The sequence below is a fragment of the Sphingomonas lutea genome (genome assembly GCF_014396785.1).
Classification (GTDB): domain Bacteria; phylum Pseudomonadota; class Alphaproteobacteria; order Sphingomonadales; family Sphingomonadaceae; genus Sphingomicrobium; species Sphingomicrobium luteum.
Genome location: NZ_CP060718.1, coordinates 1,009,950 through 1,064,753 on the forward strand (window position 1 = coordinate 1,009,950; position 54,804 = coordinate 1,064,753).

Here is a 54,804-nt window from a genome sequence, read left to right on the forward strand (position 1 = left end):
ACCAGGCCGTCCTCGGTCAGGACGAGGAGCGAATAGGCACCTTCGACCTGCTTGAGCGCATCGGTCAACTGGTCGAGGCGGTTGGAGAAGCTGGACGTGGCGACGAGGTGGATGATGACTTCGGTGTCGCTGGTCGACTGGAAGATCGAACCGCGGCGGTTGAGCGTCCGCCGGAGCTTCATCGCGTTCGACAGATTGCCGTTCTGCGCGACGGCGAAGCCTCCCTCGGCCATTTCGGCAAACAGGGGCTGGGCGTTGCGAAGCGACGATTCGCCGGTGGTGGCATATCGGACGTGGCCGATGGCGGTCGATCCGGCGAGTGGGCGCATCACCTTGTCGCGGTCGAAATTACCGGCGACGTGGCCCATCGCCTTGTGGGTATGAAAATGCTTGCCGTCGAAGCTGGTGATGCCCGCGGCTTCCTGCCCACGGTGCTGCAGCGCGTGCAGGCCGAGCGCAACGAAACTGGCCGCATTGTCGGCACCCCAGATGCCGAAGATGCCGCATTCCTCGCGGAGCTTGTCGTCGTCAAACGGATTGGTCGTCAGCATGTCCCGGTCCAGGCTGCGGCGAGTGTGAAAGCCATATAGGGGGAGCGGCGGCCTTTGTCGCCCCCGCGATGAACGCGGCGTGAAATCGGATTTGGCGCGTCCCCGAAAATCTAAGCTTTCCAGAGGTTTGGATAGCGCTTGCGAAGGCTTGCGACCTTAGGACGGTCATGCACGACGATATAGGGATGCATCGGGTTGCGCCGCGCAAAATCCTGATGTTCGGATTCGGCCCGAAAAAAGCGGCCGCTCTCGATCCTGGTCGCGATGGGGCGCTTATAGGCGCCGGTCTGCTTGAGCTTCTGGATGAAGACTGCCGCCGCACGCTCTTGTCCGGGCGATTGCGGGAAGATGGCCGAACGATAGCTCCGTCCCGTGTCCGGACCCTGGCGGTTCAACTGCGTCGGATCGTGCGCCACCGTGAAGTAGATCTGGAGCAGCTGACCGTAGCTGATCTGCGACGGATCATAGGTGATCCGCACCGCTTCCGCATGGCCCGTCCGCTCCGAGCTGACCTTGTCGTAAGTGGCATCGCTCGCCCGTCCGCCGGCATAGCCGGACACGACGTCCTGCACCCCGCGCACATGTTCAAACACCGCCTCCATGCCCCAGAAGCATCCGCCGGCGAGGACTGCGACATCGGTCTGCGCGGACGCCGGCGTGGCTACGGTGAGAGCACCGAGCGCCAGGGTGGGGAAGAGGAAGGATTTCATGGCGCCGCTTTATCTGTCGAGGGATGAACTCGCACTGACGAACTGTGATTGACGTTTACGTAAAGTGCGATCAATGCCGGGGCGTGGACGAATCGCATGATCAACTGACGATTGGCCAGCTTGGCGCCGAGTTCGGCGTGACCGCGCGCGCGCTGCGTTTCTACGAAGACGAAGACTTGCTGGCGCCCCAGCGGCGCGGCACGCAGCGTCTTTATTCGCAGCGCGACCGGGCGCGGCTGGCGTGGATCCTGCGTGGACGCCGCGTCGGTCTCAGCCTTGCCGACATCAAGGAACTGCTCGACCTCTACGACCTCGGCGACAACCGCCGTACACAGCGTCTCAAGACAATCGAGCGCTGTTCGGAGCAGGTCGAGAAACTGAAAGCGCAACGCGTCGATATCGATGCGACCATCGACGAACTCGAACAATTCATCGCCATGGTTACGCAGACCATGAACGCCGACATTCCAGCGAAAAGAGCCCAAGGAGCCGCCTGATGCCGATCTACACCGCGCCCGTGAAAGAGACCCGCTTCATCCTCGACGAAGTGCTCGACATCGGCCGCTATTTGAACCTTCCGGGCTTTGCCAACGCGTCGCCCGACGTGGTCGAGGCGATCCTCGAGGAGGCGGGCCGTTTCGCGTCGGAAGTGCTGGCGCCGCTTAACCGCGTTGGTGACGAACATGGCTGCAAGCGCAACGATGACGGGTCGGTGACCACCCCGCCGGGCTTCAAGGACGCCTACAAGCAATTCGTCGAGGCCGGCTGGCCGACGCTGACCGCGCCCGAGGAATATGGCGGGCAGGGGCTTCCGCAGGTCGTCGGCACTGCGGTCACCGAATATATCCTGTCGGCGAACCACGCGTTCGAAATGTACCAGGGGCTGACGGCGGGCGCGATCGCCTCGCTTCTCACCAAGGCCTCGGACGAGCTTAAGCAGACCTATGTGCCCAATATGGTCACGGGCCGCTGGACCGGCACGATGAACCTGACCGAGCCGCACTGCGGCACCGATCTCGGACTGCTCAAGACCCGCGCCGATCCCAATCCCGACGGCAGCTACGCCATCACGGGCACCAAGATCTTCATCTCCTCGGGCGAGCATGACATGTCCGAGAACATCATCCACCTCGTCCTCGCCAAAATCGCGGGCGCGCCGGACAATGTGAAGGGTATTTCCCTGTTCGTGGTGCCCAAGTTCCTGGTCAACGAGGACGGCTCGCTGGGTGAGCGCAACGGGCTGTCGTGCGGCGCGCTCGAAAAGAAGATGGGCATACACGGCAATTCGACCTGCGTGATGAACTATGACGGCGCCAAGGGCTGGCTGGTCGGCGAGCCCGAAAAGGGGCTGGCAGCGATGTTCATCATGATGAATGCGGCGCGGCTGGGCGTCGGCCTGCAAGGGTTGGCGCAGGGCGAGGTCGCTTATCAAAACGCGGTCGCCTACGCCAAGGACCGGCGACAGGGCCGCGCGCTCAAGCCGGAGCTGCGCGATGCGAACGCCAGGGCCGACAATCTGCTCGTCCACCCCGACGTCCGCCGCATGCTGCTCGAGGCGCGCTCGTGGAACGAGGCGGGACGCGCGCTGGTGCTGTGGGGTGCGTTGCAGGTCGACCTGATGCGTCGTTCGCCCGATGAGGCGGAGCGCCAGCAGGCCGACGACCTGCTCGGCCTGATCACCCCGGTCATCAAGGGCTATCTCACCGACAAGGGGCTCGAAGCCGCGGTCCTTGGCCAGCAGGTGTTCGGCGGGCACGGCTACATCCGCGAATGGGGCATGGAACAGTTCGTCCGCGACGCCCGCATCACGCAGATTTACGAAGGCACGAACGGCATCCAGGCGATGGACTTGGTCGGCCGCAAGCTGCCCAAGGACGGCGGCCGCGCAATCCGCACCCTGTTCGAGATCATCGGCCGCGACATTGCTGAAGCCAAGCAGGCGGGCGACCCGGCGGGGGTCGCCGCGGCGCTGGAGACGGCCGTCGGTGAATTGCAGGGCGCGACGATGTGGCTTGCCAAGAACGGCATGGCCGACCCCAATAACGCCGGCGCGGGCGCTTATGCCTATATGGAGCTGATGGGCGTGGTCACGCTTGGCTGGATGTGGATGAAGATGGCGGCTGCCTCATCGCGCCTGCTTGCCGAAGGGTCAGGTGACCGCGGGTGGCATGAAACGAAGCTGGCGACTGCGCAATTCTACGCCGAACGCGAACTGGTCATGGCACCGGCGCTGCGCCGCAAGGTCGAAGCGGGCGCCGAAACGCTCATGAAGATCCCCGAAGAGGCGTTCTAACGGCCAATCTGTCCCAGCCCGGGACAGTGCCGATAAGGCCGTTGCGGCGGCCGGGTGATCGGCAGATGATCGAAGGGTCGCCGCGCTAATCCCCTTGTGCGGCGCTACAGGCGTAAGGAAGGCTCGTCCGGCACGCGGGGCGAGCCTTCTTGCTGTCACATGCGGTAAATAGGCCGCGGAGTCGGTTGGCGGGGCAAATAATGTTATGGTGCCCCGGTCCGGCGCGCGACTCGCGCTCTGGAAGTTCGCTAGCTGCCATCGGGGGGTGGCATGAGTCGTGACATGGAATATTTCCGCCGCCGGGCGGCCGAGGAGCGCATCGCCGCGATGCAGGCGGCGCATCCGAAAGTGCGCGAGGCGCATCTGGAAATGGCCCGGATGTACGAGGACCGGATGACCGAGCCACGCGAAGAAGGTCAGGTCGTCACCTTGGACCTTCCGACCGTGGCCTGACTGGCCCTACCGAAAGATAAGCTTTCAGCAGTTACGAGGCCGGTTAGATTTGTGCTGCCGACTCCGGAGGATCGCCCGATCTCGGGGCGGCATCCCAGCGCTCAGCAAAATCGCTGGTACGAAAGGCCCGCACATGCCCCCGGCGTATGCGGGCCTTTCTATTAGGCGGGCGCGGCCATGCTTGTTTCGACCGTGAGCGTGCCCGCAGGCAGAGCCCGGAGAAGATCAGGCGCATTGCCCGAATGATCGAGCCACCTCCCCCAGTCGGCAGGGTCCAGCACCGCGACTTGCCGGCTATGGTAAGGCGCGACGTCCGGCCCGGGCTCGGTCGTCAGCATGGTGAAGGCTTGTCCGATACCGGGCACGGTTCGCATCAGCCCGGCGATTGCCAGCATGGGTGCACCGGATGCGGTAAACAGCCAACGGTCCTTGCGTCTTTGCTTCGGATCCGCCGGTGCCGTGAATTCGTAAAAACCATCGGCTACGATCAGGCATCGGCCGGACTTGAAGTCGCGCCCCTCGGATCGGAAATTGTAGACGGGCTTGCCGTTAGGGGCGGGCCAACTCCATCGTCGAACGACAAGCTCGTATCCCAAGGCGCCTGCCCGCACGATCGGCGCCTGGTCAGTGATGCGGACATCCCGCGGTTCGAGGTTCGGAACGCCTTCCGGAAAGCTGAGCGGCATTTGCACATCGCGGAAAATCCCCGCGATCTCATCCACCGATTTGGTTTGCGTATAGAGATTGCACATCGCGACGCTTCTAGCGCGCGATCATGCATTCGAGGAGCGCGCGGCTACGCGACCGCGCGCCTTTGCTGATGCGGTTCTAGAACAGGATCACGAGGATGATGATCAGCAGGATCAGGCCGCCAAGTCCGATATACATAGTGTCTCTCCCTGGTTGCGTGTTCCTCCAACCGCAAGAGGGGCGGGAGGTTCCGAACTTCGCACCACAGCGGCGGGTTTAGGGAGGGTTCACCTTTCGACGACGAGTCGATGCTGAAGTGCGACGAAATCCGCACCGTGAGGCGGTGGCGGATCGTTGTGCAGGACAAAGGCTCAGTATCGAGAAGGGAGTTTCCCAGCCATGAATATGAAGATGATCCTCGCCGGCACGGCCGGTCTCGCCGCTTTGGCCACGGCCGCCCCGGCAACTGCTCAATATGGCTATTACGCGCAACCGTACGGTTATACGCCGCAATATGGCTACGCCCAGCAGTACGGCTACGGGTACAATACGACCGCTCTTGCCTCTCAGCGTTGCACGGCCGCGGTACAGGCGCGGCTGCAGAATCGCGTTGGCATCCAGAGCATCTTGGGCGCCGTCCTTGGCGTCAACACTTCGGGCCGCGTGCTTAGCGTCACGCAGGTGACGCCGCGCCGAAACGATGTCCGTGTTCGCGGTCTCGCCAGCAGCGGCCGGCAGGCCGGCTATGGTCCGTATGGCGTTGGTGCCTATGGCGCCTACGGCTACGGTTTCCAGCCGGACCTCTCATTCAATTGCCGCGTCGACTACAACGGCTACGTCCGCGACGTGAACATCAACCGCCGTTAATCCAGCGGAGAGGCAAAGGAAGCGCCGGGCTTACGCCCGGCGCTTTTCTTTTGGTCCGCCCTCAGCTCGCCTCGCGGCGTTCGACATACCAAGGGATCAACATCTTCGCCTGATTTCCCTTCGCCTTCTTGGGTGCCAGCCGGGTAAGATCGAACGTTTCGTGGAACTGAACGCCGAACATCCCGGATTGCGACCAGCGGACGACCGCCCTCACCGGGCCGACACCGACGATGTCGATGACCAAATGATCGCCCGGCGCGACTGGAATAGGACACTCGGCCAGCGCACCCATCGATGAGATGTTGCGCAGCTTGATCTCCAGCACCTCCTCATCGATCGCCGTGATGGCACGGCGCATCAAACGATGGCGCGGTTCGCGGATGCACTGGTAGCCATCCGCCTCGACCGTGACGGTATTGGCCAGCCGACGGGTGATTTCTCCGTCCGCAGGGCGCCCGAAGATATAGCCCTGCACCATGCTGACGCCGAGTTCGCGGATGAGTTGCAGGTCGTCATGCGTCTCGACGCCCTCGGCGCAAGTGTCCATGCCAAGCGTTTCCGCCAAGGTCACGATCGCGCGGATGATTGCCGCGTTGCGATTCGTGCTGGACGTCGACGCCGCGCCACGAACGAAGCTCTGGTCAATCTTGATCTTGTCGAACGGCGCTTTCTTCAAATAGCCGAGCGAGCTGTAGCCTGTTCCGAAGTCGTCGAGAGACAGGCGCACGCCCAGCTTCTTCAGCTTCGCGAACGTGTCATCGGTAGAATCACCGTCGGCCAGGAAAACCCCCTCGGTGATCTCCAGCTCCAGCCGGTCCGGCCGGACTCCGCTCGTTTCCAGATGCTCGGCGACCATCGCCACCACGCCCGGGTCGTTGAACTGGAGCGGGGAGAGGTTCACTGCCACGCGAACGTGATCCGGCCAATGGGACGCTTCTTCAAGGGAAGTGGCAAGCACCCATTCCCCGATTTTGCCAATCAGGCCGGCTTCCTCCGCCAAGGGCACAAATTTGGCCGGCGAGATGGCGCCGCGCGTCGGGTGTTGCCAGCGGACCAGCGCCTCGAAGCCGGAAATCTCTTCGCCCGCAGTGCGCACGATCGGCTGGTAATGGACGCTGAGCTCGCCGCGCTCGATCGCTTGGCGAAGCTCATTCTCCAGCTGCTGCCGCTCGGCAGCTTCGCTGTGCATCGAGGGTTCGTAGAAGATGTGCTTGCCACGGCCAGCGGCTTTCGCGGCGTAGAGCGCAAGGTCGGCGTTGCGCACCAGCGCGTCCGCTTGGCTTCGGCCGGGATCGCCGATCGTTATGCCGACCGAAGCCCCAATGGTCACCTTGTGGCCCTCGATCATGTACGGGCGCGACACTTGTTCGATCAGCGTGCGGGCTAGGGATTCCAGAAGGCCGATATCGACAGTGCCCGGCAGCACCGCCTGGAATTCGTCGCCGCCGAGGCGCCCGATCTGTCCGTGAATGCCCATCACCGATGTCAGGCGATCGGCGACCTGGCGCAGAAGCGCGTCGCCGATAGGATGGCCGAGCGTATCGTTGACGTTCTTGAATCGATCAAGGTCGATCAGGAACATTGCGCAGCCCTTCTGCCGGTGGGCGGCGTTGCGCAGCGCCTCCTCCAGCGTCTGGCGCATCATGGCGCGGTTGGGCAGACCTGTCAGGGAGTCGAAACGTGCAAGGCGGGTGATCTCCTGCTCGGAGCGCCGCTGCTCGGTGAGATCGGTCCCGATACCCCGGAATCCGAGGAAGCGCCCATGCTCGTCGAAGATGGGGTTGCCCGACAACGACCAATGGACTTCGCCGTCACTCGCCGGGCGAACCACCACGTCGGAAAAGGGGAACCGGGCGGAAAGGTGGAAGCCGAGGGTCTTGCGCTCCTCCATCGTTGCCCCCGGGTCGGTATCGACCGACAGCAAGTCGGTGAAGCGGCGGCCAAGAAGCTCCGCCGCCTCGCACTGGAAATCATCGGCAAGCTGCTGCGAGACGTAGGACAAGGTGCCTTCGGCATTGGTTTCCCAGAACCAGCCCCGGCCCGTGTCCTCGAACTCATCGACGAAACATTGCGCCTTGCGGGCCAGCGCTTCGACCCGCAGCCGCTTGCGGCCTGCAGCGATGATGCTCTGCGCGCAGCTCACGCTGTAGGCGAGGGCAAGCAGCGACAGCACCGTAATGCAAATCAACATGACCGGCGATCCGCCAAACAGCAGCGAGGCGACGATGCAGACGGCCGCAGTGACCATCGCCATCGGAGGGCAACTGATTGATGCGATCGCGGCCATCGCAAGGCCGGCAACCATAACGGCCACCATCGCGTGGTCCGTTGCGTGCCGATCCTGGCTGGCGATCGCCGCGCCGAACAAAGTCCACATCAAGCCAACCGCTGCAAGGTAAGCGCAAAGGGCCCGGACGATGGTGTGTGGCGGAAGCTTGAAGCGATCGCGATACTTCAGCGCCACAGCCGCGCCGACATCGAGCAACAGGACGAGGACGGCCGGGACCGCAGGGCTCGCGAGCGAGGCGGCAAATGCGATCTGGGGCATCAGCAAGAAGCAGGTGCCGGCGACCAGCAAATGGGTGGCGCCGAGCAGCAGTGCAGCGTGCTCGAGCGTCGCGACGCGCCAGGCTGAAACGGATTGCTCCTCGGTGCTGCTGAGGGAGGCGACGTCGAACCACAAGGCCTCGCTGATCGAGGCGCGATCCTGACCCTGTTCGGGCTGGCTAGCCTTGGCAAATCGCGACCTGCGCATTTTCGTCCCTACTCACTGGTGGCGGACGCATGATGCGGCCCTGCCCAACGCACGTGGGGGACTTTAACGGCGAGGGTTAACTGCGCCCCGAACGAACGGGGTTAGCGTCCGCTTAAACCTATTCAGGCAGGAACTCGGGCACGGAGAGATAACGTTCGCCCGTGTCGTAATTGAAGCCAAGGATTCTGGGCCGCTCGCCAAGGTCGGGCAGCTTCTGATGGATGGCGGCCAAAGTCGCGCCCGAGGACACGCCGACGAGCATGCCTTCCTCGCGCGCGGCGCGGCGCGCCATATCCTTCGCGTCGTTCGGATCGACCTGGATGATCCCGTCGAGCAGGTCCGTGTCCATGATGCCTGGCACAAAGCCGGCGCCGATGCCCTGGATCGGGTGCGGTCCGGGCTGCCCGCCGGACAGCACCGGCGACAAGGTCGGCTCGACCGCGAACACTTTGAGAGCAGGCCATTCCTGCTTGAGCACCTCGGCGCAGGCGGTGATGTGGCCCCCGGTGCCGACGCCGGTGATCAGCGCATCGGGCGGGGAGTCGGCGAAGTCCTTGAGGATCTCCTGCGCGGTGGTGCGACGGTGCACCTCGAGGTTCGCGGGATTTTCGAACTGTTGCGGCATCCATGCACCCGGCGTTTCGGCAACGATTTCTTCGGCACGGGCGATGGCGCCTTTCATGCCCTTTTCGCGCGGGGTGAGATCGAAGGATGCGCCAAAGGCCAGCATGAGACGCCGACGTTCGAGGCTCATGCTTTCGGGCATCACGAGGATCAGCTTATAGCCCTTCACCGCGGCGACCATTGCAAGCCCGATCCCCGTGTTGCCCGACGTCGGCTCGACGATCACCCCGTCGGGCTTCAATTTGCCGGATTTTTCGGCGTCCTCGACCATCGCGAGCGCGATGCGATCCTTGATCGATGCGCCGGGATTGGCCCTCTCCTGCTTGATCCAGACTTCGGCGCGATCGCCGAACAGGCGGTTGAGGCGAACGTGCGGCGTGTTTCCGATGGTCTCGAGGATGTTCGCGGCCTTCATGTCGAGATCTCTCCTGTGCGGTCGGGGACGCTTAAGCCGCCGCTATATGGGTCCGGTCGGCCAAGTTGAACAGCGTCATACGCCGCCTGCCGCGACCGGCGGCTTTTCCGGCGCGGGATCGGGCAGGTCGAAGGTGCGCGCGCGGCGAAGCTCGGGGAACCAGCGTGCCCAGATCAAGGTGACGATGATTGCGGCGATGCCGCCGCCGACGGTCGCGGCGACGGGGCCAATCAGCGCTGCGGAAAAGCCGCTCCGGGTCTCGCCCAGTTCGTTGGAGGCCGAGATGGCCAGCGTCGATGCGGCCGACACCCGGCCGCGCATCGCGTCCGGCGTGTGCAGCTGGATGAGCGATTGACGAATATAGACCGAGAACATGTCGGCGGCGCCGAGCAGCGCGAGCATGGCCAGCGACAGAAAATAGAATTTCGACAGGCCGAAGATCGCTGTCGCGGCGCCGAACACGACGACTGCGGCCAGCATCTTCACGCCGACGTCGGTCTTAATCGGACGGAACGAGAAATAAATCGCGGTCAGCGTCGCACCGAGCGCCGGCGCGGCGCGCAGCGGGCCGAGGCCCTGAGCGCCGACGACCAGGATGTCCCGGGCATAAACGGGCAGCATGGCGGTCACCCCACCCAGCAGGACCGCGAACAGGTCCAGCGTGATGGCGCCAAGAACGAGCCGGTTGCGGCGCACGTAGCTCAGCCCTTCGATCATGCGCTGGATCGGTTTGCCCGGCTCGATCTTCGGCCGTTCGACCGGTGGGATCAGGAACAAGCAAAGGGTGGCGAAGGCGAAGAGCGCCGTGCTCACGCCGTAGGAGAGGTGCGGCGTGATGTCGTAGAGGATGCCGCCAAGCGCCGGTCCGATGATCGCACCCGACTGCCAGGCGGTGGAGCTGAGTGCGATGGCGCGCGGCAGGAGGTCGCGCGGGACGAGGTTGGGGGCAAGCGCGCCCAGTGCCGGTCCGGCGAAGGCCCGCGCGACGCCGAGCAAGGCGGCGACGCCGAACAAGATCGGCAAGCTGAGCTGACCCGTCCAAGTCGCCAGAAAAAGGATCAGCGCGCATAGCGTTTCCAGCGCGACGACCGCGCGCGCGACGTGCCGGCGGTCGAGGCGGTCGGCGACCCATCCACTCATGGGCGTCAGCAGGAACAGGGGGACGAACTGGACGAGGCCGATCAGCCCGAGCTGAAACGCAGCATCGCCGATGCTCATCGTTTCGCGGGAGATGTCGTAGACCTGCCAGCCAATGACGATGACCATCGCCATCTGCGCAATGGTCGTCGTCAGCCGCGCCAGCCAGAAGGCGCGGAAGGCCGGGATGCGAAGCGGGGCGGGGATCACGCCCCGCCCCTAATCGCTGCTTGCTCTGCCCGCAATCAGGCGGTCTGGTTGAGCGGGATGGCGCTGCGCTGGCTGGTGTTGGTGCCCAGGAAGGCGCGGATGTCGTCGGTCAGCCGCTGCTTGTCGGTGGCGAACAGGCCGTGGGCCGATCCGTCATATTCGATCAACTGCGCTTCCGGAACCGCCTTCTTCACCTCGCGCGCGGTGGCGTCGATGGGGACGGTCGCGTCCTTGGTGCCGTGGATGACCAGCGTCGGCATGGTGAAGGCCTTGAGGTCGCCGCGGAAATCGGTGGTGGCAAAGGCCTGTGCCGCCGCCAGCGTCGGCCGCAATCCCGCCATCAGGGCCTGGCGCTGGAAATCCTCGAGCACGCCATCGCTTACCGGATGGGAAATCACGCCATTGCCATAGAAATCCTTGGCGAAGGACTGGAAGAAGTCGGCGCGATCCTGTTTCATGCCGGCGGTCATTTCATCGAAGGTCGACTGCGGAACGCCGTTGGGATTGTCGTCGGTCTGCAGCATGTAGGGCACGACCGATCCGATCAGGATCGCCTTGCTGAACTTGTTGCCATGGCGGGCAACAAGCTTGGCGACTTCACCGCCACCCATGGAAAAGCCCGCGACGACGATATTGCCGCTGACCCCAGCGTCGTCGAGCACCGCTTCGACGTCGGACGCGAACGTGTTGTAGTCGTACCCGTCCCACGGCTGGTCGGAGCGGCCGAATCCGCGGCGATCAGGGACAATGCTGCGGTAACCGTCCTCGGCGAGAGCGACCGCGAGGTCGTCGAACGTATCGCTGGTCAGCGGCCAGCCGTGGAGGAGGACAATCGGCGAACCATCGCGCGGTCCCCAGTCCTTGTAGAAAAGTGAAACTTTGTCCTTGGTCACGGCGCGGGGCATTACGGAAACTCCTAACTGGGGGAACGGCATCAACGCGTGGCGCCATGGAAGGTGTCGCTCAGCAAAGCGCAGCCCCTTGCGTTCGTGCTTCGTTCCAGTAACTTGTGCGCCATGGCGAAGGTCAAAGCGCGTTACGTCTGCCAGGCCTGCGGATCGGTTTCGACCCGCTGGCAGGGCCAGTGCGCCGATTGCGCCGAATGGAACACGCTCGTCCAGGAATCGGCCGATGTGTCGAGCATCTTTGCGGCCAAGCATAATTTGCAGGGCGGCGGGCGCACGATCCAGCTGGTCGGCCTCGAAACGCCCGCCGCCTTGCCCGATCGGCTTGCCAGCGGACTCGCCGAATTCGACCGCGCGATCGGCGGCGGCATCGTTGCCGGTTCGGCGATGCTCGTCGGCGGCGATCCGGGTATCGGCAAATCGACCTTGTTGTTGCAGGTCGCGGCGCGGCTGGCCGCCGAAGGGCGGCGGGTCGTCTATGTGTCGGGCGAGGAATCGGCCGAGCAAGTGCGCCTGCGCGCGGTCCGGCTCGGGCTTGGCGGCGCGCCGGTGCAGCTCGCAGCGGCGACTTCGGTGCGCGATATCCTGACGACAATGGGGGAGAGCGAGCCGCCGGCGCTGCTGGTCATCGATTCGATCCAGACGATGCACAGCGACCTGATCGAGGGCGCGCCGGGCACCGTCAGCCAGGTCCGCGCGTCGGCGCAGGAACTGGTGCGCTTCGCCAAGGAGCGCGGCACCGCCGTGATCCTGGTTGGCCATGTCACCAAGGACGGGACGATCGCCGGTCCGCGCGTGCTTGAGCATATGGTCGACACCGTGCTCAGCTTCGAAGGCGAGCGCAGCCATCAATATCGCATCCTGCGCGCCATGAAGAACCGCTTCGGCGGGACCGACGAGATTGGCGTATTCGCGATGGAAGGCGCGGGGCTGACGGAGGTCGCCAATCCGTCGGCTTTGTTCCTGACCAATCGCGGCGAGCCGGTCAGCGGCACCAGCGTCTTTCCTGCGATCGAAGGCACGCGCCCCGTGCTCGTCGAAATCCAGGCGCTGGTCGTGCGCCTGGCGTCGGGCGCGACGCCGCGGCGTGCCTCGGTCGGGTGGGACAGCGGCCGCTTAGCGATGATCCTGGCCGTCCTCGAAGCGCGCTGCGGCCTCAGTTTCGCGACATCCGAAGTCTATCTGAACGTCGCCGGCGGTTATCGCCTGAGCGATCCCGCCGCAGACCTTGCCGTCGCCGCCGCGCTAATTTCCGCGCTGTCCGAGCGGCCCGTGCCGAGCGAGGCGGTGATCCTGGGCGAGATTGCGCTGTCGGGGGAGATCCGCCCGGTGGCGCATGCCGGGCTGCGCCTCAAGGAAAGCGCCAAATTGGGGTTCGAGACTGCCTGGGTGCCTAAAAGCGTGAAGGGCGGCGAGAAGGGGATGCGCCTGGCCGAATTCGCCAACCTGCGCCAGCTAGTCGAGCAGATCCTCGGCCGTTAGCCGCGCGCCATCGCGATGACCGCCATCGTCAGGCGCGAAATGCAGACGAGCCGGTCGTCATCGTCGGTGATCCTGATCGTCCACACCTGCGTAGTCCGCCCGATCGCGTCGGGGCGCGCGGTGCCGTAAACGTATCCGCCTTTGACCGGGCGGATGTGGTTGGCGTTGATCTCTAGCCCGACGGCGAGGAACTGGTTGCTGTCGAGCACCATGTTGGCTGCGACCGAACCCACCGTCTCGGCCAGCGCGCAGGACGCGCCGCCGTGAAGCCGGCCCTGCGGCTGCACCGTGCGGTGATCGACCGGCATGCGCGCCTTTAGAAAATCGTCGCCCACTTCGACGATTTCGATGCCGAGATGCGCGATCATCGTACCCGCGCCGCTGCCTGTAACCGCATTTGGATCAGGATTCTCAAGATGCCAAATGGCCATGCTTCGTCCCATCGTTTCGCGGTCTTTACCGTCTGGGAGCTTTGACCGAAACATCGTGATTTATGAGCAAGCGTTCGTCCCGCCTAGCCAAGGAATTGATGGTCGCAGGACTGGCCGTCCTGCTGCTGGCCGCCGCGCTCGTCGCCTTGAGTTGCACCGTCGGCGGCAACGATGCTCGCGCGGGGCTGCAGGGATTGGTGCGAGCGATCTGCCCGCCCGCCAATCGGAACGTCGTGCCTGCACCTGGAGGGTGGGGGGCACTGACCGGGATCATCTTTCTGATTGTCCTCGGGATCGCCTGCTTGATTGTCGGCGCGATATTGACCTTCCGTCCCGCCAGAAGCGCGGAGGACGATCAGGTTGAGATAAACCGGCACCAACCGACGACCGCGGTCGAGGCGCCGCCTGCGGCCAGCTTCGGCCGGTGCGAGAAACGTACACCTCGCCGATCGGCCGAGCCTAGCCAAGCATGGAGCCTTATGGACACCATCCGCAATCAAGTGGAGCTGGGCCAGCTCGACACGGCGCTCGAAATGGCCGGTCGGGCGATCGTCGAGAGCGGCAATCCGCGCCTCATCAAAGCGCTGAACGATAGTCGTCCACTCGACTGCGATTGGACGCAGGTCGTTGCTGCGGCGATCGAAGCGGACTTCGACGCCAAGGCCGCAGGACGCGAGGGATGCCGCGACATCCTTCTGCAACTCTCGGCCTTCCCCGAAGATCGTACGGTCTTCACCTCCGGTTTCTTCGGTCCGCGTCCGCCACAATCGGACAGCGATCGGCTGGAGCATGGGCAGCGGGCGCCGTCCCGGGTGGGGCGGAGCGAAGCCATTGACGTTCCGGGGTTGGCAGCGCTTGCTGCGCTCGAAAGCGACGCTGGGCTGAGCGGTCAACAGCGCATCGAACAGGAACGCTTGGCGGGGACCTTGCTCGTCCTGCGCTTTCTCGAGACGATCCGACGATATGCCGCGGACATGGGCTTCCCCTTCCCGGTCACGCTTCGTGCTGGCGTCGAGTCGGTCGGTGGGGAGGATGCCATTCGCCAGCTCTCGCCGCGCTTGCACATTGGACTTGCCGAGCCGGGTCGCGCCGATTGGCGCCGACGTCGTGCAACGGCTCGCCGATCGCTACGCCCGGCATGGCGAAGCTTGGCGGATCGATTGCCGGGATCGGGTGGCCGTGCTCCGTGAATCTTTCGCCGAGCGGGGTCGGGTCGAGAGCATGTTGATCCCCCACGACATGCCGGAGCATCGTTATTACGAAGACTTGGAAAACCGCCTGGTGATGTACGAGCCGGAGAATCGCGTTTCACCGGAGCAGTTCGCGAAGTTGGCGGCAAAGGTCGCAGAACATCGCGAGCGCGCCGGGCCGCGGCCGGTGGATCCGGCGCCCTACCTTTAGCCTCAAATCGGGGGCGCCACTGGCGCTCTGCGTCCGCCGACGCTAGCCGAAGCGCGATGACTGCGCTCGACGTCTTCGTCTTCCTGCTGCTGATCGGCGGCGCCCTTGTCGGCTTCGTGCGCGGCTTCGTGCACGAGGTGGTCTCGCTGCTCGCCTGGGTCTTCGCCATCGCGATGCTCAAGCTGTTCCACGATCAAATGTGGACCGGGCTGATCAATTCGACGGGCTCAAGCTCGCCGGCTGCCGCGGTGATCGCCTTCGCCATTCTGTTCCTTCCCAGCTTCGTGATCGTGAAGCTGCTTGCCAGGTCGCTGGGCGGAAAGACCCGGCGTTCGCGCTATCTCGGCCCATTCGACCGCATCCTCGGCGGCGGGTTCGGCATGCTCAAGGGGCTGCTCGGCGTGACGCTTTTCTTCCTCCTCGCCAATCTGGCGACCGACATGGTCTATGGCCCGCAGGCGGCGCGGCCTGAATGGATGCGCAAGTCGCGCACCTTCCCGCTGCTTAACGCCAGCGGCCGCGCGATCGTCGACTGGGTCGAGGCGCGGCGGCTGCATGTGAACAAGGTGGGGGAGGAATGATCCGGCTGTACGACACGATGGCGCGCGAGAAGCGCGAATTTCGCCCCGCCGACCCGAAGCGCATCACCATGTATGTGTGCGGGCCCACGGTTTATGGCCGCGCGCATATCGGCAATGCGCGGCCGGCGGTGGTGTTCGACACGCTCGCACGCCTGATTCGCCACGAATATGGCGAGAATTCCCTCGTTTACGCGCGCAACGTTACCGACGTCGATGACAAGATCATCGCCGCCGCCGAAGACGAGGGCGTCGATCCGGGCGTCATCACCAATCGCTACGAGCGGCATTACCTCGAGGACATGGGCGCGCTTGGTGTTGGCCCACCCGACATCGCGCCGCATGCGACGCAGGAAATCGCGGCGATGATTGCGATCATCGGGGAACTCATCGCCAAGAACCATGCTTACACCGCCGAGGGCCATGTGCTGTTCAGCGTCCCGAGCGACCCCGATTATGGCGCTTTGTCGCGCCGCGATCGTGACGCGATGATCGCCGGCGCGCGGGTCGAGGTCGCTCCCTACAAGCGCGATCCGGCGGACTTCGTGCTGTGGAAGCCTAGCCCCGAAGGCGTCGTCGGCTGGGACAGCCCGTGGGGCCGCGGCCGGCCGGGCTGGCACATCGAATGTTCGGCGATGATCCGCGCCCATCTCGGCAAGACGATCGACATTCATGGCGGTGGGCTCGACCTCATTTTCCCGCATCACGAAAATGAGATCGCGCAGAGCCGCTGCGCCCACGGCGGCGCCCCGCTTGCGCGCTATTGGGTGCACAACGGCTTCGTCGACATGGGCGCGGAGAAGATGTCGAAGTCGCTTGGCAACGTGATCACCCCGGCCGACCTGCTGGCGCAGGGGCATCGTGGCGAGACGCTTCGGCTGGCGCTGCTGTCGGCGCATTATCGCCAGCCGCTGGCGTGGACCGAGGATGCGATCTCGCAGGCCAAGACCATGCTCGATCGGCTCTACCGGTCGGCCGGGGATGCAACGGCCGGCGCGCCCGGGGAGAGCGTTGTGGAGGCCTTAGCGGACGACCTGAATACGCCGCTCGCGCTGACCCGATTGATGGCGCTCGATGATCCGGCAGTTCTCAGAGCCAGCGCGGCGCTGCTCGGCCTTTTGCAAAGCTCCGCCGACGAATGGTTTCGGGGCGATGCCGACGTGGCGACGATTGAAGCACGCATCGCCGAGCGCGTCGCCGCCAAGGCGGCACGCGACTTCGCAACGGCCGACCGTATTCGCGACGAACTCAAGGCCGAGGGCATTGTTTTGGAGGACGGACCGGCTGGGACTACATGGCGGCGGGAATGACCGCGCACGCCTACACGACCGACATCCTGCGCCTAGCGGCTTCGCTGGGCGAGCCGCGCGAACTGGACAGCGTTCATGGCCAGGCCGAGCTACGATCCCCGACTTGCGGAAGCGTCATTCGCCTTACGGTCGAACTTGACGACCACCGTCGCGTCAAATGCCTGTCGCAAGCGGTGCAGGCGTGCGCCTTCGGCCAGGCGTCGGCGGCGCTGATGGAGCAGGGGGTGACTGGCATGGGCCATAAGGACGCGGCGGACGCATTGCTCGCCCTGAGCGCGTGGCTGTCGGGCGCGCGCGACGATCCGGGCGAGTGGCCCGGCCTCGATGTCCTTGAACCCGCGCGGTCGCGCAGCGGGCGGCATGGGGCGATCCTGCTGCCGTTCCGCACGCTGTTGGCCGCGCTAGAGGACGCCAAATGAGCAGTGCGGCGGAAACCGCCGCGTCGACCACGGTCCTGCTCGAGGCGACCGCGATCATGCTCGGCGCGGCGCTGCTGTCGGTGCTCATTTTCCGCAAGCTGAAGCTCGGCGCGACCCTCGGCTATATCGTCGGCGGAATGGTGATCGGGCCGCAGGTGCTGGGCCTGATCCGCGATCCGGAAGCGCTCGCCGGGCTGACCGAAGTCGGGATTGCGCTGCTGCTGTTCATTGTCGGGCTCGAGCTCAATCCAGCGCGTCTGTGGCGGCTGCGGCGCGATATCTTCGGGCTTGGCCTGGCCCAGGTCGTGCTGTGCGGGATCGCGATCAGCCTGTTCGCGGGCGGTACTTTGAGCGTAACTTGGGCGGCGGCGCTGGCGATCGGCCTGCCGCTGGCGCTCAGCTCGACCGCGCAGGTGCTGCCGATGCTGCGCGCGGACAATGAGCTGACCACCGCCAAGGGCGAGCGCGCTTTCTCCATCCTGCTGTTCCAGGACCTCAGCATCGTGCCGATGATCACGATCATCGCCGCAATGTCGCGCGTTCCGCCCGACCCCGCGGCGCCGGGCGGCGCGATGCTGGCGCTGTACACCGTCGTCGCGGTGATCGGCCTGGTGCTCGCGGGACGCTTGCTGCTCGCGCCGATGTTCCGGCTGATCGGGCGTCTGGGCGAGCGCGAATTGTTTGTCGTCGCCGGCCTGTTCACGGTGATTGCCGCCTCCGCGCTGATGCATGCGTTCGGCCTGTCGGTCGCGCTCGGTGCGTTCGTCGCCGGGGTGATGCTCGCCGAAAGCCCTTACCGGCACGAGCTGGAAAGCGATGTCGAGCCTTTCCGCTCGATCCTTCTCGGCTTGTTCTTCCTCTCGGTCGGCATGATGCTCGACCTGTCGGTGATCGCCGAACGGCCGCTGTTCGTGGTCGGGATCGCGCTTGCGGTGATCGTCATCAAGACGGCGATCATCACGTTCCTCTCGCGCATTGCGAAGCGGCGTTGGAACGAAAGCTTCCGGCTTGGCCTGTTGCTCAGCCAGGCGGGTGAATTCGGCTTCGTCCTGTTCGCGCAGGCGGCGGCGGCGCAGCTGATCACTTCCGATGCTGCCTCCCTGCTCGGCGCGGTCATAACCCTATCGATGGCGACCACGCCGTTCCTGATGCGGCTGACCGACTGGCTCGAGCGGCGGGAAGAGCGTGCCGACGGGCGCGACGGGCCCGAACTTGGCCCGGACACGCCGATCATCATCGTCGGCTATGGCCGCTTCGGCCAGACGGTCGGCCAGATGCTGATGGCCAAGCGCGTTCCGGTGACCCTGGTCGATACCGACGCGGAGATGATCGACGTTGCCGGCGATTTTGGCACCAAGGTCTATTTCGGCGACGGCACGCGGATCGATCTGCTGCGCCTCGCCGGGGCGGAACAGGCGCGGGCGATCCTGTTCTGCAACGACAATGCGGCCGGCTCGCTCAGCCGCGAGGCGCTGGCGCGGGTGCTTGAGGCATTCCCGCATGCGCAAATCATGGTTCGCACCTTCGACCGGCGGCACATGATCGACCTCGATGGTCTCGACCTTGCCTATACTCAGCGCGAATTGTTCGAAAGCGCGGTCAAGATGGGCCGCGCGGCACTGGCCGAAGCGGGCATCGCGTCGGCCGAAGTCGACCGTGTCGAGCGCGAATATCGCTTGCGCGATTGCGAGCGGCTGGAGCGGCAGGCGAGCACCGGCAACCTGCGCGCCGGGCTCGAGCGATCCTTCGCCCCCGATCGCGCGCTGGCCGACGAGGAAGACGACCCGTCGGTGCAAGGCGAGTCGGAGTCGAGGCCGGGCTAGGCGGCGCTCCGCCTGGCGAGATGCGCGTCGATTTCGCGGACGATGGCGTCGACCACGTCCTTGTGGGCGCCATCCCCGCTGCGCACGTGGACATGCGCTTCGGCGTACGCCTGGCGCTCAATCTCGGCGAGGCGCTGCAGGGTTTCCTTCGGATCGGGTGTCTTCAGGAGCGGACGGGTGTCGCGCCGCCCGGTGCGCTCGGCCAGCACGTCGATCGGCGCATCGAGCCAGACCGTGATCGTCCGCTCGTTCAACAGGGCGCGGGTGCGCGGATCGACGAACACGCCGCCACCGGTGGCAATGACGCGCACTTGCCCGTCGACCAAGCGCGCTACGAGGCGCCGTTCCCCATCGCGATAATCCTGCTCGCCATAGCGTTCGAACACTTCGCCGGCGGGCAGGCCGACCGCATCCTCGATTTCCGAATCGCTATCGACGAAGGGCAGGGCCAGGCGCCTGGCGAGACGCCGGCCGACGGTCGACTTGCCGACCCCCATCAAGCCGACGAGGACGATGGGTCGGTCGAGACGCTTGGCCAGATCCTTCAAACTCGCTCCGCTCTGTCAGTCACGCGAAAAGGCTATACAGCGGCTTGCGCGCTCGGCAAAAGCGCCCCGACCGGGTTCAAATGTCACGGGAAGCCATGCCGAAAATCATCGTCCTTATCATCGTTCTCCTGCTCGTCGTCGGCGGCCTCTACTTCCTGTCGACGGTCCCCAGCGAGCAGCCCGCCCGAACGATCGAAGTCGACGTCCCGCAGAGCGGAAATGCGAGCTAAGGCGCTTCTGCTTCTCGCAGCGGGCGCGGCAGTTGCGCTGCCGGCGATCGCGCAGCAGGCTGCCCAACCCCAGCCGGCTCCCGCGCAACCTTCGACGAATGCCGTGGAGCCGACGGCCACGCCGGTGCGGCGCGCGCCCCCGGCGACCGGTGGGGACGAGAGCGGGGTTGCGGAGGTCACGCTCAACCTGCCTCCGCCGCCGCCACCGATCGAATATCCCGCCCACGCCCGCCGCGACCCGTGGTCGGTCGGTGCGCTTCAGCCGCAGCAGCACGGCCTTGGGGCGAATCCGTGGCGCGCCGCCAGCGGGGCGTTTCTCTCCACGCTGATGCGGCGAATGCAGACGCCGATTGCCTCGCGCTGGGCGCACATGGGCATGCGCCAGGCGCTGCTTGCCGAAGCGCGGGCGCCACGCGACGTGCACCCGGTCGATTGGGTGGCGGAGCGCGCCTGGCTCCTGCTGCGCATGGGCGAGGCCGATGCCGCCCGCATGCTCATCGCCGGCGTCGACACCGACCGCTTCACGCCCAAGATGACCCAGGTCGCAGTGCAAAGCGCGCTGGCCAGCTCGGACCCGCCGGCCTTGTGCCCAATCGAAGGCCGCATCGGTCGCCATGAAACCCGAGTCCGCGCGCTGGTCGAAGCGATCTGCGCCTCGCTTGCCGGGGAACCGGAAAGCGCGGCGGCGCAAATCGACCAGGCACGAAGGTTCGGGCGGATCGGCGGCATCGACCTCGTCCTCGCGGAGAAGGTCGTCGGCGCCGGCGCGAACACGGGACGCGCCGTCACCGTCGAGTGGGAACCGGTCGAGCACCTCACCGCTTGGCGCTACGGGCTAGCCACCGCGACGGGCATGACATTGCCGGAGCGGCTGATGGGGACGGCATCGCCCCAGCTGCACGCTTTCTATGCGCGGGCGCCATTATTGACGGCGGAGGATCGTTTGAAATCGGCGCACATCGCGACCGGCCTTGGCGTTTTTTCCTCGCAATCCCTGATCGATCTCTACGCGACGATCTACGACACGACAGATCCCGGCGACCTGCCCGAGACGGATGCGTGGCAGCTGCGGCAGGCCTTCGTCGCGCGCAACGCCGACGCGCGTCTGGCGGCCTTGCGCCGTGTCCTGGGCAATGAGAACGACACGCTGGAGCGCGAGGCGCATCGCGCGCTGGTCGCCCGCGCCGCAACTTTGGTGCAGCCGGACGCGGCTTTGGCGAGCGACGCGCCCGAGCTGATCTCGGCCATGCTGACTGCGGGGTACGATCGCCATGCGGCGCGCTGGGCCAACGCCGTGCAGCAGATGGACGACGCCAACGCCGACCGGGCCTGGGCGATGCTGGCGCTTGCGGCGCCCAATGCAGAGGCAGTGGACATCAGCTACGGCCGGATCACCAGCTTCATCGATCGCGACCAAAGCCGCCGCAAGCAGCGCAGCGCGCTGCTTGTTGCCGGCCTCGCGGGGCTCGGACGAATCAATGAACGCTCAGCGGTCGCGCTCAATCTGCGGTACGGTCTGGGGCTGGGCCGCTCGAACAGCTGGACCCGGATGATCCGGGCGGCGGCGCGCCGAGGCCAACCCGGCACTGTTCTCGTCCTCACCGGAACCGGTTTTCAGGGACAGACGCTCGACCGCCTGCCCGCGGCCTACATGTATCGATCGCTCCAAGCGCTAACTCGAACCGGCCAGGATTTCAGCGCACGGATGATCGCTGCCGAGGCGCTGTCCCGGACGTGACCGCGGACGACCAGGCGCTGGTTGACCGTTTCCTCGACATGATGGCGGCTGAAGCGGGCGCGTCGCGCCACACGCTTGCGGCCTATCGCAACGACCTCGAACAGACGGCGGCGTCGCTTGGCTCCGCCCTCGGCAAGGCAAGTGCGACGGATTTGTCGCGCCTCGGCGAGGCATGGGCCGACCTCGCCCCATCAACCGTCGCGCGCCGCTCCGCCGCGCTCCGGCGCTTCTACGGATTCCTGCTGGACGAAGGGTTGCGGGGGGACGACCCGTCGGCGGCCTTGCCGCGGCCCCGCCTCGAACGGCCGCTCCCGCGCATCCTTGATGAACAGGACGTAGGGCGGATGTTCGCGCAGGCGGAAGACCGCGCGGCGAGTGACCAGCCGATAGCGGTCCGCGACCTCGCGCTCCTTGAACTGCTGTACGGTTCGGGTCTGCGCGCGAGCGAGCTGGTGACCTTGCCCCGCGCCGCTGTCCGCAAGGAGCAGCCCTTCCTGATCCTGCGCGGCAAGGGTGGAAAGGAGCGGCTGGTCCCGATCTCCTCACGCGCGCAAACCGCGGTTCACCGGTGGCTCGAGCTTGTGCCCGCAGGGTCGCTGTGGCTTTTCCCCAGCCGCAACACGCATCTCAGCCGCGTGCGCCTGTTCCAGGTCGTCCGCCGACTGGCTGCGGACGCCGGAATCGGGCCCGACCGGGTTAGCCCGCACGTCCTTCGCCATGCCTTCGCCACGCACCTGCTTTCCGGGGGCGCCGACCTGCGCGTGCTTCAGTCCCTTTTGGGGCATGCCGACATCGCCACGACGCAGATCTACACCCATGTCGACAGCGCGCGCCTGGTCGAGCTGGTCAATGCGCGCCATCCACTGGCGACCCGCGGTCGTTGACGGCTGCCGCTGCTTCCGCCTAGGCCCCGCCGCCAATGCTGACCTATCTCGAATTCGAAAAGCCGATCGCCGAGCTGGATACCCGTGTCGCCCAATTGCGCGAGACGCATAACAGCTCGGACGAAATCGACATCGAAGCCGAGGTCTCGCGTCTCGAGGCCAAGGCGTCCAAGCTTCTTCGCGATACCTATTCGAAGCTGACGCCGTGGCAGAAGGCACAGGTCGCGCGTCATCCCGAGCGGCCGCACTTCAAGGACTATGTCGCCGGCATTGCCGAGGATTTCCTGCCGCTGGCGGGGGACCGCGCTTTCGCCGACGACCCGGCCATCATCGGCGGCCTGGCGCGGATCGACGGGCGCCGCGTGATGCTGATCGGGCATGAAAAGGGCGACGACACCGCCTCCCGCCTCAAACATAATTTCGGCATGGCCAAGCCGGAGGGATACCGGAAGGCGATCCGCCTGATGCAGCTGGCCGACCGGTTCGGGCTGCCGGTCGTCACCTTGGTCGATACGCCGGGCGCCTTTCCAGGAGTGCAGGCGGAAGAACGTGGCCAGGCCGAGGCCATTGCCCGCTCGACCGAGCAATGCCTGGCGCTCAAGGTCCCGATGATCGCCGTCGTGGTGGGCGAGGGCGGATCGGGCGGCGCGGTGGCGATTGCCGCCGCCAACCGGGTCCTGATGTTCGAACATGCGGTCTACTCGGTTATTTCGCCCGAAGGCTGCGCCTCGATCCTCTGGCGCACGGCGGACAAGGCCGCCGATGCGGCGGAAGCCATGAAGATCACCGCTTCGGACCTTCAGGCGCTGGGCGTCGTCGACCGCATCGTGTCGGAACCGTTGGGCGGCGCGCATCGCGACCCCGACGCCGCGATCGGCGGCCTCAAGGGCGCGATCGTCGAAGAGCTCGCGGACTGCGCGTCGCTCGGCCCCGACGAACTGCTCGCGCAGCGCCGCGCCAAATTCCTCGCCATCGGCTGATTGCCGGCAGGAACCCGCCCTTTCATTCTCCGTTCAAACTCGCCCGGCTTATTTCGGCGCCGAACGGAGAAGATATTCTATGCGCAAGCGCATTCTTTTGCTCGCCGCGAGCGCGGCGATTGTCAGCCCGGTGCTCGCTTCGGCGCAGGGCGGGCGGTACCTTAATCCCAGCGATGTTGCCGAGGCGCAGCGCGAGCATGCCGCGCTGGTGCAGGAACTTGGCGGCGCCGAAACTGGGGCGCGCGCCGCTTATGTCGAAAGCGTGGGGCGCCGCGTAGCTTCACAGACCGGCGTGGTGAATCCCGGACAGGCGTTCCGCTTCACCACCGTCAATTCGGCCGTGGAAAACGCCTTCGCGGTCCCGGGCGGCTACATTTACGTCACGCGCCAACTGCTCGGGCTGCTCGACGACGAATCGCAATTGGCTTTCGCGCTTGGCCACGAAGCGGCGCACGTTGCCGCCGACCACAGCCGTGCGCGGCAGGCCTATGCGCAGCGCAACAGCGTGCTTGGCGTTCTCGGCCAGGTGCTTGGCGCCGTGTTAGGCAACGGCGGGTTCGGCGGGATGGTCTCGCAGAGCGCCCAGCAAGCCGCCGCCATGCGCACCCTGAGCTTCTCGCGCGACCAGGAGTATCAGGCCGATACGCTTGCTCTTCGCTACCTGATCGGCTCCGGCTACGATCCTGCCGGTGGGCCGGGGATCCTGGCGGCGCTGACGCGCGCCACCGCGCTTCAGGGTCAAGTCCAGGGCCGATCGTCGCGCCAGACGCCGGAATGGGCGAGCACCCACCCGCTCAGCACCAATCGCATGCAGCGCGCCATGGCCGAAGCGCAGGCCAGCGGCCGCCTAGGGTCGGGCGTGCGCAACCGCGACGGGTATCTGGCGCAGATCGACGGGATCTATGTCGATGACGATCCCGAACAGGGGGTGATTGAAGGGCCGACCTTCACCCATCCCGATCTTCGTATCCAGTTCACCGTGCCCCAGGGCTATCTCATGCAGAACGGCACCTATGCGGTGACCGTGTCCGGCTCGGCCGGCCGCGCGCAATTCAGTGGCGGCCGCTACACGGGCTCGCTCGAAGACTATACGATGCGCGTCTACCAGCAACTGACGCGGGGCCAGATGAACATCAATGTGCCTCCGCCGCAGCGCGTGACGATCAACGGTATGCCCGCGGCGATTACGGCAACGCGGGTCAACACCCGATCCGGCGGGCTGGATGTCAGCGTTGTCGCTTATCAGTGGGATGCGCAGCGCGTATATCACTTCGTGATGCTGACGCGCGCAGGCTACGGCGTCGGTCCGTTCACGTCGATGGTCAACAGTGTGCGCCGGATCACGCCCGCTGAAGCATCGGCCATCCGACCGCGCGTGATCGATGTCGTGACCGTGGCGCGCGGCGACACCATTCAGTCGCTTGCGAACCGCATGGCGTATCGTGATTTCCGGCTGGAACGCTTCCTGTCGCTCAACGGCCTTCAGCCCACCAGCGCGCTCGCGCCGGGGCAGAAGGTAAAGCTGGTCGTGTATGGCAGCCGCAGGGGCTGATGCCTCCGCGCTGACCCTACATCTTGGCGTTCATGGTCTCGCTGAGGTTGCCCCACATTCCGTTCGAGCCACCACCTAGCTTTGACAGCCCACCCATCATCGCGATGGCAATGAGGGCGGCGATCAAGCCATATTCGATCGCGGTAGCTCCTCGCCGGTCGGCGCGAAGCTTGCGCAAGATTTTCCGGATAGCTTTCAAGCCACCCTCCTCTGGTCCACGTCCACGCGGCGGGTGTAAGGGGCGCCTGGTTAATAACTCTTACCGCTGACATCCTTAATGACGGGTCAGCCGTCTTTTTGCTCGGGTGTCCAGCCGGCGAAATGCAGGATTTCGAACGTCTCCACCGTGCGGCCGGCGTTGGCGGCGGCGGCAAAGCGGGTGGCGGCGGTAGCGTATTCGGCTCGCGAAAAGCCCTGCCGTGCCCGTCGGATCAGGATATTGGTTGCGCCCATCCGGCGGAGGTCGGTCACCAGCGACGGAAGACCACGATAGCTGACCTGGGCGCGATCGATGTCGACCACCGGCATGACGAAGCCAGCGCTGGAAAGAAGTGGGGCCAGGGCCGACGCCTCGATCCGGGGATGGACGTGCGGGGACGCCGCCTTGCCGTCAATGCCACGCAGCGCCGTCCGCAACTGAGGAAGGGTTTCGCCGCCGGATAGTGCGCCCAGCAACAGGCCGTCAGGCCGCAAGGCGTCCCGAAGATTGCGCAAGAAAAGGGGGAGTCCCTCCACGATGTCGAGCATCCCAATGGAGAGGATGAGGTCATACGTGCCCGGCGCCGGTTTCCACTCAGTCTCCAGAAATTGCGTTCCCAGCGCACCTCTTGCGAACAATGCACCGGGATCCGTCGCATCGACTTGATCCACAAGCCGGGCGAGCTGTCCGGGCCAGTCCGGGTTGGGGCAGCCTAGGATCAGCGCGCGGTTGAAGCGGCGTTGCACCAGTGTTATCCGTTCCAGGCAATCCCCGAAGGCGCGGTCGAACAGGAAGAGCGCCGGCCCGTGCCGCGCCGCGCGATCACGTCGGCGCGCGCGCAATTCCAGGTCGAACAAAGCGGACACGACGGTGCTTGTGCGACGGTCCCTTCCACGCGACAAGCGCCTTGATGAGGATCGGTCTGTTGCGCACTTGGGGTGGCTTGATACTCGATTTCGCCTTGCCCCCACGGTGCCCGGGCTGCGGGATCATCGTGGGCGATCTGCACCGGTTTTGCGTCGATTGCTGGAAAGGGATCGAATTTCTCGGCAACGGTGGATGCCAGACATGCGGATTGCCGTTGGCGGCAACCGAGGCCGAGGCGTGCGGCGCTTGCCTGGCGCAGCCCCCCATCATCGCCCGATCTCGCGCAGCGGTGCGCTATGACGATTTGTCGCGGGGTCTTGCGATTCGTCTGAAATACGGCCGCAAGGTCGCAATTGCGCGGACCATGGCGCACTACATGAGCCCCTTGGTCGATCCCGCCGCGACGCGGCCGGTGCTGGTTCCTGTACCGCTGCATCGCGGACGAATGTGGCGGCGCGGTTTCAACCAGTCCGCACTCGTTGCTCGCGAACTTGAGCGGCGACTTGCGATAAGAATGGATCCGTTCGCGCTCCGACGGGTCAAGCGGACCCCTCCGCTCAAAGGCATGAGCCGGCAGCAGCGGGCGAGGGCAGTCGCCGGGGCCTTCATGGTTCCGGACAAGGCCGCCGTGGCCGGCCGCACGGTGATCCTGGTCGACGACGTGCTTACCACCGGAAGCACTGCGGAAGCTTGCGCGCGCACGCTGCAACGCGCCGGGGCCGAGCGGGTGGAGCTGATCAGTTGGGCGCGCGTGGTGAAACCTTCGCAATTGATGCGTTGATGCGGCAACCTAGATTGTGTGCCGAAAGGATCGCGCGTGCCGCTCGTCGAAATCTACAGCAAGACCTTTTGCTCCTACTGCTGGCAGGCCAAGCGCCTGCTCGACAGCAAGGGCGTTGCGTACAAGGAAATCCTGCTCGATGGCGGCGGGCCTGAGCGCGACGTGATGATCTCTCGCGCCAATGGCCGCACCACCGTCCCGCAGATCTTTATCGACGACCGCCATATCGGCGGGTGTGGCGACTTGATGGCGTTGGATCGCGACGGAAAGCTGGACGCCTTGATCGCCGCATGACCCGGATCGCGGTCTTCCAGTCGAACACCGGGATTGACCCGGCCAGGAATGCGGCTGCGCTCGTCGATGCCATTCGTGCCGCGGCGGAGGGCGGGGCGACGATGCTCTTCACCCCTGAAATGTCGGGCCTGCTCGACCGCGATTCGGCCCGTGCCGCCGGAAACCTGCGGGTCGAGGATGAGGATGGGGTCCTTGCCGCCTGCGCCGAAGCGGCGGAGGCGCACGGCATCTGGGTGCACCTTGGCTCGGTCGCAGTGCTGGTCGATGACGGCAAGGTCGCCAATCGCGGTTTCGTGATCGACCGCAACGGCGGCATCCGCGCGCGGTATGACAAAATCCATCTTTTCGATGTCGATTTGCCGACCGGCGAGAGCTGGCGCGAATCCGCGGTCTATCAGGCTGGAAAGGGCGCAATGCTGGTCAATGGCACGCCGGTCGGCAAGCTGGGGCTGACCATCTGCTACGATTTGCGCTTCCCCGCACTTTTCGCGCGCATTGCTGAGGCCGATGCCGACGTCATCGCCGTCCCGGCCGCCTTTACGGTGCCGACAGGGCGGGCGCACTGGCATGTGCTGCTGCGCGCGCGGGCCATTGAAGCCGGGCTGTTCGTCGTTGCCGCGGCCCAATGCGGCCAGCATGAGGACGGACGCCAGACCTTCGGACACTCCCTTGTGGTAGACCCCTGGGGCGACGTCCTGCTCGACATGGGCAATGACGTCGGCGTTGGATTCGCAGACATCGACCTCGCGCGTATTTCCGAGGTCCGCTCGCGCATTCCAGCCTTGACGCATCGGCGCCCCATTCCGGAGGCCGAGAGCGCGTGATCGTCTTCGACCTTTTGTGCCGGGACGGCGGCGAAACCTTCGAAGCGTGGTTCCGATCGTCGGCGGATTACGAAGAGCAGCTCCTTCAAGGGCTGGTGCAATGCCCCCTTTGCGGATCGGCCGCGGTGGACAAGGCGCCGATGGCGCCACGTGTGCCCCGCAAGTCGACGCAGTCGTCGTCCTTGGCGAAGCTGGCTGAATTGCAGAGCGCCATGCTCGAGAAATCGCGCTGGGTCGGGGACGATTTCGCGGCCACAGCACGCAAGATGCATAATGGGGAGCTGGAACACGAAACCGTTCACGGCCGAGCAACGGTCGAGCAAGCCAAATCGCTGGTCGAAGATGGCGTTCCGGTTGCGCCGCTTCCGCTGCCCGTCGTCCCGCCGACGCAGGTCAATTGATCGATAGGGCGTGACTGCCTATTCGTCGGTTCGTGTTGGGGCCCCGTAGCTCAGCAGGATAGAGCATCAGATTCCTAATCTGAGGGCCACAGGTTCGAATCCTGTCGGGGTCACCACAGCTTAGATATGGAAGCCCTAATGCCAGCCGATTCGTCACGCACAGGCCCCGTGGGACGCTTATTTACCGATCACCCGCGCTCGCTCGGGATGAGCTGGGCCAGCCACGGCGCCGGCGCCATCAAGATCGGCGGAGAGCTGATCGGCGCGGGTGTGGCCTGCATCGTCCACGCCGTCGTGCCGGCGCTGTTCACGCAGACCGCGGGCAAGGTGGTCACGCGGATCTACGACCATATGCAGCAGCGCAAGGCGGGCGCGGCCAATCCGGAGAATTGGTCCGATTATGAAATCTGACCGGGTCGTCTCGGTCGCGATTGTGGGTGGCGGGGCGTCGGGGACGATCCTCGCCGCGCAACTCGCGCGGCGCGGCATTGCAAGCATTCTGATCGATGGCAGCGGCCGCATCGGCCGCGGCGTTGCATATTCGACGACCGAACCCGCGCACCTGCTCAACGTCCGTGCCGATGGAATGAGCGCGATGGCCGGGGAACCCGAGCATTTCGCGGACTGGTTCGAAGCGCGTGGCGGCAATCGCGCCGGGTTCGCGCAGCGGCGGCTGTTTGCGAATTATTTGGCCGAACTGCTCGACGAAGCGGTTGGCAGCGGTTGCACCGAATTGTCCCATTCGACTGTGGTCACGGCCGCGCGAGGCGAGGATTGGCGGATCGAGCTCGACAACGGCCAGTCAATTGCCGCTAGGGCACTCGTCCTCGCCCTAGGCAATCAGCCGCCCGGCGGCTTGCGCGCGTTCGACCAGGCTGGCCCGAACTATATCGCCAACCCGTGGGGCGCGCGCGCGTCGGCTGCGGTGCGCGACAGCGCGGAGAATGGCGGCCGCGTGCTGCTGGTCGGTACCGGCCTGACCATGATCGACCTTGTGCTTTCGCTCGAGGCTGCGGGGCATGACGGCCAGGTCGTGGCGATCTCGCGCCGCGGTCAGATTCCGCGGGCGCACGGCGATTATGACCCCTCGCCGGTCGCCGCAGGGGAGCTTCCAAGCGGCAATCTGCGCGACATGCTGCGCTGGGTGCGGCGTCGTTCCGTAGTCGCCGGGTGGCGTGCCGCGGTGGATAGCCTGCGGCCGCACAGCCACCCCTTATGGCAAAGCCTGTCGGCCGACGAGCAGAAGCGCTTTCTTCGTCACGCGCGACCCTATTGGGACGTCCATCGGCACCGAATTGCGCCCGAAGTGTCGAATATCGTCGCGAGGCTCATTGCCGCCGGGTCGCTGGAAATCATTTCCGGCCGAATCGTCGCTGCGGACGCTGCGGAGGAAGGGATCAACGTGACCTATCGCCGCCGGGGCGAGGAAGAGAGCCGCACCGCCCGCTTCGATTACGTGTTCAATTGCACGGGCCCGCTGCATTCCATTGAAAGGACGAACGACCGGCTCGTGCGCAGCCTGCTCAATGCCGGCGAAGTTCGGCCCGACCATCTCGGGATCGGGTTGGAGGTCGACGAGCGAGCGCGCGCCACGCCGGGGCAACGACTGTGGGCCTTGGGACCGCTGACCAAGGGCCGCTATTGGGAGATCGTCGCCGTTCCTGATATCCGCGAGCAAGCCGCGCAAGTGGCCGATGATATCGCGCAGGAGTTGGCCGGATGACCGATCGAAACGCCCATGGCGAGCCCGAGGACGGCGATCTCGTCGAGCCCGCGACGGCCGGCGACATCCCCGCCGACGTCAGCGAAGCGGTCCGTACGATCATCCGCTGGGCCGGGGACGATCCGGAGCGGGAAGGGCTGCTCGACACGCCGCGTCGCGTCGCGCGGGCCTGGCGCGAATATGCCCGCGGCTATGCCGAGGACCCGGCACTGCACCTGAGCCGCACGTTCGACGAAGTCGGGGGATATGACGAGATCGTCCTGCTCAAGGACATTCCGTTCCAGTCGCACTGCGAGCATCACATGGCGCCGATCATCGGCAAGGCGTCGATCGCTTATTTGCCGGCTGACCGGGTGGTCGGGATCAGCAAGCTGGCGCGAGTGCTTCACGGGTTCGCGCGGCGACTGCAGGTGCAGGAGCGGCTGACCGCACAGGTCGCGGATACCATCTGGGAGCATCTCCAGCCCAAGGGCGTCGCGGTGATCATCGAGGCGAGCCACGCCTGCATGACCGCGCGCGGCGTCAACACGCCGGGCGTGATGATGACGACGAGCCGGATGATGGGCACATTCCGCGAGGACGAGCGGAGCCGCCGCGAAGTGCTTGCGCTGATGGGCTATTAAAAAACAGCGGGGCGGCTCCGCTGGCCGGAGAGCCGCCCGCACCCCACCCGAACGGGTGGTGCTAAAAGTTAGGCCGACGCGTCGAGGCTGTGCTTCAGCTGACTCATCTGGTCATGGCCGGCGCGAACAGACTGATAGGCCTTTTCGACCACCGCCCGGCTGTCGCCGGTCAATTCGTGGCTGTTGAGCGCAGTCTCGAACTTTTCCTTGAGATAGTCTTCGCCGCGCTCGACCTCATTGATGATCGCCTGATCGTCGCGCCCGGTGATCGTGGCCTTGAGATCAAGGAAGCGCTGGTGCGTCTTGCCCATGAACGAGCCGTCGTCTTCCGGATTGCCGCCGAGCCGGCGCACTTCAGCGCGCAGGTCTTCGACGACTTGCTGGCGTTCGCTGGCGCGGCTGCGGAACACCTCCTGAAACTTGCCGCCTTCGCTGTTCGCCGCTGCGTCTTCATAACCGTTGATGCTGTCGATCAGGGTTGCGATCAGCGTGTTGAGGGTGGTCGTCTGTTCGTTGCGTTCGGTCACGATGTCTTGCTCCAGTACAAAAAGGGAGAATGTATCCGGTCCTAACGCGCGAACAGCCGAGCCGATGCGGCGACTCCGTCGAATTTTCTGTGCACAGGCCGTAATTTGCTGTCAGTCTGGTGCGCGGCTGCCGTGGGGGGCGATGCGGCGCCACGCGATGGAGGGGGACCATGGCACTAACGCGGCGGACGCTTCTGGAACAGATCGGGACGATCGGCGGCGCTGGCGCGGCCTATATGGCGATGGAAGCGCTGGGCCTTGCGATGCCCACCCCCGCGGGCGCGGAAAACTTCCAGCTTCCGCCGAGTAGCGGAAACGGCAAATCGGTCGTCATCCTCGGCGCCGGCATCTCCGGCCTGATCGCGGCCTACGAGCTCGGCCGCGCCGGATATCGGGTCACTGTCCTCGAGGCGCGCGACCGAGCTGGCGGGCGTGCGTGGACGGTGCGCGGCGGCGACCGCATCGTGCAGAACGGGCGCGCCGATCAGGTCGCCACCTTCGAAAAGGGTCTGTATTTCAACGCCGGGCCGGCACGCATCCCATCCACGCACCGCGTGATCCTTGGCTACGCGCGGCAATTCGGGATCGCGCTGGAACCGTTCGTCAACGTCAACCGCAGCGCCGGATGGGATTTCGGCGGCAAGGTCCAGCCCGAGCGGCGCATGGTCAACGACATTCGCGGCCACCTTGGCGAGCTCCTCGCCAAGGCGATCGACACACATGCGCTCGACCAGCAGGTGCCGAAGGGCGAGCTGGAGCTGATTCGCCAATTCCTCGGGCCTTATGCCGGCGTCGGGCCGGACGGCGTTTACGTCCCCAGCGGCTCGTCCGGCCATTCGGTCGAAGGCGGCGGCTATACGCAGGAACCGAAGCCCCTGCCGCGCCTTTCGTTCAAGGAACTTGGCCCATCGCCGGCGGTCACGCTGCCGTACCTGTTCGAACATATCTACGACATGCAATCGACCATGCTGCAGCCGGTCGGCGGCATGGATCGCATCGCCAAAGCTTTCTACGAGCGCGTGAAGCCGCACGTGCGCTTGAGTTCGCGGGTCACCGCCATTCGCCGCATCGGCAACCGTGTCCGCATCGAACATGGCCCGGGCAAGCAGGTCATCACGGCGGATTTCGCGATCGTGACCTTGGGTGCCAACCTGCTCGATCGGATCCCGAACGATTTTTCGCCCGCGAAGAAAGCGGCGTTCAAGGGCGTCGCCTATCTGCCCAGCGTCAAGGTGGCGTTCGAAGCCCCGCGCTTCTGGGAGCGCGACGATTTCATCTACGGCGGGCTTGCCTGGACCGATCGCGCCAATGAGAATGTGATCTATCCGTCCGACCGCTTCGGCGCGGACAAGGGCGTGATTGTGGCCGCTTATGTCGCGGGATGGACGAATAACGACAATCCGCAGAAATTCGCCGCGTTCAGCGACGCCGAACGGCTGCGGATCAGCCGCGAGTCGGTCGAAGCCTTCCATCCCGGCCGCTCGCGGCTCCTGGCCAAGGGTGTGGCGGTGGGGTGGGGGTCTATCCCTTACTCCGAAGGCGTCGGCGCTATCTGGCCAGGGGGCGGCGCGCGCGGCCCGCATTATGCCGAGCTGCTCAAGCCCGAAGGCCCGATCGTCTTTGCTGGCGAGCATTTGAGCTACCAGGGCCTGTGGCAGGAAGGCGCGGCGCTTTCGGCGCACGAGGCGATGAAGATCGTCCACGCAATGGCGAAAGACCGCGCAACCGCTTGAATGCCGCCCCGTCGCGCAGCTAGGCAGAAGCGCACCGGGAGGAATTCGCGATTTGACCGACACGCAAAAGCAAGCTGCGCGGAGTTTCGCGGCTTATTGGGCGCTTGTTGCGCTCATCGTCGGGCTTGGCGCGGGGGCGATGGCGCATCTGCTCGACCAAGGCGTGCGTGAGGGGCTGCTCGCCGCAGCGGCGTTTGTCGGCGGCTTGTGGCTGAATGCGCTGAAGATGACTGTCATCCCGCTCGTCGTGGCGCTGCTTGTGGTGGGCATCGCCAAGAGCCGGGAAGCCGCCGCCGCTGGCCGCATTGCGAGCCGCTCCGTCTTCTGGATCGTGATTCTGTGCACGTCGTCGGCCGTGTTCGGCGCCTTGATGGTGCTTCTTTTGACCAGTGTTTTCCCGCTTCCCCGCGGGACCGCTGAAAGCCTTCAAGCGGCGCTGGGCGCGATCGAACAGCCGGACACCGCAGCGCTGCCATCCATCCTGGACTTCTTCAAAGGGATCGTGCCCAGCAACGTGATTGCGGCCGCGTCCAATGGCGACGTCCTCCCGCTAGTGGTGTTCGCCGTGTTATTCGCGCTCGCGCTGGCGAAGGTTTCAGCGGAGGGGCGCCAATCCGTCGTTGCCCTGTTCGAAGCGGTTGCCGACGCCTTGCTGGTCATCATCCGCTGGGTGCTGTGGGTGGCGCCGATCGGCGTCTTCGCGCTTGCCTTCACGGTGGGGGCGGCCGCGGGCGGGGAGGCCTTTGCCGGGCTCGGCCATTACATCCTGACGATCTCGGCCATTGGAGTCCTCATCACGCTTGCGGCCTATCCTATCGCCATCCTGATCGGGCGCGTTCGCCCGGGCCTGTTTACGCGCGCGATGATCGGGCCGCAGGCGGTCGCGATCTCCACGCGCTCGTCCCTGGCGTCGCTTCCCGCGATGCTGACCGCCGCCCGGGCAATCGGCGTGCGTGAGCAAGTAGCCGACGTGACATTGCCCATCGCCGTTGCGCTGTTGCGCGGAACCGGCCCCGCGATGAACTGCGCGGTCGCATTTTACGTCGCGCATTGGCTGGGGTTCGAGCCGAGCCTGGCGCAGATGATCGCCGCCACAGCCGTGGCCGCAGTGATGAGCTATGGGGCGGTCAGCCTGCCGGGGGAAATCACATTCATCAGCTCGATCGCGCCCATCGCTATGGCGCTGGGCGTTCCGGTCGCGCCGCTCGCCTTGTTCGTGGCAGTGGAGATGATTCCCGACATCTTCCGCACCGTCGGCAACGTCTCGCTGGACGTTGCGGTAACGACCGTCGTCGATCGCTCGACCGCCGAAAACGATCCCGAAAGCTGAACGCCAGCTGACCACCGTTCGTCGATTGGACGCGTAACGAACGGCTTTTGTCGGATCGCAGACAATCCCCGTTTCATTGTCGAGCCGCGCGCGACCAGTCGGCCGGATCGGCGCATATCAAAGTGGCGACGCGGGGCCGATCCCCTCATCCCCAGCTAGCTCCGCGTCGCAAGATAAAGGAGACGCGAGATGACCAAGACCATTCCAGCGCTGGCCGCGATCGCCGTGGCTGCGGCCCTGTTGGTCCCCACTGTCAGCCAAGCCGCAAGCGCGGATGCAATGACGGTTTCGTACGCCGACCTCAATCTGCGTGGTCAGGCCGGGCGCGACACGCTTGTCCGCCGGATCAATTTCGCCGCCAGCTCGGTGTGTGCTGTGCGCCAGGCGACCGACCTTGCCGCGCTCGGCGCGGCGTCGGATTGCCAGGATGGCGCGATTGCCCGAGCGCAGCCGGCGTTTGACGCTGCGGTCCGCGCGGCCCTCAACCCGACGGTGACCGTTTCGAGCGCCGCTGCATTGATCGTCACTGGTCAGTGAATTGCGCACGAGGAGCCGCCGCGTCCTTTCCCGGGGGCGCGGCGGCTTTTTTTTTAACCTTCTGAAGACTTCTTACCGTCCGGCGATTGCCCGGACGCGATCCGAATACAGGCGTCCCACGGGTTGCTCCGTACCGTCCGCAAGCCGGGCGAGCCAGCGACCGGATGGGTTGCGGGTAAACCCGCTGATGAAGTCCTTACGCACGATCGCCGAGCGGTGCAGCCGCACGAAAAGCTCCGGATCCAGGCCTTCTTCAAGCGCGGCCATCGAATGGTGGATCAGCCAGCTTCGGCGCCCGACATGGAGGCGCATGTAGTCCCGTTCTGCGGACACGCGGTCAACGTCGCGCGCGGCAATGCGCACCAGTCCCGACAGGTCCGACGCCCAGAATTCCTCGAGCCATTGCGACGCCTTGCCGGGCGTGGGCTGCGCGCTTCGCTGGACGAGATAGGCGCGGGCCCGCTCAATGGCACGCTGCAACCGGCCAGGATCGACCGGTTTCATCAGATAATCGACGGCCTCGACCTCAAAAGCGGCCACCGCGAATTGGTCGAACGCCGTCACGAAGACCACGGCAGGGGAGGGGTCGAGCGCCGCCAGCGCGCGCGCCACGCCAATGCCGTCGAGGCCGGGCATGGCGATGTCGAGCAGCAGAAGGTCTGGCGCCAGCGCCTCTGCCAGGTTGATCGCGGATTCGCCTTCGCTCGCCGTGCCGACAAGTTGCGCGCCTTCGGCCTTGGCGAGGAGCAGCTGGAGCCGCTCCGCCGCCAGCGGTTCGTCGTCGGCAATGAGGACTCGCAACGGCTTCGGATCAGACACTTGTTTCCACCGGCATGGTGAGCGAGACCTTGTAGCCGCCAGTGTTCATCGGGCCAAAGCGGCAGCTGGCGCGGTGGCCCCAGCGCGCTTCCAGGCGCTGGCACACGTTGGCGAGGCCAACGCCGGTGCCTTCGTGCGTGGCAGCGGGCAGTTCTTCCTTGGCGCTGTTCTTCAGGCGGTTGCTGATCTCCACGACCATTCGGCCATCGCCAAGATGGCGCGCTTCAATGCGCAGCAGAACCGCCTTGCGGCTCTTGGAAACGCCATATTTGATCGCATTCTCGACGATCGGCTGCAGGATGAGCGCGGGAAGGCGGGCCTGATCCAAACCAGGCGGAACATCGATCTCGACATGAAGTCGGTCGGGAAAGCGCGCCTTTTCAATGTCGAGGTAAAGGCGCTGGAGATCGATTTCCTCGGCCAGCGTAACATCGGCGCTGGGATCGAGCGACAGGCTGGTGCGGAAGAAGGTCGAAAGCGCCAGGAGCATGTTCTCCGCGCGGTCGGTGCGTCCAGTCATCACCAGTGACGACAGCGAGTTGAGCGTGTTGAACAGGAAATGCGGATTGACCTGGTAGCGCAGCGCGCGGACCTGCGCCGCCTGCGCCGCGCTTTCGGCATCGGCAACCCGCCGCTGGGCGCGAAGCGCGGCCGCCTGCGACAGCATCGCCATGTAGAAGGCGCTCCACGCGGCAAAGAAGAAGAACCAGGTGACCGCGCTGTCGGCCGCATAACGGAACCGATGGGACGCGTTGAGATCCGAGAGCCGCGGAAAGGTGAGGACGAGCGGCGCTTGGCCAGTGCGCTCAATGCGCAAGGTGTTGCCGGTTTCGACGACCGTATGACCCTCGCGCGACGTGAACTGCATCTGTTCCTGCGGCTTCTCCAGGAACCGATCGACCGAGATCAGGATCGCCGCTTGTGCCGCTGCTGCCACCAGGGATGCGAAAAGGCCGGCCGCAATCCGCCGCTTTAGCGAAACGTCGCGCGCCAGATACTGGAACGCGACGTAGATGAGGACGGTGAGAACGATTCCGACGCCAAGCGTCAGGGACCGGTTCAGGAGGATGGTGCCGGGGTCGGCGCTCAGGAAGGCGCGCGCAAAAACCGTGAGGTACCAGAATAGCCAGAAGGCCAGGATGGACTTCACCGCCATCGGCCAGTCGCCGAACCGGTGGGTCGTTTCGCGCCGGGTCAGCGCGAATTCGATCATGTCTGAACGCTTGTTCATGTGACGTTTATGTGGCCCGTGCGCCGTGCGAAGACAATTGCGTGCATCGTCTTTGGCAGAAGCACAAGGCGCGCCTGTCGAAACTGACCGCCATTCGCCGAACGGAACAGCGAGAGAGGGACGCACGTTCCGTGCAAAACCCCAGCAGGAGCTAAGAGATGGCGGGCGATCACAAGAAGACTATCCCACCGTCGGTTTCGTCCGGTGCGCCCGATGCCGACCTCGAGCAGCGGCTGAAGAAGAACCCGGGCGACAAGGACGCAAAGATCGATGTCGGCAGCGACGAGTCGATGGACGCATCTGACCCGCCGTCGGCGGCGCAGCCGGGCGGCGGGGACCACCCAGTGCCTTCGTCCGGATTCCCCGAATAAGTTGCGCGACCGTCACAAAAACACGGTCGCGTTGCAATAAATCAACAATCCACAGTTTTAGCGTCCTGCGTCAATTTCTTACCTAGACGCGGTGACTCCCCTCTGATTCAATCTGAACGGGGAGTGGGACTGTGGTTAAGCAATATGCAACCAACATCGCCGCATGATCTCACCCGGGCATAAGGAGTCGGGTTCATGATTACGCGGACCAGCCAACCGGCCAGCGGCGCGATGCTGATCTCGGAGATGAAGGAGTTCGCGAGCTTTCCGAAGGCGACGCAACGGTACATCCGCCGCGCGCTCGACGTGGCTTACGGCCGCCGCGACCCGCTCGAATGCTGGGCCCGCGACGAAGGTGAAGGCGCCTCGATCCGCGCCCAGGCCCGCCTCTACAAGCAGCTTGATCATCTTCGGCTCCAGGTGCCGGACGACAGCGGGCTCGACATGATCGAGCCGTTTATCGGCATGCTGATCACCATTTCCGCGTTCGACCTGGGTCAGGACCGCCTGCCGAACTTCGCCGCTTACCGCTTCCTTTATGAGCGGCTGATCGGCGCGGCTGCGCGGCCATGGTTGCCGGCGGCTTTCTGCGCCGCCGCGGCCTTGCCGCACCTGCACCCGGATCGCCGCCGCATCCTGCTCCAGTCGATCAGCGAAAGCGCGGCGACCGCGCCGGGCTGGTCGAGCCGCGAGCCGGTGTTCTGGCCCGAGTGGGTCGAGAAGGTCGACCACCAGCAGGCTGCCTAGCACCAATTGTCACTGCGAGCGGAGCGAAGCCCCACGGGCGTCATCGATTGCCGCGTCGCCTGTGGCTCTTCGCAATGACGGCTAGACCGGCACCGCTACCGACGGGAAAATCTCCGCCAGCTGCCTGAGGCTGTCCTTCGCATTCTTGTGATGGATGAAGACCACGCCGTGCGCTTCATAGGCCGCGCGGTGATTTTCGCGATCGTCGACCAGCACGTCGCCGGGTGTCATATGCTTGTGCTTGTCGCGCGCCATGCAGGTGATGATCGGCACACCGGGGAAGTGCTCGAGCGCCCACTTTACTTTCTGCGGCGCGGCCCAACTGCCGAGCGGCAAACCGGTGAGGATCGTCGGCGTGAGATGTGCGACCGCATCGAACAGCACATCGGCGTCCGCCATCTTGGGCAATCGCGCGTAGAAATTGGGTGCGGTCGCCAGCCGCTTCCAGAAATTGCCCTGGCCGCGTTTCGCGATGAATGCGTCCGGCGTGGCGCCAAGCAACTCGTGAACGCCGCGATCGAAATCCGCGAGAACGCCGTCGGCGTCGAGAAACAGTCGCGGGCGGTGATCATCCCCGGCCATCAAAACCGAGCCGGCTCCAGATCGATCGGGATCGGGGCGGGCAGCCAGTCCCAGCCGCGGTCGCGCAGGACGTCGTTGCTTTCACGCGCCTTGCGCCCCGGGCCGAGCGACCAGGTGATGTGATAGGTGGAGCCGTCCGGCCGGTCCGTCGTGCCATCCAGCGCCACCACCAGCGCCTCAAGGCTCGTGCCGTCGTCGACGCGCCCGACGATCTGCGCCTCGCCTTTCCGCGGCAGGGGTGTGTCGGCGGTCGCCCCGACACGCAGGGTGACGTGGTCCGCGATGACCTGGTCATATTGCGGCGGGAATTGCTCGAGCAGCCGATCGCGCGCGTCGCGCGGAAGCTTCCAGCCGGTGACCGTTCCGGTTCTTGCCATATGCGCCCTTACGCAGTCGCCCCGACGTCAGTTCCGCGTGTCGAGCCGATCGACCAATTGTTGCGCGAAATCGATAAGCGTGTCGTCACGCGCGCCCATGATGACGATGCGGTCGCCGGCCTTGGCTTCGGCGACCAGGGCATCGGCGATCTTCGCACGCTCCGAAATATGCTCGGCGGTCGCGCCGCGATCGGCGATTTGCGCCGCGAACCAGTCGGACCCGCGCGAGCGGTCGACCGTGCCGCCCTGATAAACAGGGTCGGGCAGGTACAGCCGGTCCTCCCCGATCATGCCCTTGGCGAAACTGTCTGCAAGTTCCTCGCCCATCTTGCTCAGCGGACCATAGCCGTGCGGCTGGAACATGATCAGCAAGCGCCCCGGCTGGGCGCGAAGGGTTGCCAGCGACGCGTCGATCTTGTCCGGATTATGCGCGAAATCGTCAATCACGGTGACATCGCGGGCGGTGCCGACGGTTTCGAGCCGGCGCTTCAGCCCCTCGAACCGTGCAAGTGCGGCCACGGCCTCTTCCAGCCGAACGCCAAGCGCGCGCGTCGCCGCTAGGGCGGCAAGCGCGTTCGACGCATTGTGGCGGCCCGGCGCCGACATGCGCACCTCGTGCCGCTCGCCCTCCGCCTCGACCGCGAAAGACACGCCGTCGGCCAGCAGCTGCAGATCCTTGCCCATGAAATCGGCGCCGGGGCTGTCGAAGCCATAACCGATCCTGCGGTCGGGCGGCGCCACGTCGGACAGCGCGCGTACCTCGGGGTCGTCGAGGTTGAGCACCGATTTCTTCGCGCGCAGCACGAACCCGCCGAACAGAGTCCGCAGCTCGCCCATTTCCTTGTGGTCGAGGCTGATGTTGGTCAGCACCGCAATCTCCGGCTGGTAGAGCGCGATCGACCCGTCGCTCTCGTCGACCTCGCTCACGAACAGCTCGGGATCGCCGACGAGGGCGCTGGCGAACGGCGTCGACGGGCTGACGAAATTTTTCATCACCGCGCCGTTCATCACCGTCGGCTGCCGGTGGCAGGCGTGGAGGATCCAGCCGATCATGCCGGTCACGGTGGACTTGCCGCTGGTCCCGCCGACGGCAACGCTGCGCTGCGCATCGTTGAGCAATTGCGCCAGGAATTGCGGGCGAGTCAGATGGTCGAGGCCAAGTTCGCGGGCGCGGACGACGTCGGGCACGGTCTCCTCGACCGCGGCGGAGGTGACCAGCGTCATGCCCTCCTGCAGCCCCGACCCGTCCTGCGGAAACAGTTGAATGCCAAGCGAACGCAGATAATCGAACTTGGCCGGCGTCCGCCCCGCATCGAGCGAGCGATCCGAGCCCGCGACCTTGGCGCCGCCGGCGCGGACGATACTGGCGAGCGGCAGCATCCCGCTGCCGCCGATGCCGCTGAAGAAAATCGAGGAGTCAGTCATTGGCGCCGCCCTATTGGCTGGCGGGCGATCTGACAAACACCGCTATTTGCACGCGCCTCCGCCCGGCCAGCCGGTCCAGCCGGGGCCGCGCACGACGCGACCGGGCTTGGCGCCGGTGTGTGTGCCGTCCTTGAGGACTTGCACGCCGTTGACGAAGACGTCGCGGACGCCGGTCGCGAGCTGGTGCGGCTTTTCGAACGTGGCATGGTCGCGGATCGTGGCGGGGTCGAAGATGACGATGTCGGCGGCGTAGCCGGTTTTCAATGACCCGCGGTCCTTGAGAGCAAGGTTGGTAGCCGGAAGCGAGGTCAGCCGACGGATCGCGTCCGGTAGGTTCGCCGCCTTTTCGTCGCGGACATATTTGCCGAGCAGTCGCGCGAAATTGCCGTAGGCGCGCGGGTGCGTGCTGGACTTGAGGAACACGCCTTCGGGCGCCATCGACGCCGCGTCGGAGCCGAAGCTCATCCACGGCAGGCCGACCTCCCGCCGGACATTGTCCTCGTTCATGCCGAAATAAACGACCTGGATGCGCGTCTCATCGGCGACGATCAGGTCCGCGGCGACCTCCTCGGGGCGCTTGCCGCGTTCCTTGGCGACGCTGCCGAGCGTGCGGCCCGTCAGCGGCTTGAGCGCCTCCGACTTGAAGCCGACGAGCAGCACCTTGTCGGGCTCCTCGACCACCAGCTTGGTGTTCTCGGTCGCCTTGGGCCCGCGCATCTCGGCGAGTGCCCGCGCGCGGGTCCTGGGGTTCGTGAGACGCGCGACCCAAGCCTCGAGCCCACCATCCTGCACCCACAATGGAAACGCCGCGTCGAAGCCGGTCGAGCTTGCCGGATAAGTATACATGTCGGCGGTGATGCGCTGGCCCGCGGCGCGTGCCGCCTCGACCCGCGCGATGGCGGCGTCGATCTTGCCCCAATTGTCGCGGCCCGATTGCTTGAAATGATAGATTTCCGCCGGCGCACCCGATTGCTTCGAGATTTCCACCAGCTCGTCGATCGCCTCGATCAGCTTGGGCCCTTCGTCGCGGATGTGGCTGATGTACATGCCACCGCATTTGCTCGCTTCGCTGGTCAGCGCGACCAGCTCGGGCGTTTCCGCGAAATTGGCCGGCGCGTAAATCAGCGACGATCCGACGCCGAGCGCGCCCTCCTGCATCGCGTTGCGCACCAGTCCGCGCATCCGCTGCAATTGCTCGGGGTTGGGATCGACGTCCTTTTCGCCGAGCTCGTGCACGCGCACGGTGGTGGCGCCGACAAAGGAGGCGACGTTGGTCGAGACACCGCGCCGCTCCAGATGCTCAAGATACTCGCCGAGGCTGGTCCAGGTGATGTTATATTTGATGTCGCCCATGCGCTTTACTTCAAGCGCCTTCATCTCGGCGTTGAGCGGGCCCATCGACCAGCCTTCGCCGAACACTTCGAGCGTCACTCCCTGGCGAATGTCGCCCTGGCCGCGCCCATCCTCGATCAGGCTTTCGGTCGCCCAGCTCAGCATGTTGATGAAGCCCGGCGCGACCGCCATGCCGTTGGCGGCAATGTGAGTGGCCGCGGTGCCCGGCACATTTCGGCTGACCGCAGCAATCCGATCCCCGCTGATCGCGACATATCCCTGGTAGGGCGCGTCGCCCGACCCGTCGTAGATCATGCCCCCGCTGATGATCGTGTCGAAATGGATCAGCGGCACCGGTGCCGGTAGGCTGCTTGTCTGGACGGCAATCGGGGCGGGGCTTGTCGCGCAGGATGCCAGCATGATGGCCGCAAACCCGATCATCGCGTGACGCTTCGACATCGACACCCCCTGTCTGGCCTAAGACGTGGAGCGTGCCCTATTGCGGGGTCGGATGCTACGCCAAAGGATCGCCGGATGAAGATTGCCGTGGTTGCCCCAAGCTGCACCCTGAAGCGCGACGCGGCTGACCGGCTGGAGGCGCTCGCGGCATCGCGCGGGGACTGCGAGTTGGCGATTCATCCGCAATGCTTCTTGTCCGACGGCCATTTCGCCGGATCGGACGAACATCGCCTGGCAGCGCTTCGCGAGGTGATGGCCGACCCCACGGTGGACGCGGTCTGGTCGGCGCGCGGCGGCTACGGATCGAACCGTATCGCCGAGGCCGCGGTGCGCGACCTTCCGCCAGCCGCCCGTGACAAAATCTATCTCGGCTATAGTGATTCGGGTTTCCTCCATGCCGCATTCCACAAGGCCGGGCTGAAATGCGCCTGGGGGCCAATGCCGCAAGATGTGGCCCGCGAGGGCGGGGAAGCGGCCGTGACGCGCGCGATCGACTGGCTTGTTCGGCGCGACGCGGCGGCGATTGAGCCCGCGCTGCAAGCGCCGGCGATGGCGTTCAACCTGACCGTGCTCGCGGCGCTGCTCGGAACGGTACTGGAACCCGACCTGCGCGGCGTCGAATTGCTCATCGAGGATGTGAGCGAGCATCACTATCGCATTGACCGGACGATGTTTCATGTGACGTCGAGCGCCAACGTGCGCAGCGTCGCCCGCCTGCGCCTGGGCAGGGTTGGTGACATACCGGCGAACGACCCCGATTTCGGCCGCGATGAGAGCGCGATTGTCGAGGAGTGGTGCCATCGCGCGGGCATCCCGTACGGCGGCCGCGCCGACATTGGACACGATACCGAAAACAAGGTGGTACCGTTCGGTTCAAATTGAGACGGATTCTTCTTGCCGCAGGGCCATTGCAAAGCGTCTGCACTTGCGCTCTATCCATAGACCGGAACAACAGGAGGGCCTGATGGCACAAAGTGGTCGTAAAGCAGGGGGCGGACTGGCCCGCCCGGTTCAACCTTCGGCGGATCTCGCTGCGATTACCGGGAGCGATCCGCTGCCGCGCAGCCAGGTGGTTTCGAAGGTCTGGGACCATATTCGCAAGAACAACCTGCAAAACCCGCAAAACAAGCGGGAAATCGTCGCCGACGACAAGCTGAAGAAGGTCTTTGGGGGCAAGGATCGCTGCAGCATGTTCGAAATGAACAAGCATCTTTCGAACCATCTGAAATAAGCGTTTCGGATTGTTCGATCAGAAGGGGATCCGCCGCGGCGGGTCCCCTTTTCGCATGTGCGGCTTGCGACTCGTGTGCCTAGCGGCAGACGGAAAAGCCGCTCCTGCCTCGCTCGGCCTGGTCGAAATGCAGATGATCGGCGTGCGCGGCGTTGTAATCGGGTGAAAGCGCCGTCGCGAACAGATCGCAGCCGCCGTCATGCACGTCCCGCAGGAAGGCGCCCTTCGCGCCCGCCGCCCAGTCCCGCAGCACGCTGACGTCCGTCCCGTCGGCAAGTCCAAACCCAATGATATCCAAGGCGTTGGCCGTGGCATGCTCGCTGAACTCGCCTTCGCTTTGCCCGTAGAGGCGTCGGCAGCTATAGCTTCCCGCATGGCGCACTTCGACGACGCGTGACGACAAGTGCCGCGCTGCAGCCGGCTGCAGGATCTGCCGTTCGAACACCAGCATCGCCGCGGCGACAGGGCAGCTGGTGACGACGTTGGGGGGTGCAAAGCGCGCCTCGCTTTTCGCGGGTAGGAGGGTCACGCCATCGCGGTAGCCGCAATTGGGTTCCCCTAACCGCGGCGCCGCCGCCGTATCGGCCGACCCCGCCTGCCGCAGAAGCGCGCGGCACTGTGCGGGATCGTCGCGCAATGCGACCAGCTTGCGCAATGTGAAGCGCCCGATCGGGTCATCCAGGCGCAGCGGCGTCCACGGCACGTCCTGCGGGTGCTTGCGCACATAGTCGCGGCCGAAGAGGTAAGCGGCCACGCCAAGGCCGAACAGGATCAGGATGACGATCAGCCGCGCCACAGGCCGTCCAGTCTCTCCTCCGTGACCGGATATCCCAGATGGTCGGGAATCTTGATGAACTTCTCGCCGCCGCGTTCCTCGACCCAGGGCGTGACCGGATCGATCGGGTGCGCGAGCGCGTCGGCGCGAATGTCCGCAAAAGACCCATGCTGCGCCAATCGCTCGAGATTGCGGCGGGTCGGGAAGATCAACCGGCTCTGCCCGCGCCGATCACGGTCGAGCACCTCCTGCGCAGTGAGCCAGTACGCGCCGGCACATTCGCGCTCGATCACCGTCGGTTGCCAGTCGCCGTCGGGGCAGCGCGCAACGTAGAACAGCGTGTCGAAGCGGCGCACCGCGTGAAACTTGGGCACCCAGCGCGCAAAGGGGGTAAGCTCGGCCGCGTCCAGAAGCAGCCCGGCATCGAGAAGAACCTCGCCGAACGTCTCGTCCGCAACCAGCCGCGCCTGCAAGGCACGGCTGGCTTCGGGGTCCGGCACCGGCGCAAGGCCGACGGGCACAGCCGTTTCCTCGATCGTCTCGCGAATGGCGGCGACGGCGGCGCCGTCCGTAATCCCGGCCTGCTCGGCGAGGCGGCGATCACCATCATCGATACGGCCGCCGGGGAAGACGAGCGCGCCCGCCGCGAAGGCCATCCCTGCGGCGCGTTCGACCATCAATAGTTCCGGTGGTCCAGCGGCGCAGTCGCGTACCAGGATTAATGTTGCTGCGGGGATCGCCTCGTCGCTCATGTGCCCTCCAGCTAGGCGTTGGCGGCCCAAAGAAAAAGCCGCCCGTCGCCAGGCGGCTTTCCCTTTTCCTGCGAGCGGGAAGGTTACATCCCGCTGACGTTCTGCTCGTCCTCGTCGACCGGATTGGCGGTATTGTCGACCGCATTCTGCTCTTCCAGCTGCTGCTGCTGCGTACCGAGCGCCGCGGCTTCGGCAGCGGCCGCATCGTTGGCGGCGTCGCTCGACAGATCGTTAAGTTCGGCCGGCGGCTGGTTCATTTCCGCATTGCCGACCGCATCCTGGTTATCGCCACTGCATGCCGCAAGCGCGAGGGCAGCGGTTCCGACGAAGGCAAAAACAAACTTTTTCATGTGCTTGGATCCCCAATTCAACAGATTGCGCGCGCCGCCATACCAGCAGTCGACAATCGGATTCCAGTGCGTTTTCCAACCCCTCGACCGACAAGGCGGTTCCGCCAAATCCTTGAGGTTCACGCTTCGTGCGCCTATCTAGGGCGTGCCGGGGAAACCCGGCTACGTCGGTAGATTGTTGAGTGGAATAAGCACTTCGGACCCGGGGGCAGTACCCCGGCGCCTCCACCACCAGCCCTCGTCGCGAGGATTGCTGATGGGGGCGAAATAGGATCGACGAGTGCGGTAAAGGCTTGGCTGCCGATCGGTAGGAGACCACCGTGAAGGCTCAATCACACAAGTGCTAACGATAACGAAGCACTCGCGATTGCCGCGTAACTGACGTCCTAACGGACTAAGTTACAAAGCTTAAGCGCGGTCGGACCCCACCGGGCAACAGAAGGGGATTCCAGCGGCCGCCAGGGGGCCGGGCAACAGAACCCCCTGGACTTATTCAAAGACGCGGAGCGCCGGGCAACACAAGCTCCCCACCTCCTTTTGTCGTTTTGTCGAGGCGCCCCTTGCGTCGACCTCTTCTCCTCGGCCACAACAGCGCATCCGAAGGGGGCTTCACATGAAATTTGCACCAGCTTTCGCAGCGATCCTGCTCGCCACTGCATCGACGTCGGCACTGGCCGCGCCGGTGCCCAAGGAGCAGCTGATGAAGCCGCCGGCCAATGCGGCGCATTATGTCGTCGTCTCCCAGGCCGGAAAGCACGGCGACCAGTGGGTGTGGACACAGCCCGACGGTTCGCTGGCGGGGCGCTATTCGCAGTCGCTGCGCGGCTGGATCACCGAAGTCGACGACGTGGTCACGCTCGGCAAGGACGGGATGCCGGTGGCGCTGACGGTGCGCGGCGTGACCCCCAACGGTGATGCTGCCGAGACGTTCGTCATGAAGAACGGCAAGGCGGCGTGGAAAGCGACCGCCGACAGCGGCGACCTGCCGGCGTCCAACGCTTTCTATCTGTCTACCGGCGGCACGGTGGCGCAAAGCCTGCCGATGATCGACCGGCTGGTCGCGGCCGGGAGCGCGGGCATCGCTTTGTTCCCGAGCGGGCGCGCGACGCTTGAGAAAGGCCCGACGCTGGAGATCAAGGGGCCGAGCGGTCCCAAGACGGTGCAGTTGGCGTGGATCCGCGGCCTGGGCCCCTCGCCCTCGCCGGTGTGGCTCGACAGCGACGGAAAGTTCTTCGCCAACGTCAGCTACATTTCGACCTTCCCGGCCGGGTACGAATCCAACAACAAGGCGATGAACGATTTGCAGGATGCCGAAACCGCCAAGGCGGTTCGCGCCATCGCGCACCGCTTCCGCGATCCCGCGAACAGGGCGCCGGTGCTGTTCGACAATGTCCGCCTGTTCGACGCCGACAAGGGGATCTTCCTCACCAACCGGGCGGTGATGGCGCAGGACGGCAAGATCGTCAGGATCGGGGCCGCGGGGTCGCTCAAGGCGCCGGCTGGGGCCAGGGTCATCGACGGCAAGGGCAACACGCTCGTCCCCGGCCTGTGGGACAGCCACCTCCATATCGGCGACGACTGGAGCGTGCTGGCCAATCTCGCCACGGGCATCACCAGCTTCCGCAGTCCCGGGACGGAGATCGACCGCGCGGTCGATGCGACCACGCGTTGGAAGTCGGGCGACCTGTTGATGGGAGAGCCGTTCGTCGCTCAGATCATCGACCAGAAGCACCCGCTGGCGGCGCAGGGCGCCGAGGTCGTGTCGAGCGAGGCCGAGACGGTCGCCGCGGTGCGCAAGATGCACGAGGCAGGCCTGTGGGGCGTCAAATTCTACACCTCGATGAATCCTGCCTGGATCCCGGCCGGCGCCCGCGAAGCGCACAAGCTAGGGATGCAGGTGCTGGGTCACGTCCCCGCGACGATGCGCCCGCTCGATGCGGTCAAGGCCGGGTATGACGAGCTCACCCACATCAACTTCGTCGCCATGCAGGCGATGCCCGATGACGTCGTCAACAAGGCCAATACGGCGCAGCGGATCGAAGGGCCGGCGAAATATTTCAAGGACGTCGATTTGAACGGGCCCGTGATGAAGAATTTCATCGCCGAACTGGCCAGGCACAAGACGGTGGTCGATCCGACCTTGGTGGTGTGGGAAGCGACGATGGAATCGGATGGCGGCGTTCCGTCCGACGCCTACGCGCCGTACATGGGACTGCTCTCGCCCTCCTTCGACCGCTACTTCAAGTCGGCCGGCTATCCGGTGGTCGAAGGCTATTCGCGCGACGATTACCGCAAGAGCTTCGCCAAGCTGGTCCAGCTGGTCGGCGCCTTGCACAAGGCGGGGGTGACCGTCGTCGCCGGGACCGACGGGCAGGGCATCGAGCTGGTGCGCGAGCTCGAGCTCTACAAGGAAGCCGGAATGACCAATGCGGAAGCGTTGCAGGCGGCGACGATCGTCCCCGCCCGCCGCGTCGGCGTCGCCAAGCGGACCGGATCCATCGCGGTCGGCAAGGAAGCCGACATGGTGCTGGTGGATGGTGACGTGTCGACCGACCTCGGGGCGTTGCGCCGCGTGCTGACGGTGGTCAGCGACGGTTATGTCATGGACGGCGACGCGCTGCGCAAGGACGCTGGCTTCCAGGGTCGCCCCAAAAGCTGATCAGCGCCGCCGCAGTTCGTCTCGGATTTCGGTCAGCAGCTCGGTCTCGGTTGGCCCCGCGGGGGCGTCCGGGCCGCGCCGCATCGCCTTGTTCGCCGCCTTGATCAGCAAGAAGATGATGAAGGCGAGGATAAGGAAGTTGATCAGGACGGTGACGAATTGTCCCCAGCCGAGGACGGGCGCGCCGGCCTTTTTGAGTGCGGCGTAGTCGGCCAAGCTGCCGCTGTAGCCGTCTGGTACGGGGCCGAGCAGCACGAAATAGCTGGAGAAATCGAGCCCCCCGAAGATCGCGCCGATGACCGGCATGATGATGTCTTCGGTCAGGCTGGTCGCGATGGTCGCAAAGGCAGCACCGATGATGACCGCGACGGCGAGGTCGAGCACGTTGCCACGCGCAATGAAGTCCCGGAATTCCTTGATCATGGCCGCATCCCCCAGCAGCTTACGCCGCATCCTAACCCAATTCCCGCCCGCATGCACTGTGTTGCCGCCCTACGACAGCATATTGCAACGAAACGGGGCCGTACCTAGTTATGCCCGCGACACTCTTGTGGAGGGGACGATGACCGCAATTCGCCGAACCGGACTGCTTGCACCCTTGGTGGCGTTCAGCCTCGCGGGATGCGGGCTGAACAGCGTTCCCACCGCCGAGGAGAACGTCAACGCGGCCTGGGGCAATCTGCAAAGCGAATATCAGCGCCGCGCCGACCTCATCCCCAACCTTGTCGAAACGGTGCGCGGCTATGCCCAGCAGGAACGCGCGGTGCTGACCGAAGTGACCGAGGCGCGCGCCGGGGCGACCCGCATCCAGCTCAGCCCCGAGGACCTCGACAATCCGGAGCGCATGCGCGCCTTCACCGAGGCGCAGAACCGGCTGACCGCGGCGATCATCCCCTTGCAGCGGATGCAGGAGGCATACCCAGACCTCAAGTCGAACCAAAATTTCCTGACGCTGCAATCGCAGATCGAAGGCACGGAAAATTCGATCCTGGTCGGACGCCGCGATTATAATGAGGCGGTGCGCGCTTATAATACGCGCATCCGCACCTTCCCCGACGCGATCGGCGCCAAGGTCTTCTACGGCGCCAAGCCCAAGGTGCCGTTCGAGGCCGCGTCGGGCGCGCAAAACGCGCCCAGGGTCGATTTCAACACGACGGGCTGAGGTGGCGCGCTTCCTAGCCGTCTTCTGGCTGGCGCTCCTTGCGCTGGCTGCACCGGCCGCGGCGCAGACCTTTCCGCAACTGACCGGCCGCGTGGTCGATCAGGCCGACCTTCTCCGTCCCGAGCAGGAGCTCGACCTCGCCAGCAAGAGCGAGGCGCTCGAAGCCCAAACCGGACGGCAGTTCGTCATTGCGACGGTGCGCAGCCTCGAAGGGCGGCCGATCGAAGACTACGGCTACCGGCTCGGACGCGCCTGGAAGATCGGCGATGAAAAGCGCGACGATGGTGTGATCCTGCTCGTCGCGCCGGCCGAAAAGAAGGTGAGGATCGAAACCGGCTATGGCGCGCGCGTGTTCCTGACCGACGCATTGTCGAGCGTCATCGTGCGCGACGCGATCCTGCCGCGTTTCCGCGCGGGTGATTTTGCAGGCGGGATCACCGCCGGCGCCGACCAGATCGTCAAGACGATGAGCTTGTCGCCGGCCGAGGCGCAGCGGCGCACCGCCCAGGCCCAGCAGCAGGAAAAGGCCCGCGATACGAGGGGCGCTGGGTTTCTGCCCGTCATTTTCATCATGATCGTCTTCTTCATGATCATCCGCGGGCTCGCGCGCCGCCCCGGCGGGCGGCGGTTCCACAGCCGCGATCGGCGGCGGGGCCGGAGCGGGATCGACCCATGGGTCGTGCTGTGGGGTCTAGAAGCGCTGAGTCACGCCTCGCGCGGGCGCGCCGGCGGGTGGGGTGGCGGCGGATTCGGCGGTGGCGGCGGCGGGTTCGGCGGCTTTTGGGGCGGCGGGGGTTCGTTCGGCGGCGGCGGGGCGTCCGGCTCATGGTGATCCCGCGCATGAGCGAGGTCGACCACCAAAAGGTGAGCAAGGCGATCGCCGCGGCGGAAGCGCAAAGCGACGGCGAAATCATCGCGGTCACCACCGACCTTAGCGATGCGTATCACGACGTCGCGTTGCACTGGGCGGTGCTGGTGATGATCGCGACTCTCGCCATCTTCGCCGCCGCGCCGTCCGTGCTGCATTTCTGGTTCGGCATCTTCTTCGGCGGCTGGCGGCCCGACCCGTCACTTGCTGAGTTGTTGACGCTTCTGCTGTTCGCCGCGGTCATCAAGTTCACCGCCGTCCTGCTGATCCTGAAATATGTGCCGCTGCGGCTGGCATTGACGCCGGGCGCGACCAAGACCCGGCGGGTACGGCGGCGCGCCATCTCCATTTTCAAAGCGGGGGCTGAACGCCGCACCGTCGGGCGAACGGGCGTGCTCATCTATCTGTCGATGGGGGAGCATCGTGCCGAGATCGTCGCCGATGAAGCCATCACCCACGTGACCACGCCCGAAACCTGGGGCGAAGCCATGGCGGCGCTGCTGGTCGAGGTGAAGGCGGGGCGCATCGCCGACGGCATGGTGGCGGCGATCGAGCAGGTCGGCGTCGTCCTCGCCGAACACTTCCCGCGTTCTTCCACGGACACCAATGAAATTCCGGACAAATTGATCGAGTTGTGACCCAGGACGATCCTCCGGAAGAAGTGATGTGGGCGGGCAAATATGTTCGCGCCATGCGCCAGGGGCAGTGGGAATATGCCAGCCGCACTCACGGCACGCGGGCCGTCGTGATCCTTGCCGAGCATGACGGAAAAATCATCCTGATCGATCAACCGCGCGTCGCCGTCGGTCGACGCTGCCTTGAGCTTCCGGCGGGCTTGATCGGCGACATCGACGCCGGCGAGACGGTCGAGGCCGCGGCGGTCAAGGAGCTGGAAGAGGAAACCGGCTTTACCGCTGAGCGGATTGAACGGCTTGGGGATTTCCATGCGTCGCCGGGCATGTTGTCCGAAAGCTTCACCCTCGTGCGCGCGCATGGTGTGCGCCGGATCGGGTCTGGCGGCGGCGACGAGCATGAGGACATCAGCGTTCATCTCGTGGCGCGGGAAGAAATTGCGGACTTCATTCAGCGCAAGCGCGGCGAAGGACTGGCGGTCGACGCCAAGCTGCTGATTTTCCTGAACTTCTGACTCAGTTGGTGTTCACGATCTGCCGTTTATCGAACTTTGTCTTGCAGGCCGGGAACAGATCGTTACGCGGTCGCGCACGGTTTTTGGAAATGTCGAGGGGTTTAGAGCATGAAGCGGATGATGTTGGCCGGGAGTGCGATGGTCGCGCTGACGACGGGTTTGGTGGGACAGGCGATGGCTGCTGATGCGATTGCGGCCGCGGGTGCGCAGGCGGCGGCACAAGCCGTGCCGAACAATATCCTGCTGCAGGAGTGGACGGGCCCGTATGACGGGGTGCCGCCGTGGGACAAGGTCCAGCCGAACCAGTTCGCCCCGGCCTTCCAGTTTGCGATCGACGAGCAGCGCCGCGAATATCAGGCGATTGCCAACAATCCCGAAGCGCCGACCTTCGCCAACACGATCGAGGCGGGCGAGCGCGCGGGCCAGCGGCTCGGCCGCGTCCTGGCGGTGTTCGGGGTGCACACCGATAATCTGTCGACACCGGAAATCCAGGCGATCGACAAGGAATGGTCGCCCAAGCTGACCGCGGCGTTCGACGAAATCACGCTCGATCCCAAGCTCTTCGCGCGGGTCGAGACACTCTACAACAATCGCGCCTCGCTTGGCCTCGACGCCAAGCAGACGCGCCTGCTCGAACGCACCTATGAATCGATGGTGCGCAACGGCGCCAAGCTCAACCCGCAACAGAAAGCGCAGCTGAGCCAGATCAACCAGCAACTGTCGTCGCTGTTTTCGGACTTCAACAATAATCTCCTGGCTGACGAAGGCACGTTCATCCGTGCCACGGCAGCCGAAATGGCGGGCGTTTCGGACGACGTGAAGAATGCCGCGGCGGAGGTCGCCAAGTCCAAGGGGTTGCCGGCGGGTACCTATGCGATCCGTAACACGCGTTCGGCGGTCGAGCCGGTGCTGACCTTCGGCAGCAACCGCGCGCTTCGCCAGAAGGTGTTCAACGCCTTCGTCAACCGCGGCGACAACGGCAATGCCAACGACAATAATGCCAACATCGCCAAGATCGTGAAGCTGCGCGCCGATCGCGCCAAGCTGCTCGGCTATCCGACGCACGCGCATTGGCGGATGCAGGACACGATGGCCAAGGATCCGCAACGCGCGATGGACCTGATGATGCGCGTGTGGACCCCGGCGGTTGCCCGCGTGAAGGAAGAGGTTGCAGACCAGATGCCGTTCGCACGGCGCGACGGGATCACGCGGATCGAGCCGTGGGACTATCGTTATTACCAGGAGAAGGTGCGCAAGGCGAAATACGACCTCAGCGAAGATGAGATCAAACCTTATCTCGAGCTGTCGAACCTGGTGAACGGCATGTTCTGGTCGGCCGGTCAGCTGTACGGCCTGCAGTTCAAGGAAAACACCGGCACCGTGCCGGTCTTCCACCCGGACGTGCGGACGTTCGAAGTGAGCCGCAACGGGCAGATCACGGGCCTGTTCTATCTCGATACCTACGGGCGTGAGGGCAAGCGTTCGGGCGCGTGGATGACGACCTACCGCAGTCGTGCGGGCCTGCTCGGCGACGACATCGTGCTTGCATCGAACAACAACAATTTCACCAAGCCCGCTGCGGGCCAGCCGGTGCTCGTTAGCCTCGACGACGCATCGACGCTGTTCCACGAATTCGGCCACGCCATCCATTACCTGCTGATGGACGTGAAATATCCGTCGCTTGGCGGGTCGCAGCGCGACTTCGTCGAATACCCCAGCCAGGTGAATGAGAATTGGCTGCTCACCCGCCCGGTGCTCGAGCGCTTCGCCAAGCACTACCAGACGGGCCAGCCGATGCCGCAAGCGCTGGTTGACAAGATCGAGAAAGCCGAGACCTTCAATCAGGGCTTCTCGACCGTCGAATATCTGTCCTCGGCGCTGGTCGACATGAAGCTGCACTTGAAGCCCGACGGCGTGATCAATGCCGACGCCTTCGAGCGTCAGACGTTGGGCGAACTTGGCATGCCGCGCGAGATGGTGATGCGTCACCGCCTTCCGCAATTCGGGCATTTGTTCTCGGGCGACAGCTATTCGGCCGGCTATTATTCCTACCTGTGGTCGGAAACGATGGACGCCGACACCTGGGCGGCGTTCGAGGAGACCGGCAATCCGTTCGACAAGGCGACCGCGGACCGTTTCCGTACGACCTTGCTGACGACCGGCAACGAAACCGACCGGGCGGAGGCATACCGCCAGTTCCGCGGCCGCGATCCGGACGTCAACGCGCTGCTCAAGCGCCGCGGCTTTCCGACCGGCGGCGCCGCGCCGGCACCTGCAGCGCCCGCAACGTCGGGCGAGCGCGGCGAACGCGGCAAGCGGTAAGGCGGATCGCCATAAGTGAATGAACCGGGCGGGCCAGGGCGCGTTTTTCGTGCCGTGGCCCGCTTAGTTCATCTTTCCGACCTGCATTTCGGCGCGCACGACGACCGGCTGGTTGCCGCCGTCGAAACCAGCGTTGCCGACCTCAAGCCCGACCTGGTCGTCATCAGCGGCGACTTCACGCAGCGTGCGCGCACCGAACAGTTCGAAGAAGCGTGCCGATTCCTCGATCGTATCCGCCAGACCGGCGTCGAGGTGCTTGGCGTTCCGGGGAACCACGACGTCCCCTTGTACGACGTTCTGCGGCGTTTCCTGTCGCCGCTGACGCGCTACCGCCGCTATATCGACGAGACGCTTTGTCCCTTCCATGAGCTTCCGGGCGTTGCCGTGCTCGGGCTCAACACCGCGCGTTCGCTGACCTTCAAGGACGGCCGCCTGAACGAGGAGCAGGTCGCCTTCATCCGCAACACTTTTGCGCGCGTGCCCGAGCAATCCTTCCGTATCCTCGTCACGCATCATCCGCTGTTCGCGCTTCAGGTTGGGGACGATCTGACTCCGGCCATTGGGCGCCAGGAACTCGCGCTCGACGCGGTCCAGGATGCGGGGGTGGACATGCTTCTCGCCGGTCATAACCATCATGCCTCGACCCATGAAGCGGGCGATCTGGTGACGCGCGCCGGCGGCACCCTGGTGGTTCAGGCAGGCACCGCGACCTCGACCCGCGTGCGCGAACAGGATCAGAGCTTCAATACCATCGATGTCGGCGACGGCGCGGTGACGATCACCGTCAACCACTGGCAGTCCGACAGGTTCTGTCCCGCGGACGCCGAGAAGTTCCAGTGGCAGGATGGCCGCTGGAAATCGGGCAAGGCGGCCGAGCCAGCGCACTGACTTGTCCCCGCTGCCGCCGCTCGCCTAGACGCCGGTCATGACACTTCCGCCCGGCTTTGATCTCGACGGCTTCGTCCAGCGTACGCTGGCCGAAGATCTGGGCCAGGGTGGCGACGTGACGTCTGCCGCCACCATCGCCGAGGAAGCGCGCTTCACGGCGGTGATGGACAGCCGCGAGGAGATCGTCATTGCGGGGCTGGAGATCGCCGCTGCCTTCTTCCGCAAGCTCGATCCCCAAGTCGATCTCGCGGCGATGGCCGCCGATGGAGATCGTGTTCCCGCAGGGGCGGACCTGATGCGCTTGTCGGGCGCCGCGCGCGCCATGCTGACGGCCGAGCGATCCGCCTTGAACACGCTTCAGCATCTGTCGGGCATAGCGACGTTTACCCGGCGCTATATCGACGCCATCGCGGGCACGGGCGCGGTCCTGCTCGACACGCGCAAGACGACGCCGGGCCTGCGCATCCTCGAAAAATATGCGG

General features: G+C 65.2%; 60 protein-coding genes, 1 tRNA gene, 1 other RNA gene and 1 pseudogene (2 of these 63 running past the window's edge). 41 read left to right on the plus strand and 22 right to left on the minus strand.

What is annotated here, in order from left to right; genetic code table 11:
- Both purF and msrA read right to left on the minus strand, forming a co-directional pair.
- On the minus strand, positions 1-551 hold the beginning of the coding sequence (gene purF / locus H9L13_RS05160; protein ID WP_187539615.1) for an amidophosphoribosyltransferase. It extends 898 nt beyond the left edge of the window; 551 of the gene's 1,449 nt are visible here — the first part of the coding sequence; the start codon lies at positions 549-551; its stop codon lies off the left edge, out of view.
- Positions 552-661: 110 nt separating this feature from the next.
- Positions 662-1,261: a peptide-methionine (S)-S-oxide reductase MsrA gene (gene msrA, locus H9L13_RS05165; protein WP_187539617.1), complete on the minus strand. Its 600-nt coding sequence runs from the start codon at positions 1,259-1,261 to the stop codon at positions 662-664.
- An 83-nt stretch (positions 1,262-1,344) separates the two neighbouring features.
- On the opposite strand from msrA, the gene H9L13_RS05170 reads away from it, so the two are divergent.
- The 3 genes from H9L13_RS05170 (at position 1,345) to H9L13_RS05180 (ending at position 4,007) form a co-directional block, all read left to right on the plus strand.
- Entirely contained in the window at positions 1,345-1,758 is a 414-nt protein-coding gene (locus tag H9L13_RS05170) for a MerR family transcriptional regulator (RefSeq protein ID WP_187539619.1), read from the plus strand.
- The gene (locus H9L13_RS05175; RefSeq protein ID WP_187539621.1) at positions 1,758-3,554 is read left to right on the plus strand and encodes an acyl-CoA dehydrogenase C-terminal domain-containing protein; all 1,797 of its coding nucleotides are present in this window, start codon (positions 1,758-1,760) and stop codon (positions 3,552-3,554) included. Before H9L13_RS05170 ends, H9L13_RS05175 begins: the two co-directional genes overlap by 1 nt.
- A 270-nt stretch (positions 3,555-3,824) precedes the next feature.
- The gene (locus tag H9L13_RS05180) at positions 3,825-4,007 is read left to right on the plus strand and encodes a hypothetical protein (protein WP_187539623.1); all 183 of its coding nucleotides are present in this window, start codon (positions 3,825-3,827) and stop codon (positions 4,005-4,007) included.
- Between the two features lie 161 nt (positions 4,008-4,168).
- On the opposite strand, the gene H9L13_RS05185 is transcribed toward H9L13_RS05180, so the two are convergent.
- The gene (locus H9L13_RS05185) at positions 4,169-4,759 is read right to left on the minus strand and encodes an SOS response-associated peptidase (RefSeq protein WP_187539625.1); all 591 of its coding nucleotides are present in this window, start codon (positions 4,757-4,759) and stop codon (positions 4,169-4,171) included.
- A 337-nt stretch (positions 4,760-5,096) separates the two neighbouring features.
- On the opposite strand from H9L13_RS05185, the gene H9L13_RS05190 reads away from it, so the two are divergent.
- Positions 5,097-5,564, plus strand: coding sequence for a hypothetical protein (locus tag H9L13_RS05190; RefSeq protein WP_187539627.1), 468 nt, complete (start codon positions 5,097-5,099; stop codon positions 5,562-5,564).
- A 61-nt stretch (positions 5,565-5,625) separates the two neighbouring features.
- Here the strand turns inward: H9L13_RS05190 and H9L13_RS05195 are convergent, their stop codons facing one another.
- The 4 genes from H9L13_RS05195 to H9L13_RS05210 all read right to left on the minus strand — a co-directional run bounded on the left by H9L13_RS05195 (position 5,626) and on the right by H9L13_RS05210 (position 11,610).
- Positions 5,626-8,319, minus strand: coding sequence for a putative bifunctional diguanylate cyclase/phosphodiesterase (locus H9L13_RS05195; protein WP_187539629.1), 2,694 nt, complete (start codon positions 8,317-8,319; stop codon positions 5,626-5,628).
- Positions 8,320-8,437: 118 nt separating this feature from the next.
- On the minus strand, positions 8,438-9,358 hold the full coding sequence (gene cysK, locus H9L13_RS05200) for a cysteine synthase A (protein ID WP_187539631.1): 921 nt from the start codon (positions 9,356-9,358) through the stop codon (positions 8,438-8,440).
- A gap of 75 nt (positions 9,359-9,433) precedes the next feature.
- The gene (locus tag H9L13_RS05205; RefSeq protein WP_187539633.1) at positions 9,434-10,705 is read right to left on the minus strand and encodes an MFS transporter; all 1,272 of its coding nucleotides are present in this window, start codon (positions 10,703-10,705) and stop codon (positions 9,434-9,436) included.
- Positions 10,706-10,740: 35 nt separating this feature from the next.
- Complete coding sequence (locus H9L13_RS05210; RefSeq protein WP_187539635.1) at positions 10,741-11,610, minus strand: alpha/beta fold hydrolase; 870 nt, start codon at positions 11,608-11,610, stop codon at positions 10,741-10,743.
- A gap of 111 nt (positions 11,611-11,721) precedes the next feature.
- On the opposite strand from H9L13_RS05210, the gene radA reads away from it, so the two are divergent.
- Entirely contained in the window at positions 11,722-13,092 is a 1,371-nt protein-coding gene (gene radA, locus H9L13_RS05215; protein ID WP_187539637.1) for a DNA repair protein RadA, read from the plus strand.
- On the opposite strand, the gene H9L13_RS05220 is transcribed toward radA, so the two are convergent.
- The gene (locus tag H9L13_RS05220) at positions 13,089-13,523 is read right to left on the minus strand and encodes a hotdog fold thioesterase (protein WP_187539639.1); all 435 of its coding nucleotides are present in this window, start codon (positions 13,521-13,523) and stop codon (positions 13,089-13,091) included. The two genes, radA and H9L13_RS05220, sit on opposite strands and share 4 nt — an antisense overlap.
- A gap of 62 nt (positions 13,524-13,585) precedes the next feature.
- On the opposite strand from H9L13_RS05220, the gene H9L13_RS05225 reads away from it, so the two are divergent.
- From H9L13_RS05225 to H9L13_RS05250, 6 genes are read left to right on the plus strand one after another with little or no spacing between them, the layout of a single operon-like run.
- Entirely contained in the window at positions 13,586-14,713 is a 1,128-nt protein-coding gene (locus tag H9L13_RS05225; protein ID WP_187539641.1) for a hypothetical protein, read from the plus strand.
- The gene (locus H9L13_RS05230) at positions 14,697-14,924 is read left to right on the plus strand and encodes a hypothetical protein (RefSeq protein WP_187539642.1); all 228 of its coding nucleotides are present in this window, start codon (positions 14,697-14,699) and stop codon (positions 14,922-14,924) included. Before H9L13_RS05225 ends, H9L13_RS05230 begins: the two co-directional genes overlap by 17 nt.
- A 56-nt stretch (positions 14,925-14,980) precedes the next feature.
- Complete coding sequence (locus H9L13_RS05235) at positions 14,981-15,505, plus strand: CvpA family protein (protein ID WP_187539644.1); 525 nt, start codon at positions 14,981-14,983, stop codon at positions 15,503-15,505.
- Positions 15,502-16,812, plus strand: coding sequence for a cysteine--tRNA ligase (gene cysS / locus H9L13_RS05240; protein ID WP_187539646.1), 1,311 nt, complete (start codon positions 15,502-15,504; stop codon positions 16,810-16,812). The genes H9L13_RS05235 and cysS overlap by 4 nt, the downstream gene beginning before the upstream one ends.
- Positions 16,809-17,231, plus strand: a complete 423-nt coding sequence (locus H9L13_RS05245; RefSeq protein WP_187539647.1) for an iron-sulfur cluster assembly scaffold protein — start codon at positions 16,809-16,811, stop codon at positions 17,229-17,231. Before cysS ends, H9L13_RS05245 begins: the two co-directional genes overlap by 4 nt.
- Complete coding sequence (locus H9L13_RS05250) at positions 17,228-19,054, plus strand: cation:proton antiporter domain-containing protein (protein WP_187539649.1); 1,827 nt, start codon at positions 17,228-17,230, stop codon at positions 19,052-19,054. Before H9L13_RS05245 ends, H9L13_RS05250 begins: the two co-directional genes overlap by 4 nt.
- Here H9L13_RS05250 and H9L13_RS05255 read toward each other — a convergent pair.
- On the minus strand, positions 19,051-19,602 hold the full coding sequence (locus H9L13_RS05255; RefSeq protein WP_235091205.1) for a shikimate kinase: 552 nt from the start codon (positions 19,600-19,602) through the stop codon (positions 19,051-19,053). The genes H9L13_RS05250 and H9L13_RS05255 overlap by 4 nt on opposite strands.
- 95 nt (positions 19,603-19,697) lie before the next feature.
- Between H9L13_RS05255 and H9L13_RS12905 the strand changes: the two genes are divergently transcribed.
- The 5 genes from H9L13_RS12905 to H9L13_RS05275 all read left to right on the plus strand — a co-directional run bounded on the left by H9L13_RS12905 (position 19,698) and on the right by H9L13_RS05275 (position 24,986).
- Positions 19,698-19,832: a hypothetical protein gene (locus H9L13_RS12905; protein ID WP_268825699.1), complete on the plus strand. Its 135-nt coding sequence runs from the start codon at positions 19,698-19,700 to the stop codon at positions 19,830-19,832.
- 103 nt (positions 19,833-19,935) lie between these two features.
- The gene (locus tag H9L13_RS05260; RefSeq protein WP_187539651.1) at positions 19,936-21,570 is read left to right on the plus strand and encodes a hypothetical protein; all 1,635 of its coding nucleotides are present in this window, start codon (positions 19,936-19,938) and stop codon (positions 21,568-21,570) included.
- Positions 21,571-21,608: 38 nt separating this feature from the next.
- Positions 21,609-22,454 carry a tyrosine recombinase gene (locus H9L13_RS05265; RefSeq protein ID WP_187540161.1) on the plus strand — a complete coding sequence of 282 codons (846 nt, stop codon included), beginning with the start codon at positions 21,609-21,611 and terminating at the stop codon, positions 22,452-22,454.
- A gap of 35 nt (positions 22,455-22,489) precedes the next feature.
- Positions 22,490-23,434: an acetyl-CoA carboxylase carboxyltransferase subunit alpha gene (locus tag H9L13_RS05270; RefSeq protein WP_187539653.1), complete on the plus strand. Its 945-nt coding sequence runs from the start codon at positions 22,490-22,492 to the stop codon at positions 23,432-23,434.
- Between the two features lie 79 nt (positions 23,435-23,513).
- Entirely contained in the window at positions 23,514-24,986 is a 1,473-nt protein-coding gene (locus tag H9L13_RS05275) for a M48 family metalloprotease (protein WP_187539655.1), read from the plus strand.
- Positions 24,987-25,002: 16 nt separating this feature from the next.
- On the opposite strand, the gene H9L13_RS05280 is transcribed toward H9L13_RS05275, so the two are convergent.
- Together H9L13_RS05280 and H9L13_RS05285 are read right to left on the minus strand one after the other, a co-directional pair.
- Positions 25,003-25,185, minus strand: coding sequence for a Flp family type IVb pilin (locus H9L13_RS05280; protein ID WP_187539657.1), 183 nt, complete (start codon positions 25,183-25,185; stop codon positions 25,003-25,005).
- Between the two features lie 86 nt (positions 25,186-25,271).
- Positions 25,272-26,042, minus strand: a complete 771-nt coding sequence (locus H9L13_RS05285) for a methyltransferase domain-containing protein (protein ID WP_187539659.1) — start codon at positions 26,040-26,042, stop codon at positions 25,272-25,274.
- Positions 26,043-26,095: 53 nt separating this feature from the next.
- On the opposite strand from H9L13_RS05285, the pseudogene H9L13_RS13035 reads away from it, so the two are divergent.
- The 9 genes and pseudogenes from H9L13_RS13035 to folE all read left to right on the plus strand — a co-directional run.
- Positions 26,096-26,245, plus strand: a pseudogene (locus H9L13_RS13035) (double zinc ribbon domain-containing protein); the annotation flags it as partial.
- A 21-nt stretch (positions 26,246-26,266) separates the two neighbouring features.
- Positions 26,267-26,833, plus strand: a complete 567-nt coding sequence (locus H9L13_RS05290) for a ComF family protein (RefSeq protein WP_425326499.1) — start codon at positions 26,267-26,269, stop codon at positions 26,831-26,833.
- 36 nt (positions 26,834-26,869) lie between these two features.
- Positions 26,870-27,127, plus strand: coding sequence for a glutaredoxin 3 (grxC, locus tag H9L13_RS05295; RefSeq protein WP_187539662.1), 258 nt, complete (start codon positions 26,870-26,872; stop codon positions 27,125-27,127).
- Positions 27,124-27,951 (plus strand): carbon-nitrogen hydrolase family protein, encoded by an 828-nt coding sequence (locus H9L13_RS05300; RefSeq protein ID WP_187539664.1) that lies wholly within the window; start codon positions 27,124-27,126, stop codon positions 27,949-27,951. The genes grxC and H9L13_RS05300 overlap by 4 nt, the downstream gene beginning before the upstream one ends.
- On the plus strand, positions 27,948-28,352 hold the full coding sequence (locus H9L13_RS05305) for a DUF1178 family protein (protein ID WP_187539666.1): 405 nt from the start codon (positions 27,948-27,950) through the stop codon (positions 28,350-28,352). The genes H9L13_RS05300 and H9L13_RS05305 overlap by 4 nt, the downstream gene beginning before the upstream one ends.
- A gap of 39 nt (positions 28,353-28,391) precedes the next feature.
- Positions 28,392-28,468, plus strand: a tRNA-Arg gene (locus H9L13_RS05310).
- A gap of 52 nt (positions 28,469-28,520) precedes the next feature.
- Positions 28,521-28,763 carry a DUF6356 family protein gene (locus tag H9L13_RS05315; protein ID WP_187539668.1) on the plus strand — a complete coding sequence of 81 codons (243 nt, stop codon included), beginning with the start codon at positions 28,521-28,523 and terminating at the stop codon, positions 28,761-28,763.
- Positions 28,753-30,075 carry an FAD/NAD(P)-binding protein gene (locus H9L13_RS05320; RefSeq protein WP_187539670.1) on the plus strand — a complete coding sequence of 441 codons (1,323 nt, stop codon included), beginning with the start codon at positions 28,753-28,755 and terminating at the stop codon, positions 30,073-30,075. The genes H9L13_RS05315 and H9L13_RS05320 overlap by 11 nt, the downstream gene beginning before the upstream one ends.
- Positions 30,072-30,698 carry a GTP cyclohydrolase I FolE gene (gene folE, locus H9L13_RS05325; protein WP_187539672.1) on the plus strand — a complete coding sequence of 209 codons (627 nt, stop codon included), beginning with the start codon at positions 30,072-30,074 and terminating at the stop codon, positions 30,696-30,698. The genes H9L13_RS05320 and folE overlap by 4 nt, the downstream gene beginning before the upstream one ends.
- A 68-nt stretch (positions 30,699-30,766) precedes the next feature.
- Here folE and H9L13_RS05330 read toward each other — a convergent pair whose 3' ends face one another.
- On the minus strand, positions 30,767-31,225 hold the full coding sequence (locus H9L13_RS05330; RefSeq protein WP_187539674.1) for a ferritin-like domain-containing protein: 459 nt from the start codon (positions 31,223-31,225) through the stop codon (positions 30,767-30,769).
- 170 nt (positions 31,226-31,395) lie between these two features.
- On the opposite strand from H9L13_RS05330, the gene H9L13_RS05335 reads away from it, so the two are divergent.
- From H9L13_RS05335 to H9L13_RS05345, 3 genes are all read left to right on the plus strand, one after another.
- A complete protein-coding gene (locus tag H9L13_RS05335; protein ID WP_280528175.1) occupies positions 31,396-32,958 on the plus strand; it encodes a flavin monoamine oxidase family protein in 1,563 nt (520 codons plus the stop codon).
- A 52-nt stretch (positions 32,959-33,010) separates the two neighbouring features.
- Positions 33,011-34,288: a dicarboxylate/amino acid:cation symporter gene (locus H9L13_RS05340; protein ID WP_235091206.1), complete on the plus strand. Its 1,278-nt coding sequence runs from the start codon at positions 33,011-33,013 to the stop codon at positions 34,286-34,288.
- 189 nt (positions 34,289-34,477) lie between these two features.
- Complete coding sequence (locus tag H9L13_RS05345; protein WP_187539676.1) at positions 34,478-34,825, plus strand: UrcA family protein; 348 nt, start codon at positions 34,478-34,480, stop codon at positions 34,823-34,825.
- Positions 34,826-34,897: 72 nt separating this feature from the next.
- Here the strand turns inward: H9L13_RS05345 and H9L13_RS05350 are convergent, their stop codons facing one another.
- Positions 34,898-35,644 carry a LytR/AlgR family response regulator transcription factor gene (locus H9L13_RS05350; RefSeq protein ID WP_235091207.1) on the minus strand — a complete coding sequence of 249 codons (747 nt, stop codon included), beginning with the start codon at positions 35,642-35,644 and terminating at the stop codon, positions 34,898-34,900.
- A complete protein-coding gene (locus H9L13_RS05355; RefSeq protein ID WP_187539678.1) occupies positions 35,637-36,857 on the minus strand; it encodes a sensor histidine kinase in 1,221 nt (406 codons plus the stop codon). The genes H9L13_RS05350 and H9L13_RS05355 overlap by 8 nt, the downstream gene beginning before the upstream one ends.
- Before the next feature lie 176 nt (positions 36,858-37,033).
- Between H9L13_RS05355 and H9L13_RS05360 the strand changes: the two genes are divergently transcribed.
- Together H9L13_RS05360 and H9L13_RS05365 are read left to right on the plus strand one after the other, a co-directional pair.
- Entirely contained in the window at positions 37,034-37,246 is a 213-nt protein-coding gene (locus H9L13_RS05360; RefSeq protein WP_187539680.1) for a hypothetical protein, read from the plus strand.
- 195 nt (positions 37,247-37,441) lie between these two features.
- Positions 37,442-37,993 (plus strand): P-loop NTPase family protein, encoded by a 552-nt coding sequence (locus H9L13_RS05365; protein ID WP_408022125.1) that lies wholly within the window; start codon positions 37,442-37,444, stop codon positions 37,991-37,993.
- Between the two features lie 81 nt (positions 37,994-38,074).
- Here the strand turns inward: H9L13_RS05365 and H9L13_RS05370 are convergent, their stop codons facing one another.
- Genes H9L13_RS05370 through H9L13_RS05385 form a run of 4 tightly spaced genes read right to left on the minus strand, consistent with a single transcriptional unit; the run spans position 38,075 to position 42,168 of the window.
- Positions 38,075-38,575, minus strand: a complete 501-nt coding sequence (locus H9L13_RS05370; RefSeq protein ID WP_187539682.1) for a 5' nucleotidase, NT5C type — start codon at positions 38,573-38,575, stop codon at positions 38,075-38,077.
- Positions 38,575-38,952 (minus strand): hypothetical protein, encoded by a 378-nt coding sequence (locus H9L13_RS05375; RefSeq protein ID WP_187539683.1) that lies wholly within the window; start codon positions 38,950-38,952, stop codon positions 38,575-38,577. The genes H9L13_RS05370 and H9L13_RS05375 overlap by 1 nt, the downstream gene beginning before the upstream one ends.
- A 27-nt stretch (positions 38,953-38,979) precedes the next feature.
- The gene (locus tag H9L13_RS05380) at positions 38,980-40,377 is read right to left on the minus strand and encodes a Mur ligase family protein (protein WP_187539685.1); all 1,398 of its coding nucleotides are present in this window, start codon (positions 40,375-40,377) and stop codon (positions 38,980-38,982) included.
- A 42-nt stretch (positions 40,378-40,419) separates the two neighbouring features.
- A complete protein-coding gene (locus H9L13_RS05385; RefSeq protein ID WP_187539686.1) occupies positions 40,420-42,168 on the minus strand; it encodes an N-acyl-D-amino-acid deacylase family protein in 1,749 nt (582 codons plus the stop codon).
- A 75-nt stretch (positions 42,169-42,243) separates the two neighbouring features.
- Between H9L13_RS05385 and H9L13_RS05390 the strand changes: the two genes are divergently transcribed.
- Both H9L13_RS05390 and H9L13_RS05395 read left to right on the plus strand, forming a co-directional pair.
- Positions 42,244-43,050 (plus strand): LD-carboxypeptidase, encoded by an 807-nt coding sequence (locus tag H9L13_RS05390; RefSeq protein WP_187539688.1) that lies wholly within the window; start codon positions 42,244-42,246, stop codon positions 43,048-43,050.
- 82 nt (positions 43,051-43,132) lie between these two features.
- The gene (locus H9L13_RS05395) at positions 43,133-43,399 is read left to right on the plus strand and encodes an SWIB/MDM2 domain-containing protein (protein ID WP_187539690.1); all 267 of its coding nucleotides are present in this window, start codon (positions 43,133-43,135) and stop codon (positions 43,397-43,399) included.
- 79 nt (positions 43,400-43,478) lie between these two features.
- On the opposite strand, the gene H9L13_RS05400 is transcribed toward H9L13_RS05395, so the two are convergent.
- From H9L13_RS05400 to H9L13_RS05410, 3 genes are all read right to left on the minus strand, one after another.
- Complete coding sequence (locus tag H9L13_RS05400) at positions 43,479-44,195, minus strand: extensin-like domain-containing protein (RefSeq protein ID WP_235091210.1); 717 nt, start codon at positions 44,193-44,195, stop codon at positions 43,479-43,481.
- A complete protein-coding gene (locus tag H9L13_RS05405) occupies positions 44,183-44,926 on the minus strand; it encodes an NUDIX hydrolase (RefSeq protein ID WP_187539692.1) in 744 nt (247 codons plus the stop codon). Before H9L13_RS05405 ends, H9L13_RS05400 begins: the two co-directional genes overlap by 13 nt.
- A gap of 83 nt (positions 44,927-45,009) precedes the next feature.
- Positions 45,010-45,276 carry a membrane lipoprotein lipid attachment site-containing protein gene (locus tag H9L13_RS05410; RefSeq protein ID WP_187539694.1) on the minus strand — a complete coding sequence of 89 codons (267 nt, stop codon included), beginning with the start codon at positions 45,274-45,276 and terminating at the stop codon, positions 45,010-45,012.
- A gap of 108 nt (positions 45,277-45,384) precedes the next feature.
- On the opposite strand from H9L13_RS05410, the gene ssrA reads away from it, so the two are divergent.
- Positions 45,385-45,726, plus strand: a transfer-messenger RNA (tmRNA) gene (ssrA, locus tag H9L13_RS05415).
- A 163-nt stretch (positions 45,727-45,889) separates the two neighbouring features.
- Positions 45,890-47,935 carry an amidohydrolase family protein gene (locus H9L13_RS05420; RefSeq protein ID WP_187539696.1) on the plus strand — a complete coding sequence of 682 codons (2,046 nt, stop codon included), beginning with the start codon at positions 45,890-45,892 and terminating at the stop codon, positions 47,933-47,935.
- On the opposite strand, the gene mscL is transcribed toward H9L13_RS05420, so the two are convergent.
- Positions 47,936-48,358 (minus strand): large conductance mechanosensitive channel protein MscL, encoded by a 423-nt coding sequence (mscL, locus tag H9L13_RS05425; RefSeq protein ID WP_187540173.1) that lies wholly within the window; start codon positions 48,356-48,358, stop codon positions 47,936-47,938.
- 139 nt (positions 48,359-48,497) lie between these two features.
- Here mscL and H9L13_RS05430 point away from each other — a divergent pair, with 139 nt between their 5' ends.
- From H9L13_RS05430 to nadC, 7 genes are all read left to right on the plus strand, one after another.
- Positions 48,498-49,097 carry a LemA family protein gene (locus tag H9L13_RS05430; RefSeq protein WP_187539698.1) on the plus strand — a complete coding sequence of 200 codons (600 nt, stop codon included), beginning with the start codon at positions 48,498-48,500 and terminating at the stop codon, positions 49,095-49,097.
- Position 49,098: 1 nt separating this feature from the next.
- Positions 49,099-49,929: a TPM domain-containing protein gene (locus H9L13_RS05435; protein ID WP_187539700.1), complete on the plus strand. Its 831-nt coding sequence runs from the start codon at positions 49,099-49,101 to the stop codon at positions 49,927-49,929.
- The gene (locus H9L13_RS05440; RefSeq protein WP_187539702.1) at positions 49,923-50,603 is read left to right on the plus strand and encodes a TPM domain-containing protein; all 681 of its coding nucleotides are present in this window, start codon (positions 49,923-49,925) and stop codon (positions 50,601-50,603) included. The genes H9L13_RS05435 and H9L13_RS05440 overlap by 7 nt, the downstream gene beginning before the upstream one ends.
- Positions 50,600-51,112 carry an NUDIX hydrolase gene (locus H9L13_RS05445; protein ID WP_235091214.1) on the plus strand — a complete coding sequence of 171 codons (513 nt, stop codon included), beginning with the start codon at positions 50,600-50,602 and terminating at the stop codon, positions 51,110-51,112. Before H9L13_RS05440 ends, H9L13_RS05445 begins: the two co-directional genes overlap by 4 nt.
- Positions 51,113-51,220: 108 nt before the next feature.
- Positions 51,221-53,434 carry a M3 family metallopeptidase gene (locus H9L13_RS05450; protein ID WP_187539704.1) on the plus strand — a complete coding sequence of 738 codons (2,214 nt, stop codon included), beginning with the start codon at positions 51,221-51,223 and terminating at the stop codon, positions 53,432-53,434.
- Between the two features lie 54 nt (positions 53,435-53,488).
- Positions 53,489-54,322 (plus strand): metallophosphoesterase family protein, encoded by an 834-nt coding sequence (locus H9L13_RS05455; RefSeq protein ID WP_187539706.1) that lies wholly within the window; start codon positions 53,489-53,491, stop codon positions 54,320-54,322.
- 37 nt (positions 54,323-54,359) lie between these two features.
- Positions 54,360-54,804: the 5' portion of a carboxylating nicotinate-nucleotide diphosphorylase gene (gene nadC / locus H9L13_RS05460; RefSeq protein ID WP_187539708.1), read on the plus strand. 401 nt of this gene lie beyond the right edge of the window; 445 of the gene's 846 nt are visible here — the first part of the coding sequence; its start codon is at positions 54,360-54,362; its stop codon lies beyond the right edge, outside the window.

What these genes read in the sequence shown, in the direction of transcription:
- H9L13_RS05410 (WP_187539694.1), bottom strand. Translation starts at nt 45,276, where the DNA reads ATGAAAAAGTTTGTTTTTGCCTTCGTCGGAACCGCTGCCCTCGCGCTT.
- cysS (WP_187539646.1), top strand. Translation starts at nt 15,502, where the DNA reads ATGATCCGGCTGTACGACACGATGGCGCGCGAGAAGCGCGAATTTCGC.
- H9L13_RS05380 (WP_187539685.1), bottom strand. Translation starts at nt 40,377, where the DNA reads ATGACTGACTCCTCGATTTTCTTCAGCGGCATCGGCGGCAGCGGGATG.
- H9L13_RS05245 (WP_187539647.1), top strand. Translation starts at nt 16,809, where the DNA reads ATGACCGCGCACGCCTACACGACCGACATCCTGCGCCTAGCGGCTTCG.
- H9L13_RS05450 (WP_187539704.1), top strand. Translation starts at nt 51,221, where the DNA reads ATGAAGCGGATGATGTTGGCCGGGAGTGCGATGGTCGCGCTGACGACG.
- H9L13_RS05355 (WP_187539678.1), bottom strand. Translation starts at nt 36,857, where the DNA reads ATGATCGAATTCGCGCTGACCCGGCGCGAAACGACCCACCGGTTCGGC.
- H9L13_RS05365 (WP_408022125.1), top strand. Translation starts at nt 37,442, where the DNA reads ATGATTACGCGGACCAGCCAACCGGCCAGCGGCGCGATGCTGATCTCG.
- H9L13_RS05375 (WP_187539683.1), bottom strand. Translation starts at nt 38,952, where the DNA reads ATGGCAAGAACCGGAACGGTCACCGGCTGGAAGCTTCCGCGCGACGCG.
- folE (WP_187539672.1), top strand. Translation starts at nt 30,072, where the DNA reads ATGACCGATCGAAACGCCCATGGCGAGCCCGAGGACGGCGATCTCGTC.
- H9L13_RS05265 (WP_187540161.1), top strand. Translation starts at nt 21,609, where the DNA reads ATGATGGCGGCTGAAGCGGGCGCGTCGCGCCACACGCTTGCGGCCTAT.
- H9L13_RS05235 (WP_187539644.1), top strand. Translation starts at nt 14,981, where the DNA reads ATGACTGCGCTCGACGTCTTCGTCTTCCTGCTGCTGATCGGCGGCGCC.
- H9L13_RS05440 (WP_187539702.1), top strand. Translation starts at nt 49,923, where the DNA reads ATGGTGATCCCGCGCATGAGCGAGGTCGACCACCAAAAGGTGAGCAAG.
- H9L13_RS05430 (WP_187539698.1), top strand. Translation starts at nt 48,498, where the DNA reads ATGACCGCAATTCGCCGAACCGGACTGCTTGCACCCTTGGTGGCGTTC.
- H9L13_RS05210 (WP_187539635.1), bottom strand. Translation starts at nt 11,610, where the DNA reads ATGCCCCGCGCCGTGACCAAGGACAAAGTTTCACTTTTCTACAAGGAC.
- H9L13_RS05190 (WP_187539627.1), top strand. Translation starts at nt 5,097, where the DNA reads ATGAATATGAAGATGATCCTCGCCGGCACGGCCGGTCTCGCCGCTTTG.
- radA (WP_187539637.1), top strand. Translation starts at nt 11,722, where the DNA reads ATGGCGAAGGTCAAAGCGCGTTACGTCTGCCAGGCCTGCGGATCGGTT.
- H9L13_RS05185 (WP_187539625.1), bottom strand. Translation starts at nt 4,759, where the DNA reads ATGTGCAATCTCTATACGCAAACCAAATCGGTGGATGAGATCGCGGGG.
- mscL (WP_187540173.1), bottom strand. Translation starts at nt 48,358, where the DNA reads ATGATCAAGGAATTCCGGGACTTCATTGCGCGTGGCAACGTGCTCGAC.
- H9L13_RS05335 (WP_280528175.1), top strand. Translation starts at nt 31,396, where the DNA reads ATGGCACTAACGCGGCGGACGCTTCTGGAACAGATCGGGACGATCGGC.
- H9L13_RS05405 (WP_187539692.1), bottom strand. Translation starts at nt 44,926, where the DNA reads ATGAGCGACGAGGCGATCCCCGCAGCAACATTAATCCTGGTACGCGAC.
- H9L13_RS05420 (WP_187539696.1), top strand. Translation starts at nt 45,890, where the DNA reads ATGAAATTTGCACCAGCTTTCGCAGCGATCCTGCTCGCCACTGCATCG.
- H9L13_RS12905 (WP_268825699.1), top strand. Translation starts at nt 19,698, where the DNA reads ATGCCGAAAATCATCGTCCTTATCATCGTTCTCCTGCTCGTCGTCGGC.
- H9L13_RS05390 (WP_187539688.1), top strand. Translation starts at nt 42,244, where the DNA reads ATGAAGATTGCCGTGGTTGCCCCAAGCTGCACCCTGAAGCGCGACGCG.
- cysK (WP_187539631.1), bottom strand. Translation starts at nt 9,358, where the DNA reads ATGAAGGCCGCGAACATCCTCGAGACCATCGGAAACACGCCGCACGTT.
- H9L13_RS05395 (WP_187539690.1), top strand. Translation starts at nt 43,133, where the DNA reads ATGGCACAAAGTGGTCGTAAAGCAGGGGGCGGACTGGCCCGCCCGGTT.
- H9L13_RS05195 (WP_187539629.1), bottom strand. Translation starts at nt 8,319, where the DNA reads ATGCGCAGGTCGCGATTTGCCAAGGCTAGCCAGCCCGAACAGGGTCAG.
- H9L13_RS05360 (WP_187539680.1), top strand. Translation starts at nt 37,034, where the DNA reads ATGGCGGGCGATCACAAGAAGACTATCCCACCGTCGGTTTCGTCCGGT.
- H9L13_RS05345 (WP_187539676.1), top strand. Translation starts at nt 34,478, where the DNA reads ATGACCAAGACCATTCCAGCGCTGGCCGCGATCGCCGTGGCTGCGGCC.
- H9L13_RS05300 (WP_187539664.1), top strand. Translation starts at nt 27,124, where the DNA reads ATGACCCGGATCGCGGTCTTCCAGTCGAACACCGGGATTGACCCGGCC.
- H9L13_RS05250 (WP_187539649.1), top strand. Translation starts at nt 17,228, where the DNA reads ATGAGCAGTGCGGCGGAAACCGCCGCGTCGACCACGGTCCTGCTCGAG.
- H9L13_RS05275 (WP_187539655.1), top strand. Translation starts at nt 23,514, where the DNA reads ATGCGCAAGCGCATTCTTTTGCTCGCCGCGAGCGCGGCGATTGTCAGC.
- H9L13_RS05270 (WP_187539653.1), top strand. Translation starts at nt 22,490, where the DNA reads ATGCTGACCTATCTCGAATTCGAAAAGCCGATCGCCGAGCTGGATACC.
- H9L13_RS05385 (WP_187539686.1), bottom strand. Translation starts at nt 42,168, where the DNA reads ATGTCGAAGCGTCACGCGATGATCGGGTTTGCGGCCATCATGCTGGCA.
- H9L13_RS05220 (WP_187539639.1), bottom strand. Translation starts at nt 13,523, where the DNA reads ATGGCCATTTGGCATCTTGAGAATCCTGATCCAAATGCGGTTACAGGC.
- H9L13_RS05180 (WP_187539623.1), top strand. Translation starts at nt 3,825, where the DNA reads ATGAGTCGTGACATGGAATATTTCCGCCGCCGGGCGGCCGAGGAGCGC.
- H9L13_RS05320 (WP_187539670.1), top strand. Translation starts at nt 28,753, where the DNA reads ATGAAATCTGACCGGGTCGTCTCGGTCGCGATTGTGGGTGGCGGGGCG.
- H9L13_RS05175 (WP_187539621.1), top strand. Translation starts at nt 1,758, where the DNA reads ATGCCGATCTACACCGCGCCCGTGAAAGAGACCCGCTTCATCCTCGAC.
- H9L13_RS05370 (WP_187539682.1), bottom strand. Translation starts at nt 38,575, where the DNA reads ATGGCCGGGGATGATCACCGCCCGCGACTGTTTCTCGACGCCGACGGC.
- H9L13_RS05225 (WP_187539641.1), top strand. Translation starts at nt 13,586, where the DNA reads ATGAGCAAGCGTTCGTCCCGCCTAGCCAAGGAATTGATGGTCGCAGGA.
- msrA (WP_187539617.1), bottom strand. Translation starts at nt 1,261, where the DNA reads ATGAAATCCTTCCTCTTCCCCACCCTGGCGCTCGGTGCTCTCACCGTA.